Source organism: Streptomyces boetiae, from assembly GCF_031845405.1.
In the GTDB taxonomy this organism is placed as follows: Bacteria; Actinomycetota; Actinomycetes; order Streptomycetales; family Streptomycetaceae; genus Streptomyces; species Streptomyces boetiae.
The window spans coordinates 1-54,899 of record NZ_JAVREN010000018.1 but is presented as its reverse complement, the minus strand read 5'-3'; the positions used below and the strand labels follow the sequence as shown (position 1 = coordinate 54,899).

The following is a 54,899-nucleotide window of genomic DNA, read 5'->3' as shown; positions in this document are numbered from 1 at the left end:
GCTTCACCGCCCGCGCGGCCCGCCCGGAGGGGAAGGCGGTGGCCACCGAGGCGACCGCGACGCCGCTGCCCGCCAGCGCCTCCCTGGCCGTGGCCACCAGGTCGGGGTAGACACAGATCGCGGCCACGCGCGGCACCGACCGGTCGGTGGGGTCCGGGGCGACGCCCTTGGCGCACAGTGCCCGCACCTTGCCGGGGGTGTCGGCGCCCTCCAGGGTCGTCAGGTCGATCATCGAGATGGCCAGGTCGATGGCGTACGCCTTGGCCGTCGTCTTGACCGACCGCGTCCCCAGGCCGGCGGCCCTGGCCTGAAGCCCCACCGCGTCCACCCCGGGCAGGCCGTTGAGGAAGCGACGCAGCGCGGCATCGGACGCGGTGACGGCCTCCAGGCCGCCGAGCTCGGATGCTGTTGATGACATGGTCACCAGGTCAGCATATCTACGCGCGTAGCCGCCTGTCACGGGCTGAGAGGCTCCCGGCGTCCGGCCCGCTCGCCGGCCGCGCCCGCCCGGCTCGTTCCCCCTCGCCCGCCCGGCTCGTTCCCCCTCGCCCGCCCGGCTCGTTCGCCCTCGCCCCGCCCACCCGCGTCCGTCCGGCAGAATCGGGGGCATGAGTGAGCCCCAGACGTACGCCGACCGCGTCTACCGTTCGGCCGCCGCCATGGTGGCCGGGGCGCTGCTGCTGGGACTGGGCGCCTGGCTGGCCGGGGACGCGATCCTGCGCGGCGAGGGGCGTACGCCCCTGACCGCCGCGGCGGCTCTGCTCCTGGCGGCCCCGGTGGTCGTCGCCTTCACCTTCCGCCCTGCGGTCTTCGCCTCCGACGCGCGGCTGCGCGTGCGCAACCCCTTCCGCACGATCACCGTCCCCTGGGCCCGGGTGGACACCATCCGCGCGCAGTACTCCACGGAGCTGCTCGCCGACGGCCGGAAGTTCCAGTTGTGGGCCATCCCCGTCTCCCTGCGCGCCCGCTCCCGGGTGAACCGGCACAACGCCCGCCTCTCCTCCGGGGAGCCCCCGCGCTCCGGCCCGTTCTCCTTCGGCCTGGGCGGGGCCCGGTCCCTGGCCGACGCGCCGGAGGAGGGCGGCCCGCGCACCGCCCCGGGCGACGCGGCCGTCGCGGAGCTGCGCGAGCTGGCCGAGAGCCACGCGGCCGACAAGGCGGCCCAGGGGCCGGTGGTCGTTCGCTGGTGCTACGAGATCCTCGCCCCGGCGGCCGTCGGCGGCCTCGCCCTGCTGGCGCTCCTGCTCGCGGGCTGAGCCGGGCCGCACCCGGCCGAACCCGCTGATCGAGGCCGCCGCAGAAACCGGCGGTCAAATACGGTCACGTACGTGATCAAGGCGAGTTTGACGTGCTGCGGTGACGCGTGCGCCGAACGTAAAGTCCGTGCCGTGACTCCACCCACGCGTAGACGCGCGGGCTTCCCGCGTCGGTGGCTATGCCGCCGCGCAGAGGGCCAGCCCGGCCCTGTTGAGGACGTTCACCGCGCCGACGTGGTCCGCGTTCGCCGCGAACCCGCACGCCGTGCACTGGAACCTCGCTCGGGTGACGCGGCTCTTCCCGTCCACGTGCCCGCAGCCTCCGAGGTCGGGCGGGCACGTGCGGGAGGTGTTGCGGGCGTCCACCGGGACCACGAGGCGACCGGCACTCTCAGCCTTGTTCGCAAGGATTCCGAGGAATGGTGCCCAACCCGCGTCGAGGATGCTGCGGTTGAGCCCGGCCTTCGCGGCAGCACCATTCGACAGAAAGCCACCGGGCTGCTCGGGGTCGGGCTTGGCCTTGGGGGTGCGGGTCATGCCCGCTGTGTTCAGCCGCTCGTGCGCGATCACGTCGTGGTCGGTGATGAGTGCGCGGGCGGTCTTGTGGTGGAAGCCTGCGCGTTGCCGCCGGATCTTCGCGTGGATCTGGGCGACCGTGCGTGCGGCGGCACGGTGCTTCTTCGTGCGGCGCCGGGTGCGCCTGGGGAACGCCGCAAGGTGCTGCTGCGTTTCGGCGAGCTCGCCGGCCGCTGTTTCGAGCAAGCGCGGGTTGGCGACGTGTTCGCCGTCCGAGGTGGTCAGGAAGTGGGTGACGCCCATGTCGATGCCGACGACCGTGCCGGTGGGCGGCAGGGCCTCGGCGGGCACCCCGTCGCAGGCGAGGACGATGTACCAGCGGTTGCCCTCGCGCTTGATGCTGATCGTCCTGACCCGGCCCTGTACGGGCCGGTGCTGGTGCACGCGGATGTGCCCGACGCCCTGGAGACGGACGCGGGTCTGCGGGCCGTGGGGCGTACTGTCCCAGCGGCAGCCGTCGCCGTCCTTGGGGAAGGTGACGGTGTCGAAGTGCCCGGCGCCCTTGAACCTCGGGTTGCCCGGTGTCTGCCCGGCCTTGACGCGGCGGAAGAACGCGGCGAACGCCTTGTCCAGGCGGCGCAGGGCGGCCTGCTGGGAGGAGAACGACCGGCGGCCCTGGCGCTCGGGGTCGAACGCGCGGATCTCCTTGAGCTGCGCGGACTGGTCCCCGTACTTGACGCTCGTCTCCGAGGTGTGCCGGCAGGCGTCCCGGCGTTCCCGGAGGGCGCCGTTGTACAGCGAGCAGTGGTCCCGCAGCATCTCGCCCAGCGCGAGGGCCTGACGGGCCGTGGGGCGCAGGAGGAACCTGTACGCGCGGATCACCGCTCACGCCTCCGCTCCGCCCGCAGCCCCTCGGTCAGGAGCACGCAGGCGGCGGCGTTGACCGAGATGCCCACACGCTCGGCGTATGCCTCGATCTGCCGCTTCAAGTCCGGTGAGACCCGCAGGTCCAGCGACTCCCGGGGAGCACCCCTCGCCCCAACCAAGCTGCTACCACTTCGCGACGCGCTGCGGATCCGTGTACACGGCCGGGGTCTCAGCAGCACAGAGAAGTAATTCCCTCACCGGCCAAAGCCGGTGGCCCCCTTGCAAGGAGATCTGATGGACACGGATTGGCATGCGTGGCACGGGGACTACGACCAGCCCGACTCCGCCCTCGCCCGGCGGCTGGCGGTCATCCGGGAGCGGATCGGGGAGGCGCTGGACGCGGCGCCCCCCGGGCCGATCCGGGTGATCAGTGTCTGTGCCGGCCAGGGCCGCGACCTGCTCGGCGCGCTGCCCGGCCACCCCCGTCGCGCGGACGTCACCGCCCGCCTGGTCGAGCTGGACCCGCGCAACGCCGCGGCGGCCCGTCGCACGGCCCGGGAGACCGGCCTGGACCAGGTCGAGGTCCGCCTGGGCGACGCGGCGCTCACCTGGTACTACGCCGGCATCGCCCCGGCCCACCTGGTGCTGATGTGCGGCATCTTCGGCAACCTCTCCCACGCCGACCTCCAGCGCACGATCGCCACCTGCTCCCAGCTCTGCGCCACCGGCGGCACCCTGATCTGGACCCGGCACCGCCGCGCGCCGGACATGTTCCCCCGCGTCTGCCAGTGGCTGGAGGACCGCGGCTTCGAACGCCAGTGGCTCTCCGAGCCCGGCGCCGGCTTCGGCGTCGGCACCCACCGCTTCACCGGCACACCCGAGCCCCTGGACCCGGACCGCCGGATGTTCACCTTCCACTAGGACTTCCACCAGGGGGTGCGGGAGACGGTTCCAGATCGAGAAGATCCACGTCCACCCGGAGTACGACGGTGCCGACTCCTGCCAGGACGACAGCGGCGGCCCGCTGTTCAGGACCGTGCCCGGCGGCGAGGAGTTCTACCGGATCGGCATCGTCACCCGCGGCGCGGGCTGCGCGGACCAGGGCGGCCCCGGCATCTCACCTCGACCAACTCTGCCAGGGTCCAGAACTCCCTGGCGCGCTCGGCGTCGTCTTCCGGGCCCTGGTACTCGATGGCGCCTTCGTCCTCTTCGATGATGCGGCCGTCGGGAGAGAGCTGAGACGCGAAGACGGCGGCTGAGCCCGCCAGGACCGCTGCGGTGGACCCCACCACGAGAGCCGCCGTGCGGAAAGTACATCTCTTCCCGCTGCTGTGCTTGCGCTGCCGGTCCATGCCCGTCGCCTCCGGCCGCCTCGGGCTCGCTTCTGTCCACGCTGTTCTACCTGCGCTGAACTCCGGTGTCTGAAAGGATACTTCACGCCCTTTTCGCCTTCCGGCGCCAGTCACGTGAGCGGGCTCGCCGGTCGAGACACAACTGCTCAGGCTCGTACCGCGCCGGCCGGCGCGGGCCGTCACAGCTCCAGCAGCTCGCTCAGGTCGTGCTTCAGGGCGGAGAGGAGGGAGGAGGCCGCCGTGCGGGCGGGGCGGAGGGAGGCGGGGGCCGGGGCGGGGGCGGTGGCCTCCAGGTAGCACTTGAGCTTCGGCTCGGTGCCGCTGGGGCGGACGATGACGCGGGCGGCGGCGATGGGGCCGTGGCCGGCCAGGGTGTAGCGGAGGGCGTCGGCCGGCGGGAGGCCGGGCGTTCCGGCGGAGAGGTCCTCGGCGGCGGTGACGCGCAGGCCGGCGAGGGAGGCGGGCGGGGTCTCGCGCAGGCGGCGCATCGCGTCGGCGATGAGGGAGAGGTCGCCGACGCGGACCGAGAGCTGGTCGGTGGCGTGCAGGCCGTGGGTGACGGCGAGTTCGGCGAGCAGGCCGGTCAGCGTGCGGCCCTCCGCCTTCAGCACGGCCGTCAGCTCCGCCAGGGCCAGGGCGGCGGTGATGCCGTCCTTGTCCCGGACCCCGGCGGGGTCCACGCAGTACCCCAGGGCCTCCTCGTAGGCGAACGCCAGGCCGGGCACGCGGCCCAGCCACTTGAAGCCCGTCAGCGTCTCGCGGAACGGCAGCCCGGCCGCCGCGGCGATCTTCCCCGCCAGGGAGGAGGAGACGATGGAGGCCGCGAACGTCCCGCGCACGCCCCGGCGCACGAGGTGCACGGCGAGCAACGCCCCCAGCTCGTCGCCGTGCAGCAGCCGCCAGCCGCCCTCGGCCTCCGGGTCGGGAACGGCCGCGGCGCAGCGGTCGGCGTCCGGGTCGTTCGCGATGACCAGGTCGGGGGAGGCGGCACGGGCGGCGGCCAGCGCCAGGTCCATGGCCCCGGGCTCCTCGGGGTTGGGGAAGGCGACGGTGGCGAAGTCCGGGTCGGGCTCGGCCTGTTCGCGGACCACGGCCGGGGCGGGGAAGCCCGCGCGGGCGAAGGCGGCGGTCAGCAGGTCGCGGCCGACGCCGTGCAGCGGCGTGTAGACGACGGTGGTGGTGCGCGGCGAGCCGGAGGAGAGGGCCGCGCCCGTGCGGGCCAGGTACGCCTCCGTCACCGCGTCGGAGAGGGTGACCCAGCCCGACTCCGGGCGCGGGACGCCCTCCAGCGCGCCGACGGCGGCGATCTCGGCGGCGATCTCCGCGTCGGCCGGGGGCACGATCTGGCTGCCGTCGCCGAGGTAGACCTTGTACCCGTTGTCCCGGGGCGGGTTGTGGCTTGCGGTGACCATCACGCCGGCCACGGCGCCCAGGTGCCGGATGGCGAACGCCAGCACGGGCGTGGGCAGCGGGCGCGGCAGGAGCGCGGCGCGCAGCCCGGCGCCGGTGAGGGCGGCGGCCGTATCCGCCGCGAACTCCCGGGACTTGTGCCGGGCGTCGTACCCGATGACGACCAGGCCGGGCTCGGGGCCCTCGCCCGGGGCGTTCTTGCGCAGGTACGCGGCCAGGCCGGCGGCGGCGCGGATGACGACGGCGCGGTTCATCCGCATCGGGCCCGCCCCCATCTCGCCGCGCAGCCCGGCGGTGCCGAACTGGAGCGTTCCGGAGAAGCGGTCGGCCAGCTCCGCGACCGCGCCCTCGGCCAGCAGCCCGGCCAGCTCGGCGCGGGTCTGCGGGTCGGGGTCCTCGGCGAGCCAGGCGCGGGCGCGCGCGGTCAGGCCGACGATCCCGTCGGCGTCGTGGTGGTCCGTCACGGTGGCGTTCCCTCGGGTCGGGTACCGGTGTCAGATGCGGCCGAGCAGCCGGGCGAGCAGGGCGCCCATCCGGGTCGCGGAGTCGCGGCCCGCCTGGAGCACCTCCTCGTGGTTGAGGGGCTCGCCCGAGAGGCCCGCGGCGAGGTTGGTGACCAGCGAGATGCCCAGCACCTCGGCGCCCGCCTCCCGCGCGGCGATGGCCTCCAGCACCGTGGACATGCCGACGAGGTCGCCGCCGATCGCGCGGACCATGCGGATCTCCGCCGGGGTCTCGTAGTGCGGCCCGGGGAACTGAACGTACACGCCCTCCTCCAGGGAGGGGTCGATCTCCCGGCACAGGGCGCGCAGGCGTGGCGAGTACAGGTCGGTGAGGTCGACGAACTTGGCGCCGCGGATCGGGGAGGCGCCGGTGAGGTTGATGTGATCGCTGATCAGGACGGGCTGGCCGGGGCGCATGCCCTCGCGGAGCCCGCCGCAGCCGTTGGTCAGCACGACGGTCTTGCACCCGGCGGCCACGGCGGTGCGCACGCCGTGCGCGACGGCGCCCACGCCCAGGCCCTCGTAGAAGTGGGTGCGCCCGAGGAAGACCAGCGCCCGCTTCGAGCCCGCCCGGTAGGAGCGGATCGTGCCCGAGTGCCCCTCTACCGCGGGGGGCGGGAAGCCCGGGAGCTCGGTGACGTGGAACTCGCTGTCCGGCTCGCCCAGTTGGTCCGCGGCGGGGACCCAGCCGGAGCCCATGACCAGCGCGACGTCGTGCCCGGCCACCCCGGTCAGCTCGCGGATCCGGGCGGCAGCGGCGTCGGCCGGATCCTCAATCTCAGATGCGTTCACGCACCGAGCCTAACCGTTTTATGCCTACGCGCGTAGAAGTATTTCGCGGCGGAAGAACGCCGGGCGAACACTCGCCGGGACGGGTCAGCAGGGGCGTTTGCGCAGCTCCATGACGTAGTCGTGGGGCGCTCCGGCCGCCTCGGCGGCGTCCGCGACCTCGCCGAGATAGCGCGCGGAGGGCAGCCCGCCCTCGTAGGCGTTGAGGACGTAGACCCACGCCGGGACGGTGCCGTCCAGCGTGTGGACGTGGAGGCGGGCGCGGCGGTAGATGCCCATGCCGACGCCCTCCCAGCGGTCCAGGGCCTCCTCGTCCATGGGCGCGATGTCGTACAGCGCCACGAAGACGTCGGGGGCGGCGGGCGGGCCCGCGCTCTCCACGATCGTGGCCAGGGCGCCCTCCCAGCCCATCTCCTCGCCGCCGAACGTCAGCCGCCAGCCGGTGAGCCAGCCGGTGCCGCGCAGGGGCGAGTGCGGAGCGCGACGGGCCATCAGCCGCGGATCGAGGTTTCCGGCGTAGGCGGCGTAGAGCGACATGCCTGGAAGCGTACGGGAGTGGTGGGGGTGGCCGGGGCGACCGGGCCGCCTCCGCCGCCCGGGCGCGCGGGCCCCTCCGCCCGGGCCCTGGTCCGGTCCGGGGGCCGCCCCCCGGCGGCTCATCGGCCCGTGGTGCGAGACACTGGGAGCGTGACTCGGATCGTGATCATTGGTGGCGGACCCGGCGGCTACGAGGCGGCGCTGGTGGCGGCGCAGCTGGGCGCGGAGGTGACCGTCGTCGATCGCGACGGCCTGGGCGGGGCGTCGGTGCTGACGGACTGCGTCCCGTCGAAGACGCTGATCGCCACCGCCGAGGTGATGACCGGCTTCGACTCCTCCCACGAGGAGCTGGGCATAGAGATCGATCACGACGGCGACGGCATCGGGGACGAGGTGCGCGGCATCGGCGTGGACCTGGGCAAGGTCAACCGCCGGGTCAAACGCCTGGCGCTGGCGCAGTCCCACGACATCACCGCCTCGGTCACCCGGGCGGGGGTCCGGGTGCTGCGCGGGCGCGGGCGCCTGGGCGCGGCCCAGGCCCCCGACGGCTCGCGGCGGGTGACCGTCACGGACCCGGACGGCGGGGAGCGCGAGCTGGTGGCCGACTGCGTGCTGATCGCCACCGGCGGGCAGCCGCGCGAGCTGCCGGACGCCCGGCCCGACGGGGAGCGCATCCTGACCTGGACGCAGGTCTACGACCTCGGGGAGCTGCCCGAGGAGCTGATCGTGGTCGGCTCCGGCGTCACGGGCGCGGAGTTCGCAGGGGCGTACCAGGCGCTGGGCTCGCGGGTGACGCTGGTCTCCTCCCGGGACCGCGTGCTGCCGGGCGAGGACCCCGACGCGGCGGCCGTGCTGGAGGACGTCTTCCGGCGCCGGGGGATGAACGTCCTGGCCCGCTCCCGGGCCGCGGCGGCCAAGCGGGTGGGCGGCCGAGTGGAGATCACCCTCGCGGACGGCCGGACCATCTCCGGAACGCACTGCCTGATGGCCGTGGGCGCGGTGCCGAACACCTCGGACATGGGCCTGGAGGAGGCCGGGGTCAAGCTGAAGGACTCCGGGCACATCTGGACGGACAAGGTCTCGCGCACGAGCGCCCCGGGGGTCTACGCGGCGGGCGACGTGACGGGCGTGCTGGCGCTGGCCTCGGTCGCGGCCATGCAGGGCCGGATCGCGATGTACCACTTCCTGGGCGACGCGGTGGCCCCGCTCGACCTGAAGACGGTCTCGGGGAACATCTTCACCGACCCCGAGATCGCGACCGTGGGCTACACCCAGGCCGACGTGGACGAGGGGCGCATCGACGCGCGGATGGTGAAGCTGCCGCTCCTGCGCAACCCACGGGCCAAGATGCAGGGCGTGCGGGACGGCTTCGTGAAGCTGATGTGCCGGCCGGGCACCGGGATCGTGGTCGGCGGCGTGGTCGTGGCCCCCCGCGCCAGCGAGCTGATCCACCCGATATCGATCGCGGTCGACAACAGCCTGACGGTGGAACAGATCGCAAAAGCGTTCACCGTGTACCCGTCTCTGTCCGGCTCGATCGCCGAGGCGGCCCGGCAGCTCCATACACGGAAACTCGCCGAGGAACAGTAGGCACTGGTCAGCAGGGGTATCGCGCGCATGCGCCCGTGGCATATAACACGCCGGGGGCGCACGCATAGTCAACTTTGGTAATTCCTCGCAACCGGCTGAAACCAGATGGTCGTTGGGGTTACTGTCGGTTCCGTGTTCGCTGCAGAACGTCGTCAGATGATTCTCGAAATGGTCCGGGCCAACGGAGCCGTGTCGCTCCGCGAGCTCGCCCGCGTTGTCCAGACCTCGGAAGTGACCGTCCGGCGCGACGTGCGCGCCCTGGAGGCGGAAGGACTGCTCGACCGCAGGCACGGCGGCGCGGTCCTGCCCGGCGGCTTCACCCGGGAGTCGGGCTTCCCGCAACGGGCCATGGCCGCCACCGCCGAGAAGACCGCCATCGCCGAGTACGCGGCGGGCCTGGTGCGGGAGGGCGAGGCCATCGTGGTCGGCGCCGGCACCACGACCCAGGAGCTGGCCCGCCGGCTCGCCCGGGTGCCGGGCCTGACCGTGGTCACCAACTCCCTGCTCGTCGCCCAGGCCCTGGCCCACGCCAACCGCGTCGAGGTGGTGATGACGGGAGGCACCCTGCGCGGGTCCAACTACGCGCTCGTCGGCAGCGGCGCCGAGCAGTCGCTGCTCGGGCTGCGGGTCAGCAGGGCGTTCCTCTCCGGCGCCGGGCTGACCGCCGACCGCGGCCTGTCCACCTCCAACATGCTGGCAGCCAGCGTGGACCGGGCCCTGGTCCGCGCGGCCTCCGAGGTGGTGGTGCTGGCCGACCACGGCAAGCTGGGCGCGGAGACCGCGTTCCAGACCGTGCCCACGGAGGTGATCTCCCACCTGGTCACCAACCAGCCGCCGCCGGACCAGGAGCGGGCCGCGGCGGAGCTGGACGCGCTCTCGGCGCAGGGGGTGCGGATCTCCGTTGCCGGGGCCTCCTGCGGCAAGCCGGGGGCGGTGGAGCGCGAGCCGCGCTCGCCCGAGCGCCCGGAGCAGCGCGGGGGGCGCGAGGTCCCCGTCCCGAGCCCCCGCGGCGGCGCGGGCCACCCCGGTCCCGGCCTCGGCGCTCCCGGCTCCCTGGGCCAGCGCCTCTCGGACCTGGCCCCGACCCGCCGCAGGTAGGCCGTCCCCGACGGCCTGGCGGCCTCGGGGGATGATGCGCCCCGGGTTCCCGGCGCGCCGCCGCCCTCCGGGCCGCCGCACGCTCCCGCCCGCCGGGGACCGGCCCGGGCCGACCCGGGCCGGGGCGTGCTCCGCTGCGCCCGGCGGTCACCAAGGCGGCGCGCCCCGCCCGCCGCGACGCCGCCCCCGGCGCGAGCCGGGCCCGGCCCCCGGCCCGGGGATCGTGTCCCAGCCGGGGCCCGCTCCGGCGGGAATGCCGCGGGCCCGGGCCCCGGCCGGTGACGGCCGTTGGGGGACCCGGGCCCGGAAGGGGCGTGAGGCGGTCAGTCCTTGATCTCGCAGATGGCCGCGCCCGAGGAGAGGGCTCCGCCGACCTCGGCCTTCAGGGAGGTGACCGTGCCGCTGCGGTGGGCGTTGATGGGCTGCTCCATCTTCATCGCCTCCAGGACGATGACCAGGTCGCCCTCGGAGACCTGCTGGCCCTCCTCGACGGCGACCTTCACGATCGTGCCCTGCATCGGGGAGGCCAGCGTGTCGCCCGTGGCGCCGCCGCCCGCCCGCTTCGACGCCTTCCGGCGCGCCGGACGGGCGCCGCCCGCCACCGCCGCGCGGGCCAGCGGCATCGCCAGCGTCGCGGGCAGCGAGACCTCGAGCCGCTTGCCGGCGACCTCAACGACCACCGTCTCGCGCGTCCCGACGGTCTCCTCCGCCTCCGCGCCGGCCGCAGCCGCCGCGTCGAAGGGCTCGATCACGGCGGCGAACTCGGTCTCGATCCACCGGGTGTGGACGGAGAACGGCCCCTCCTGCCCCGTGGCCTCGGGCGCGAACGCCGGGTCCACGACCACCGCGCGGTGGAACGTCAGGGCCGTGGCCATGCCCTCGACGCGGAACTCCGCCAGCGCCCGGGCCGCGCGCTGCAGGGCCTCGCCGCGGGTGGCGCCGGTGACGATCAGCTTGGCCAGCAGGGAGTCCCAGGCCGGGCCGATCACGCTGCCGCTCTCCACGCCCGCGTCCAGCCGCACGCCGGGGCCGGAGGGGGGCGCGAAGAGGGTCACGGTGCCGGGCGCGGGCAGGAAGTTGCGCCCCGGGTCCTCGCCGTTGATGCGGAACTCGAAGGAGTGCCCGCGCAGCGGCGGGTCGTCGTACCCCAGCTCCTCGCCGTCCGCGATGCGGAACTGCTCGCGGACCAGGTCGATGCCGGTGACCTCCTCGGTGACCGGGTGCTCGACCTGGAGGCGGGTGTTGACCTCCAGGAAGGAGATCGTGCCGTCCTGGCCGACGAGGAACTCGCAGGTGCCGGCGCCGACATAGCCCGCCTCGCGCAGGATCGCCTTGGAGGCGGCGTAGAGCTGGGCGTTCTGCTCCTCGCTCAGATAGGGCGCGGGGGCCTCCTCGACCAGCTTCTGATGGCGCCGCTGGAGGGAGCAGTCGCGGGTGGAGACCACCACGACGTTGCCGTGCCGGTCCGCCAGGCACTGGGTCTCCACGTGCCGGGGGCGGTCGAGGTAGCGCTCCACGAAGCACTCGCCGCGGCCGAAGGCGGCCACCGCCTCGCGCACCGCCGAGTCGTACAGCTCAGGGATCTCCTCCAGCGTGCGGGCCACCTTCAGGCCGCGCCCGCCGCCGCCGAAGGCCGCCTTGATGGCGATGGGCAGGCCGTGCTCCCGGGCGAAGGCGACGACCTCCTCCGAGCCGGAGACCGGGTCGGGGGTGCCGGCCACGAGGGGCGCGCCGGCCCGCTGCGCGATGTGCCGGGCCGCGACCTTGTCGCCCAGGTCGCGGATCGCCTGCGGCGGCGGGCCGATCCAGGTCAGCCCGGCGTCGAGCACGGCCTGGGCGAACTCCGCGTTCTCCGACAGGAATCCGTACCCCGGGTGAACGGCGTCGGCGCCGGAGTCGGCCGCGGCCTTCAGCACCTTCTCGATGTCGAGGTAGCTGGTCGCGGGCGTGTCACCGCCCAGCGCGAACGCCTCGTCCGCGATCCGGGCGTGCACCGCGTCCCGGTCGGGCTCGGCATACACCGCCACACTGGCGATGCCGGCGTCCCGGCAGGCACGGGCTACCCGAACGGCAATCTCCCCGCGATTGGCGATCAGCACCTTACGCACGATGGCTCCCTCCTTGGAACAAGGCGAGTTTATGTAGTGGCGACACCTCGCAACGAGTCGCCCACGGGGGTGACCTTTCCCACAAGCTTCGTGGGACCCGGATCACGCCTGGCCGACTTGCCCTGCTGTCCCAAGGTACGCGCCGCGATTACGTTTACCTTAGACGCCGGAACGGGTCCCGGGGGTCGAGCGGCCGGAGACAGCGGGAAGCGGATCGCGTTGTGGGGATTCCACAAGCCCCGGGGAAAATCTTTGCGTGCCCGACCCCCGCCGTGCGCGGGGGGTTGTCGAAGCCGTTACCCAGCAGTAGCGTCCCGTTCGTGAACCCGGGCAGACGAAGCGTGGCCGCCGCGGCGGCCGTGGCGGTGGCCGGCGGCGCGGCGGCCCTCGGCCTGGTGAACCTCGTCCTGGGCGTCGCCGCGGACCGGCAGGACATGTCCGTCGCCGGGGTCTCGCCGGCCACGATCGCCGCCTCGGCCTGGGCGGCCGGGGGCGCGCAGGCCGCGTTCCTCCTGCTGGGCGCCGGGCTGCTGGCCCGGATCGCGGCAACGGACCGCTCCCCACGGCGACTTGCCCGCCTCGTCCTGATCGGCGCGGCGGTCCTGCACGCCCTCACGGCAACGCTCGCGGCCGGCCTGGTCGGCTGGTGGGCGTTCGCGGCGCTGATGGCCGTCTTCACCCTCGTCGTGCTGACGCTGACCCTCTACCCGCCGCCCGCGGGCGGCCCCGGCCGGCCGTTCGTCTCAGGTCCACAGGTCGGTGATGGCGACCCCGAGGCGGGCCAGCAGCTCCCGCAGCAGGGGCATGGACAGGCCGATGACGTTGCCCGCGTTCCCCTCCACGGCCTCCACGAACGGGGCGGAGCGGCCGTCGAGGGTGAACGCCCCCGCGACCCGCAGGGGTTCGCCGGTGGCCACGTAGGCGGCGACCTCCTCGTCGGAGGGGTGCCCGAAGCGCACGGTCGTTGACGCCGTCGCCGCGACCCGCGCCCCGGGGCCCGCGGCCGTGTCGATCACGCAGTGGCCCGTGTGCAGCACGGCGGAACGGCCGCGCAGCGCCTTCCACCGGGCGGTGGCCTCCTCGGCGTCCGCCGGCTTGCCCAGCGCCGCGCCGTCCACGTCCAGCAGCGAGTCGCAGGCCACGACCAGCGCGCCCGCGGCCTCGGGCCGGGCCGCCACGGCCTCGGCCTTGGCCTCGGCCAGCAGCAGGGCCAGGGCGGCGGGCGTCGGCGCGTTCAGCGACTCCTCGTCCACGCCGCTGACGATCACCTCGGGCGCGAGCCCCGCCTGCCGCAACAGGCCCAGACGGGCCGGGGACTGCGAGGCGAGCACGAGGCGGCGGGCCGGGGTGCGGGCTGCCGACGGCGGGTTCGGCGGGGCATTCATGGGCGTCAGGGTAACGAGCGCGGCGGGGCGCCCGTCCGGCCGGTCTGCCCGGACCGGCCGGACGGGCTACTCTCCCCGGGCCCGAGGGGAACCCGGCCCGGGGGAGTCCTGGGTGCCGCCGGACCGCGTGTGGCGCGGCCGGGCGGCGGGGGGCAAGGGCGGTGCGGGCCGCGGGCGTTGGGGCGTTCCCGGGGCGCTGCCGCCTCCGGCCCCGGCCGGCGCTCCCCCTGCCCTGGGCGGGCATACGAGAAGCTGCCGGGATGAACGTCCCGCGCCGCCGCGGGAGTTCCGCCCGCGACCGCCGCTCGCCAGTCCATGGTTCCGAACGTCCCGCGTCCGCGCGGGAGTTCCCTCAGGAGGCCGCTGGTGGCGCCTCCGGGGCCGCCTCCGGCGGTGAGGGGCTCTCCGCCCCCGCGGGGGACGTTCTCCCCGGGGCGGCCGTTCCGGTGGCGCCCGCCAAGGCCGTTTCCCCTTCTGCTGCCGGCCCCGCCGGCCCCGCCGGGCGGTCCGTGACCGTGATGCGGCCGGCGGCGATGCGGGCCAGGCGCTCGGAGCGGGCCGCGATGGCGCTGTCGTGGGTGACCATGACGAACGTCAGCCCCAGCTCCTTCCACTGCGTCTCCAGCACGTCCATCACCTCGTCCCGCGTGGACTCGTCGAGGTTGCCGGTGGGCTCGTCGGCGAGCAGCACCTTGGGCCGTTTCGCCAGGGCGCGCGCGATCGCCACGCGCTGCTGCTGGCCGCCGGACAGCTCGCCCGGCACGTGGCCCGCGCGCTCGGCCAGGCCCACCGCCTCCAGGGCCGCGGCGGCGCGGCGGCGGCGTTCCCCGGCGCGCAGGCGCAGCGGGACGAGGGCGGTCTCGACGTTCTCCTGGGCGGTGAGCGTGGGGATGAGGTGGAAGCCCTGGAAGACGAAGCCGATGCGCTCGGCGCGCAGCCGGGTCAGCCGGGCCTCCGAGAGCCGGGTCAGGTCGGTGCCGTCCAGGACCACGCTGCCGCCGGTGGCGCGGTCGAGGCCGCCGAGGAGCTGCAGCAGCGTGGACTTGCCGCCGCCGGTGGGGCCCTGGATGACCAGCCGGCTGCCGGCCGGGACGGTGAGGGAGACCTCGTCCAGCGCCGTGACGGTCTGCCTGCCGCGGCGGTAGTGCTTGGTGACGCCGGTGAGTTCGTACACGGAATGCTCCGGGGGATCAGGGGGGGGCAGGGGGATCGGGGGTGAACGGGCGGCGGGGCGGGCGTCTCAGGCGACGCGGCGCAGGGCGTCCGCCGGGCGCAGGCGGGCGGCGCGCGAGGCGGCGAACGCGCCCGCGATCAGGCCGCCGAGGACGGCCAGGCCCACGGCCAGCGCGAGGACGCTGAGGCTGACGGGCGCGGTGAGGCCGATGTCCAGCGTCTCGGCGGCGGCCTCCGGGCCGCCGCCCATGATCACCGGGCGGGGACCGCCGGGGCCGGCCGCGCCGGGGCCGCCGCCGGAGGCGAGTTCGGCCGTCAGGCCGGGGCGCAGGGCGGTGATGGTCCAGGCACCGAGCAGGCCGAGGCCCAGGCCCAGGGCGCCGCCGGCCAGGCCGGTGACCAGGGACTCGCCCATCACCTGCCCGGTGACGCGGCGGCGGGTCCAGCCCAGGGCCTTGAGGGTGCCGAACTCCGTGACCCGGCGGCTGACGGCGGCCGAGGCCATCAGTCCTGCGACGAGGAAGGAGACCGCGAGCACCAGCCAGGACAGCCAGGTGCCGACGCCGTCGGCGAGGTCGGCGGCGGTGGACAGCGAGCCGGAGACCTCCTCGGCCAGGTCGTCGGCGGTGGTGATCTCGACGTCGTCGACCAGGCCGCCGATGGCCGTCTCGATGGCGTCGAGCCGCTGGGAGTCCTCGGCCTGGACGTAGACGTTCGTGACCTCGTCCTCGTGGCCGGACAGCTCCTGGGCGCGGGCCAGCGGGAGGTAGACCTGGGCGGTGGCCTCGCCCTCGGTGGCGGTGACGCCGACGACCTCGAAGTCCGTGCCGCGCAGCGTGACGGTGTCGCCCACGGCCAGCTCCTCCTCGGCCGCGTGGTCGGCGTCCACGAGCGCGACCTCGGCCTCGGCGTCCTCGGCCGACAGCGCCCGCCCGTCCGTGATCTCGGCTCCGGCGAGCGGGCCGAGGTCCGGCTGGGTGACGTCGGTGCCGTAGACGGCGAAGTCGTCCACGCCGAACTCCGCGCCGCCGCCCTCCACGCGCATCCGCGGCCCGCCGCCCTGGCCTCCGCCCCCCTCTATGCCGGGGCCGCCGGGCACGGCCTGCTCGCCGGGGACCTCCTGGATCTCGCCCCGCTGGAAGGAGCCGTCGATGGTGATGCTCCGCAGGCTCAGCCCGCCGACGGCGCCGCTGACCCCCTCCACGCCGGCGATCCGTTCCACGTCCGCCGCGTCGAGCGTGCCGGGGGAGGCCGCCACGAGCTGGTCGCTGCTCTGCTCCCCGTCCCCCGCGTCGAACTCGAAGCGCGGCCCGCGCTGGAACTCCCCGTCCTCCGGGGGCACGAACGCCGGGGTGACGGTGATGTCGGTGCCGAGCCCGTAGAGCGAACGCAGCACCTCCTCCTGGGCCCGCTGCATTCCCGAGGAGACGGCGTTGACGACCACGACCAGAGCGATGCCGAGCGCGAGCCCGGCGGCGATGACGAACTGCGCACGACGCCGGCGCCGCAGCTCCCGTCGCAGGTAGGTGAAAATCATGCCCGGACGCTAGGAGCGCGCGGTGAGGGCCCCCTGAGGGCTCCATGAGAAGCCGATGAGAAACGCTCCCGGCCGCGGCCGGGGGCGTCGCGGAACGGCCGTCGCGGCGGCGGCCCGGCTCAGCGCAGCAGGAGGAGGGTCGCCGTCAGGAGGGTGGCCGTGGCCAGGAGCCAGCCCGCGCGGGCCGCCATCGCGCGGGCGGCCCGCGTCTCGTCATTGGGCCTGGGGCGCATGTCCGACCACCGCATGACCCCCACGCTGCGGGATGCGGTGGCCGGGCGCCTGAGTAGAAGTACTCAGATCCGGCCCGGAGGCCGGAGCCGGGTCAGGCCGGCCAGTAGCTCGTGCGCCAGCTGTTCGGGCCCGGGTGGGGGAGGCGGCCCGCCGGGACCGCGCGGGAGGGGTCGGACCACAGGGGTGGGCGGGACGGGCCGCCCTCCCCGCCGCCGGCCGCCGCGGCGGCCATCCGCGCCTGCATCACCGCGACCGCGGCGGCCAGCTCCTCGGGCGTGGGGTTGCCCCGCAGAACCCTGATCATCTTCGCGCCTCCTCGTGCTGCCGTCTGCCGTCTGCCGTCTGCCGAACGAACGCCTTACAGCGGGATGTTGCCGTGCTTCTTCGGGGGGAGCTGCTCCCGCTTGGTGCGCAGCGCCCGCAGGCCGCGCACCACCGCGTGCCGCGTCTCCGCCGGGCGGATGACGGCGTCCACGTAGCCGCGCTCGGCCGCCACGTAGGGGTTGAGCAGCGTGTCCTCGTACTCCTGCGTCAGCCGCGCGCGCTCCGCCTCGCGCTCCTCGTCCCCCCCGATGGCCGCCAGCGTGCGCCGGTGCAGGATGTTGACCGCGCCCTGCGCCCCCATGACCGCGATCTGCGCCGTGGGCCAGGCGAAGTTGAGGTCCGCGCCCAGGTGCTTGGAGCCCATCACGTCGTAGGCCCCGCCGAACGCCTTGCGCGTGATGACGGTGATCAGTGGAACGGTGGCCTCGGCGTAGGCGTAGATCAGCTTGGCGCCGCGGCGGATGATGCCGTTGTACTCCTGGTCCGTGCCGGGCAGGAAGCCGGGGACGTCCACGAAGGTGAGGACCGGGATGTTGAACGCGTCGCAGGTCCGCACGAAGCGGGCGGCCTTCTCCGAGGCGTTGATGTCCAGGCAGCCGGCGAACTGCATCGGCTGGTTGGCGACCACGCCCACCGGGTAGCCCTCGACCCGGCCGAAGCCGGTGATGATGTTGGGCGCGAACAGGGACTGGGTCTCCAGGAACTCGTGGTCGTCCAGCACGTGCTCGATCGCCTCGTGCATGTCGTAGGGCTGGTTGGCCGAGTCCGGCACCAGCGCGTCCAGCTCCTCGTCCTCCGGCGAGTGCTCCAGGTCGGCCTCCTGCGGGAAGGCCGGGGGCTCGGAGAGGTTGTTGGAGGGCAGGTAGGACAGCAGGGCCTTCACGTACTCGAAGGCGTCCTTCTCGTCCCCGGCCATGTGGTGGGCCACGCCGGAGAGGGTGTTGTGGGTGCGCGCGCCGCCCAGCTCCTCGAAGCCGACGTCCTCACCCGTGACCGTCTTGATCACGTCCGGACCGGTGATGAACATGTGGGAGGTCTGGTCGACCATCACGGTGAAGTCCGTGATCGCCGGGGAGTACACGGCGCCACCCGCGCAGGGACCGGTGATCACCGAGATCTGCGGGATCACCCCGGAGGCGTGGACGTTGCGCCGGAAGATCTCCGCGAACAGGCCCAGCGCCGTGACGCCCTCCTGGATGCGGGCCCCGCCGCCGTCGTTGATCCCGACCACCGGACAGCCGGTCTTGGCCGCGAAGTCCATCACCTTCACGATCTTCTCGCCGTAGACCTCGCCCAGCGAGCCGCCGAAGACGGTGAAGTCCTGCGAGTAGACGGCGACCGGGCGGCCGTCCACGGTGCCGTAGCCGGTGACCACGCCGTCGCCGTAGGGGCGGTTCTTGTCGATGCCGAACGCCGTGGCGCGGTGCCGGGCGAACTCGTCCAGCTCGGTGAAGGACCCCTCGTCCAGCAGCAGGTCGATCCGCTCCCGGGCCGTCAGCTTCCCCTTGGCGTGCTGCTTCTCCACCGCCCGCGCGGACCCGGCGTGCGTGGCCTCGTCCGTCCGGCGCCTGAGATCCTCGATCTTGCCCGCGGTGGTGTGAAGGTTTTCGGCCACGGCAGCGGCTCCTACTCGTCCTCGGGTGGTTACCGATTCGTAGGTTATTCCCAGCCTGTCGGCGCCGGAGGGCAATGGGCGTGCGGCGTTGGCCACACCCTTAGTCTGGCGCCATGACCACTGAGCGGAGCCGCTGGTCCGATCTCGATCGTCCGCCGTTGAACGCGCGGGCCCTGCGGGAGGGGCTGACGCGTCCCGACAGCCTCTGGACGCACCTCGACGTCGTGGCCTCCACCGGCTCCACGAACGCCGACCTGGCCGAGGCCGCGCGCGCCGGGCGGGCCCGCGCCGGGGCCGTTCTCATCGCCGAGGAGCAGACGGCCGGGCGCGGGCGCCTGGGCCGCACCTGGAGCGCCCCGCCGCGCTCCGGCCTCTTCTTCTCCGCGCTGCTCCAGCCCGAGGCCGACGGCGTGCCGCCCGCCCGCCTCACCTGGCTCCCGCTGCTCGCCGGGGTCGCCACGGCCGCCGCACTCAGCCGCGCGGCCGGCGTGGACACCCCGCTGAAGTGGCCGAACGACCTGCTGGTGCGCGTGGACGGCGCCGAACGCAAGGCCGGCGGCATCCTGGCCGAGCGCGTCGAGGGCGGCTCGGGCGTCGTCCTGGGCATCGGCCTGAACGTCTCCCTCACCGAGGCCGAACTGCCCGTCCCGCAGGCCGGTTCGCTCCTGCTGGCGCGGGCCGTCACCACCGACCGGGACCCCCTGCTGCGCGCGGTGCTGCGTTCCCTGGCCGAGTGGTACACCCGCTGGACCGCGGCCGGCGGGGACGCCGCCGAGGCCGGGCTGCTGGAGGCGTACGCGGCCGGCTCCGCGACCCTGGGGCGCCCGGTGCGGGCGGAGCTGCCGGGGGGCGGCGAGCTGCTCGGCGAGGCGGTGGCCGTGGACGGCGAGGGGCGGCTGGTGGTGGCCACCGGGGACGGCCGGCGGGAGCCGCTGGCCGCCGCGGACATCGTCCACCTCCGGGCGACGTGACATACGGCACACTGCCGTAGGGTTGTGCGGTGAGTGCGAGCGAGTGCGAGGCACGTGACGGAGCACGCGCGATGGACGCGCCTGAGCGGAACGGTAGGACTGTGCGCAGCGTAGGGATTCCTCCTGTGAGGCGTCCGGCAGGGGCGGGCGGCCGTGGCCGGCACTGATCCGGGCACCCCGGCGGCACCCCCGCCGGACCCGGCCGGCGGCCGGGCAGCGGGCACCGCGGCGGCGGGGACGGCGCAGGGCAACGCCAGGGGCGGGGCTTCGGGGGCACCCTCGGGGGCGGCCCCGGGCAGGCAATCGGGGAACGCTCCGGGTTCGCGCTCCGGGAACGCCCCGGGGGTTCCCCGGGGGAACGGCGCCCGCGCCGAGGGCACGCGGGGCGACGGCGCAGGGGGCAACGCCCGGGGCCGCGGCTCGGGGAAGGCCCGGGGCGACGGCGGGGCCGACGCCCCCTCGGCAGGTGCCGCGCGGGCCGCGTCGGGGAACCGGGCCCGTAGACCCCCCGCGGACCCCTCCGGGCCGCCTCCCGGGAACGCGGCCGGGAAGCCTTCCGGGAGCGGGGCGGACCGTTCCGCCGGGAACTCCGCCGGGAACTCCGCCGAGGACCCCGCGGAGAACTCGGCCGAGAACATCGCCCTGCGCATCGAGCACCTGATCATGGGCGCCGAGCGCCAGTACACGCCCTTCCAGGCGGCCCGCGCCGCCGGCGTTCCCATGGACCTGGCCTCCCGCTTCTGGCGGGCGATGGGCTTCCCCGACATCGGACAGGCCCGCGTGCTGACCGAGGCCGACGTGCTCGCGCTGCGGCGGCTGGCGGGCCTGGTGGAGGCCGGGCTGCTGAGCGAGCCGATGGCCATCCAGGTCGCCCGCTCCACCGGCCAGACCACGGCCCGGCTCGCGGACTGGCAGATCGACTCCTTCCTGGAGGGCCTGACCGAGCCGCCCGAGCCCGGCATGACCCGCGCCGAGGTCGCCTACCCGCTGGTCGAGCTGCTGCTCCCGGAGCTCCAGGAGTTCCTGGTCTACGTCTGGCGGCGCCAACTGGCCGCCGCCACCAGCCGGGTGGTGCAGGCCGCGGACGACGACGAGATGGTGGACCGGCGCCTCGCGGTCGGGTTCGCGGACCTGGTGGGCTTCACGCGGCTCACGCGGCGGCTGGAGGAGGCGGAGCTGGGTGAGCTGGTGGAGGCGTTCGAGACCACGGCCGCCGACCTGGTGGCCGCCCGCGGCGGCCGGCTGATCAAGACCCTCGGCGACGAGGTCCTCTTCGCGGCCGACGACGCGGGCATGGCGGCCGACATCGGCCTGCGGCTGGTGCAGACCCTGGGCGAGGACCCGGCGATGCCGGAGCTTCGGGTGGGGATCGCGTTCGGCACGGTGACCACGCGGATGGGCGACGTCTTCGGCAACACGGTCAACCTCGCCAGCCGCCTGACCTCGATAGCCCCCAAGAACATGGTGCTGGTGGACGGCGCCATGCGGGAGGAGCTGAAGTCCGCCGGCCTGGCCCCGCACTCCGAGAAGGCGGCCGACGCGGGCGCCGGGTACCGCTTCACCCTCCAGCCGCTCTACCAGCGGCCGGTGCGCGGCCTGGGCATCGTGGAGCCGTGGCTGCTGACGCGGCGCGGCTGAGGGGAGAGGGAGCGACGCCGCCGGGTGGTGCGGGCGCCGCCCGGCGGGGGCGAGGAGTAGTTGAACGCCCCATGGCGCGCGGAACGCCCCTAGCCTGGGCGGCATGGGTGACCAGAGCCGGCTGCGGGCCGTCGTGGCGGTGGCGGAGGAGATGGCCGCCGCCCCCGGCCTGCCGCAGCTCGCCCGCGCCGCCGCGGAGGGCGTGCGCGCCGCGCTGGGGGGCGCGTCGGCGGCCGTGGCCGCCCGGGAGCGCGGGGAGGGGACCGCGGAGCGCCTGCGGGAGCTGGCCCGGGCGGGCGAGCCGCCGGGGGCCGGGGGCCCGCCGCAGCTGATACTTCCGCTCGCCGCAGGAGGCCGGCCCTGGGGCGAGCTACGCGTGACCCGCGGTCCCGGCGCGCCCGCGTTCGGCCCCGACGAGGCCGACCTCGGCGCGGCGCTGGCGGCCGTCATCGCGGCGGGCCTGGCCCAGTACGAGCGGCTGGCCGAGGCCAGCAGGCTGGCGTTCACCGATCCGCTCACCGGCCTGGCCAACCGCCGTGCCGTGGACGTGCGGCTGGCCGACGCGGTGCGGCGGCACCGGGCGACGGGCGAGGCGGTCAGCCTGGTCGTCTGCGACGTCAACGGCCTCAAGCGGGTCAACGACACGTACGGCCACGCGCAGGGCGACCGCCTGCTGGAACGTTTCGGCGCCCTGCTGGCGGGGTGCGCGGAGCACCTGCCGGGCGCTTTGGCGGCCCGGCTGGGGGGCGACGAGTTCTGCCTGGTGGCGGTGGGGTCCGGGGCGGAGGCGGTGGAGCGGGTGGCGGAGGCCGTCTGCCGCCGGGCCCGCGAGCTGGAGCCGGGCGAGGGCGTGGCCTGCGGCATGGCCTCCACGGGCGAGGCCGGGGGCCCTCCCGCCACGGCGCGGCGGCTGTTCCGGCTGGCCGACGCCGCGCAGTACCGGGCGAAGGCCACCGGCGCCCCCGGCCCCGTGGTCGCCGGCCGCGACGCCCCCGACGACCCCGTCCTCGCCCTGGCCGACGCGCCCCCGCCCCCAGGCCCCACGCCCGGCCGCCCGGACCGCCGCCGCTTCCGGGGAGCGCGGCGCCCGGGGGGCGCCTGAGGGCGCGCGGCCTCGCGCGCGAGCCGCACGCGCGGTCGGCGGCGCCGTTCGCCTCACTCGGGCAGGGCGGCGAGCCAGTCGGTCAGGAGGCGGTTGACCTCGGCGGGGCGTTCCTGCTGGATCCAGTGGCCGCAGCCGTCGAGGATGTGGGAGGAGACCAGGCCCGGCAGCGTCGCGGGGAAGGCGGCGATCGCGTCGGCCAGCCACGTGGTGGAGGCGTCGAGCCCCCCGCCGATGAACAGGGACGGCTGGGGCACGGGGGCGCCGTCGAGGGCCGCGAGGTCCTCCCAGTCGCGGTCCATGTTCCGGTAGCGGTTGAGGGCCCCCGTGAGGCCGGTGCGCTCGAACTCCCCGGCGTAGACGTCGAGATCGCCCTCGCTCAGCCAGGCGGGCAGCCGGCCCGCGGGGAACCGTTCGCGCAGCGTCCCGCCCCGGCTCACGAAGTGCGGATCGGGGTTCCCGGGCGCGGGCATCGTGTCGGCGGACAGGGCCGCGTAGAAGCCCGCCAGCCAGCCGCGCACGTCCGGCTCGATCTCGGCCTCGGCCCGCCCCGGCTCCTGGAAGTACGAGACGTAGAACTCGCCCGGCGCCGCCGGGTCCGCGCCCATCCGCGCGAAGACCTCGCTGGGCCGGGGCCCGCCGCGCGGGGCGTACGGCACGCTGAGCAGGCCCACCGCGCGGAAGACCTCGGGCCGGAGCAGGGCGGAGTTCGCGGCGATGGACGCGCCCCAGTCGTGGCCGACGATCGCCGCGGGCTCCGTGCCGCCCAGGGCGCGCACCACCGCGACGTTGTCCTCCACCAGGTCGAGCATCCGGTACGCCTCCGGCGCGGCGGGCCGGGAGGAACGCCCGTAGCCGCGGACGTCGAGGGCGACCGCGCGGTACCCGGCCGCCGCGAGGGCGGGGAGCTGGTGGCGCCAGGAGTACCAGGACTCGGGGAAGCCGTGCACCAGCAGCACCAGCGGCCCGGTGCCCTGCTCCACGAGGTGGATCCGGCCGCCGGGCGAGGGGACCGTCCGGTGGACCGGTTCCGTGATCTGTCGCGCCATGCGTCGTCTCCTTCGGCTCGTCCTCGGCCCGGTAGGCGCCGGGCGGCGGCTCGCCACCGATCATGCGCGGGGCCGCGCGGGGCGGCGAGTCGCGTTGCCGGTCCGGCAACACCGGCGCCGCCCCGCCCCGGCCGCCCCCGCAGGCCCTACCCTGCGAGGGATGAGCACCCAGACCACCCTCCTCGGCCCCGCCGGGGTCACCGCCGCCGACGTCCTGGCCGTGGCCCGGGGCGGCAGCCGGGTGGAGCTGTCGCGGGCCGCCGTGGAGGCGATGGAGGCCGGGCGGCGGGTCGTGGAGGAGCTCGCCGGGCGGCCCGAGCCCGCCTACGGCGTCTCCACCGGCTTCGGCGCCCTCGCCGTCCTGCACATCGGCCCGGACCTGCGCGCCCGCCTCCAGCGCAACATCGTGCGTTCCCACGCCGCCGGCATGGGCCCCCGCGTCGAGCGCGAGGTCGTGCGGGCGCTGATGTTCCTGCGGCTGAAGACCCTCGCCTCCGGCCACACCGGCGTGCGCCCCGAGGTGGCCCGCGCGATCGCCGCGGTGCTGAACGCCGGCATCACCCCCGTCGTCCACGAGTACGGCTCGCTGGGCTGCTCCGGGGACCTCGCGCCGCTGTCGCACTGCGCGCTGACCCTCCTGGGCGAGGGGGAGGCCGAGGACGCCGCCGGGGCGGTGCGGCCGGCCGGGGAGCTGCTGGCCGCGCACGGCATCGCCCCGCTGCGGCTGCGCGAGAAGGAGGGACTGGCGCTGCTCAACGGCACGGACGGGATGCTCGGCATGCTCCTCCTCGCCTGCGCCGACCTCGCCCGCCTGTGCACCGGCGCCGACGTCTCCGCCGCGCTGACGCTGGAGGCCCTGCTGGGCACGGACCGGGTGCTCGCCCGGGAGCTGAACGCCCTGCGTCCGCACCCGGGTCAGGCCGCCAGCGCGGCCAACATGCGGCTGTTGCTGGCCGGTTCGGGGCTGACGGGACATCACCAGGATGCCGCGCCGCGCGTGCAGGACGCGTACTCGGTGCGGTGCGCCCCGCAGGTGGCCGGTGCGGTCCGGGACACCCTCGCGCACGCCCGCGCCGTCGCGGACCGCGAGCTGGCCGCCGCCGTGGACAACCCCGTGGTGGTGGACGGCCGGGTCGAGTCGAACGGCAACTTCCACGGCGCGCCCGTGGGTTACGTCCTGGACTTCCTGGCCATCGCCGCCGCCGACCTGGCCTCGATCGCCGAACGCCGCACCGACCGGCTGCTGGACCGTCACCGCTCGCACGGGCTGCCGCCGTTCCTGGCCGCCGACCCCGGGGTCGACTCGGGGCTGATGATCGCGCAGTACACGCAGGCCGCGCTGGTGAGCGAGCTGAAGCGGCTGGCCGCGCCCGCCTCCGTGGACTCCATCCCCTCCTCCGCGATGCAGGAGGACCACGTCTCCATGGGCTGGTCGGCCGCGCGGAAGCTGCGGCGGGCCGTGGAGTGCCTGACGCGGGTGCTCGCCGTGGAGGTGTGCGCGGCCTCGCGCGCCCTGCGGCTGCGCGAGGAGGCCGCCGCGGGGGCGGGGCTGCGGATGGGCCCGGCGGCGCGGGCCGTGGTGGAGGCGGCCGAGGCCGCGGGGGTGCGCGGGCCGGGGGAGGACCGCTTCCTGGCCCCCGACCTCGCGGCGGCCGAGGCGTTCGTCTCCGGCGGGGGCCTGATCGCCGCGGCGGAGTCGGCGGCGGGGCCGCTGGCCTGAGCGGCCGGGCCCCAGGCCCGAGCCCCGCGCGGCGCTGTGTGACCCGCCTGTCGCGCCGGGCACGGACGTGGTGCACGGCCTGTCAAAGGCCGTTGCCCGCTGTCAACGCCCGTGGCTCGCGTCCGCTGGGAACGTCCGTGGCGCCGCCGGCCGGTCAACGCCCGCCGCCGGCCGGTCAACGCCCGCCGCCGGGCGCCGCGCGCAGGGACCGCCGCCGGCTGCGAACGCCCTCAGCCCGGCCGTTCAGCCCCCCGAGAGCTCCCCGCGCACCTGCTCGGTCCCCGGGATCGGGGCCCCGCCGCCCGCGTCCTCCCCGCCCCCCTGCTGCGCCGACGGCAGCAGGCACACCGCGCACAGCGCGACGGCCGCGATCATGCCGCAGATCAGCGGCCGACGGTCACCGGGCGGGTACTCAGCGCTCATGACCAGCGATGTTACGGGCCCCTGCGGGTCGGCGGGAAGGGGCGACGGCGGGCCCCTTACTCTCCGGGGCATGACCGATGAACTGAGCGACCGGACGCGGCATGTGCGGGTCCGCGTCGAGATGGTGCTGGAGATCACGGAGGCCGACGAGCTGATCCGCGCCGCCTGGGCGCGGATCGAGGGCGACGCCTCCATGCCGCGCGAGGAGCGGGACCAGGCGGCCCAGGCCGTTTCCCGGGACGAGGCGGAGGCCGTGGCCTACCTGATCGACCCGGTGGACCTCGTGGACGAGGTGCCGGGCGTGGTGCTGGCCCAGGCGTCCTGGAGCAGCGAGGTGGCCGACTACGACCCCGAGACGGACTGGGACGGCAGCGACGACGGGGAGGAGATGGGCCCCGACGAGGAGTGACGCCCACCCGCGGACTGCGGGTTACCGGGCCGATTAACTTACCCTGGGAACCGGCTGCCGCCCTATCACGTCTACCCCGGGTGTCCTGCGGGGACGCGGCAGTGGACCCAGTTTTCGATTCGGATGAGGGACGGCATGCGGCGCAAGGGCCTGAGCGCGGCGGCAGCGCTGCTCTGTGGACTGCTGACTCTGTCGGCATGCAGCGGCGGCGACGATGCTCCGGAGGAGCCGGGGGGCGGTGGCGGCAACGAGCAGTCGGAGGCCGATCGCGCCGCCGAGGACGCGAACACCTCGGAGGCCGTGATCTCCATCACACCCGACGACGACGCGGTCAACGTCGGCATCAACAGCGACGTCGAGGTCACCGTCGAGGGGGGCACCCTGGACGAGGTCGTCATGACCGCGGCCGGGACCGGCACCGAGGTGACCGGTACGACGGCCGAGGACGGCGCGAGCTGGGCCCCCGACGCCCAGCTCGACCGGGGCACGCAGTACGAGCTGACCGTGCAGGCCAGCGACGCGCAGGGCCGTGAGGCACACGAGGCCCGCACCTTCACCACGATCTCGGCGGAGAACAGCTTCACGGGCATCTTCACCCCGGAGGACGGCGAGACCGTCGGCGTGGGGATGCCCGTCTCGCTCAACTTCGACCGGCCGATCACCAACCGGGCCGAGGTCCAGGACGCGGTCGAGATCAACACCAGCAGCGGGCAGGAGGTCGTGGGCCACTGGTTCAGCGACACCCGGCTCGACTTCCGCCCCGAGGACTACTGGGCGGCCAACACCCAGGTCACCGTCGACCTCAACTTCGACGGCCTTGAGGGCGCGGAGGGCATCACCGGCTGGCAGGACCGCACCTTCGCCTTCACCGTGGGCCGTTCGCAGATCTCCACCGTGGACGTGCAGACCCATCAGATGCGGGTCGTGCGCGACGGCCAGACGCTGCGCACCCTGCCGATATCGGCGGGCAGCGAGGAGAACCCCACCTACAACGGCGCGATGGTGATCTCCGAGAAGCTGACCGAGACGCGGATGAACGGCGCCACCGTCGGCTTCACGGACGACGACGGCGAGGGCGAGTACGATATCCCGGACGTGCCGCACGCCATGCGGCTCTCCACCTCGGGGACGTTCGTCCACGGCAACTACTGGGCCTCGCGCGGGACGTTCGGCTCCGCGAACACCAGCCACGGCTGCATAGGGCTGGCCGACACCCAGGGCGCGGACGACCCCGACCAGGACGCCGCCTGGTTCTTCGAGGAGTCCCTGCGCGGCGACGTCATCATCGTCACCAACTCCCCCGACCGCGAGATCCAGCCCGACAACGGCCTCAACGGCTGGAACATGAGCTGGGACGAGTGGGTGGCGGGCAGCGCGCTGTAGTCCCCGCCACTCCTCCGCACACCCCGGACGCCCGGCCTCGCGCCGGGCGTTCGCCGTTGCGGGGGAACCAGACCCGATCCGGTCCCCGCAACGCTGCGAGCGGCGCGGGCGGGTGCCGTACTCAGTAGATGAGGGCGTAGACGACGCAGGGAGCGTCGGCGTCGTCCTGGGCCGCACCTACGACCAGGGTCCGCGAGCCATAGCGCCACCCTGTGGTCCAGAAGTACTCCTCAAGGTACTCGCCGTACTCCGCGCCGATGTCCACGGGAGGCAGCTCGGCGGCCGGCACGCGGCGCACCACCTCATCAGCGGCCTCGCGTGCGGCGCGTTCGCCCTCCTGGCGCAGGTCGTCTCCGTACGCGCCCGTGCCGAGGGCCGCCTCCTCCTCGTCGAAGTCCCGCAGCCACAGAGTGAAGGCCAGCCGCAGCTTCGGCGGATCGTACTGGATCGACAGCGAGCCGGGACCACGGTGCCAGGGCCGGTAGAACGGCTCGGCGGGTGCGCGCCGGTAGGGCTCCCAGCCGCGCTGTTCCAGCAGCGGCACGATGGCCTCGCCGGTGAGCACCGGGGCATCGCGGAGGGCTTGGAGGATTTCCAGGACTTCGTCCATCAGGTCATTCCGATAGCAGGTACGTGGTACACGGCGAGCTCGCCGCTGGCCATGGCCTCGGGGAAGGCTTGATTGAACAGGTCGGTGAAGTGCTGCGCGCCTCCCTGGCTCGAAATCGCGTACCGCTGGAGCTGGTCCAGCGATTTGACGTCCTGCGATCGAGGGCGCTCCCGGCAGACGCGTCGTTCACCCTCATCCGCGCTTATCTGAAGGAGTACACCGCATGAGTGCTCACCGGGCCGTCTCCTGGCGGAAGTCGACCTACAGCGGCGTCAACAACGGCGACTGCCTCGAAGTCGCGGACGGCGTCCCCGGCCTCGTTCCCGTCAGGGACAGCAAGGTTCCGGACGGGCCCGTGCTGGTCGTTCCGGATGGGGGCTGGGGCGCTTTCGTCTCGGCCGTGAGGCGGGGGCGGCTGTCGGGCTGAACGCCGTGTGCCGTCCGGCTGTGTCAACCGTTGCGCCGGGCGGCGACAGCGGTCCGTGCCCGGACGAGCAGGGTGCCCGGCTGCCCGGGGGCGGGGGCGGCGAGTGCCGTCGCGGCGACGTCGGCGAAGCCGGAGCGCTTCAGGAGGTCCGTCCGGAGGGCGGGACTGTACTGCCAGCGCAGCACGGTGAGTTCGTCCTCCCGTCCCTCCAGCCAGGTGCCGCCCATCCGCTGAGGGCCCCAGGCGTCCGCCGTGGGCTCGGCCTGACGGAACGCGAGGACGCCGCCGTCCGTGAGGCGGGCCGCGATGAGCGGGAGCAGTTCCTCGGGGTCGGTGCACCACACGGCGCCCCACACGGAATACACCGCGTCATATGTCGCGGTGTCGGCCGTGAGGAAGGCGCCGGCCATGGCCCGGACGAAGGAGACGCGCCGTTCGTCGCGCCACCAGGTCCGGGCGCGTTCGACCTGCACGGGTGAGAAGTCGACGCCGACAACGTTCACTCCCTGACGCGCGAGAGCCACGGCCCGCCAGACCCTCCCCGGGGCCGGGTTCCAGCGCGCGGCGCGGCCCCGGCCTACACGCAGATGCTGTGCACCACGGCGTACACCCTGGCCCGTGCCGACGCGCGTGACGACGCGCTGACCATGATCCGCGAGGCCACGCGAGCGGCGCGGGCGCTCCCCGACGCACCGGTGCGGGGAGGTCTGACCCGGGCGTCCGTGACGCTGTACGAGGTGGGCGTCCACTGGGCGCTGGGGGACGCGGGCACAGCGCTGCACGCTGGGCGCGGCCTGAGCCCCGCTCAGTTCGAGACGCCCGAACGCCGCGCGCGCCTCCACACCGACCTGGCCCGCGCGTGGCGGCAGTGGGGCCGGGCCGAGCAGGCCGCCGTTCAGCTTCTCGACGCCTGTCGTGCGGCGCCCGCGGAGGTCCGTGAACGCCCGGCCATCCGCGCCGTCGCGGCCGAACCGACGGAGCGGCACTGCCGCTTGGTCGCGGTGCGCACCCTCAGGGCCGCCGTCCGGGGAAGCGGTCCGGCCCGGCCGTTCAGCGTCTAGCCGGGACCGGGACGGCCTCCGCCGACAGGAGGTCGTGGAGGGCCGATTCCGAGGGGGTTCCCGGGTCGGCGTGGAAGGTGACGAGTTGCTGGGCGGGGTCCTGGGGGAGGGTCAGGGTTTCGTAGCGGAGGGTCAGGGGGCCGGCCGTGGGGTGGTGGAAGCGTTTGGTGCCGTAGGCGCGGTCGCGAACGTCGTGGCGGGCCCAGAGGTCGCGGAAGGCGGCGCTGTGCTCCTTGAGGTGGGCCAGGAGAGCGCACAGGCGGGGGTCGTCGGGGCGGCGGGCCGATTCGCGGCGGAGGACGGCGACGAGGTCGGCGGCCTTCGCCTCCCAGTCCACGTACAGCTCGCGCTGGGCCGGGTCGAGGAAGACCATGCGGGCGAGGTTGCGGTCCTCGGGGGGCAGGACGGCGAAGTCGCCCAGGAGGAGGGCGGCCGGGCGGTTCCAGGCGAGCACGTCCAGGCCCGAGTCGGAGACGAACGCCGGGACGTGCGTCAACTGATCGAGGAGCTGGCGCAGTTCGGGGCGGACACGCGGGGGCGCGGCGGCGGCGCGGTGCCGGGGCGGGACGGCCTCGGCCGGGCGTACCAGGTGCGTCAGGTGGTCGCGTTCGGCGGGGTTGAGGCGCAGGGCGGTGGCGATGGCCTCCAGGACGCCCGCCGAGACGTTGGCGCCGTGGCCCTGCTCCAGGCGCGTGTAGTAGGCGACGCTGACGCCCGCGAGCAGCGCCAGCTCCTCGCGGCGCAGGCCCGGCACGCGGCGGCGTCCGCCCCGGGCCGGCAGCCCGACGTCGGCCGGGCTCAGCCGCGCACGGCGGCTGCGGAGGAAGGCACGCAACTCGTCTCGCTGGTCGATTCCCACGGGCACCCAGTATGGGGGGCCCGTTCGCGAAAGTGATACGGGCAGTGGTAGGCACGGCGGTGAGAGGTGACGACGGGACCTGGGTAGCGCGCGCGGGAGACCGCAGCATGGGTGTCATGACAGATCTCAGCACCGTCCCCGCCTACGGCGCCTTCGAGGCCAAGGCGCCCCTGGAGCGCACCACCATCTCCCGCCGCCCGGTCGGCGAGCACGACGTGCTGATCGAGATCGGGTATGCCGGCATCTGTCACAGCGACGTCCACCAGGCCCGCCACGAGTGGGGCGAGGGCATCTTCCCGATGGTGCCCGGCCACGAGATCGCGGGCGTGGTGGCGGCCGTGGGGCCGGGCGTGACGCGGTACGCCGTGGGGGACCGGGTCGGCGTGGGCTGCTACGTGGACTCCTGCCGGGAGTGCGACAACTGCCGGGCCGGGCTTGAGCAGTACTGCGACGGCGTCGTCTTCACCTACAACAGCCGCTACGCCGACGGGCAGCCCACCTACGGCGGGTACTCCACGCACATCGTCGTGCACGAGCGCTACGTGCTGCGCATCCCCGACGCGCTGCCGCTGGACGCCGCCGCACCGCTGCTGTGCGCCGGGATCACCCTGTACTCGCCGCTGGCGCACTGGAGGGCCGGGCCCGGCACGCGGGTGGCCGTGGTCGGCCTCGGCGGGCTGGGGCACCTGGGGGTGCGCATCGCCCACGCCATGGGCGCCGAGGTGACCGTGCTCAGCCAGTCGCTGCGCAAGGAGGCGGACGGCCGCAGGTTCGGGGCCGCCCACTTCCACGCAACGTCCGACCCGGCCACCTTCGAGAAGCTGGCGGGCTCCTTCGACCTGATCCTCAACACCGTCTCGGCCTCCCTGGACCTGGACGCCTACCTGGGCCTGCTGCGCCTGAACGGCACCCTGGTGATGCTGGGCGTCCCCGAGGAGCCGCTGCCGGTGGAGACGTGGTCGCTGTTCACCAACCGGCGCTCGCTGTCCGGGTCGATGAACGGCAGCGTCCGGGAGACCCAGGCCATGCTGGACCTCTGCGCCGAGCACGGCATCGGCGCCGAGATCGAGCTGATCCGGGCCGAGGAGATCAACGCCGCCTACGAGCGGCTGACGGCCGGAGACGTGCGCTACCGGTTCGTCATCGACGCCTCCACCATCGCCTGACGGCCGCCCCCCGCGACGCGCCCAGCCGCCGCGTCCCCCGTTCCGCCGCGCGCCTGCCCGTGTTCCCCCGGCCGGGCCGCCGCGCGGCACCCGTCCGCCTCCCGGCCGGCCGCCCCCGGCCGGGAGGCGGCCCCGCGGACCGCGCGGACCCCGGGAGCCCCGCGAGCCCCCGGGAGCACACCCCGTACGGTGAGCGGCATGACCATGACCGTTGCCTTCGAGGGGCGCGAGCCCCGGATTCACCCCGGCGCCTGGGTGGCGCCGAACGCCACCGTCGTCGGGGACGTGAGCCTCGCCGACGAGGCGAGCCTGTGGTACACCGCCGTGGCGCGCGCCGACGCCGAGCGCATCGAGATCGGCGGGGGGACCAACGTGCAGGACGGCTGCGTGCTGCACGCCGACCCCGGCTTCCCCGCGCTGATCGGCGCGGGCGTCTCCATCGGCCACCGGGCCGTCGTGCACGGCTGCACGGTCGAGGACGACGTGCTGATCGGGATGGGCTCCGTGCTGCTGAACGGCTCGCACGTCGGCGCCGGCTCCCTGATCGCCGCCGGGACCGTGCTGCTGGAGGGCTTCCGGGTGCCGCCCGGCTCGCTGGTGGCGGGCGTTCCGGGCAAGGTCAGGCGCCCGCTGACGGAGGAGGAGCTCGCCGTCCTCCGCCTCAACGCCGAGCACTACCGGGACCTCGCGCGCCGCCACGCCGCCGCCCTCTAGCCCTCGCCTCCGACCGATTCGGTCGCCTTTCGGGAGAATAGCTCCGTTATTTCTCGCCCAAGCCGGGAACCCATGTCGGCCAACGACGGGACGGACGCGGGGTCCGCAGGGCCGACGAGGCAAGGGAGCGGCGGAGCATGCTGGTGCTGGTGGCCGTTCATCTCGGAACGGCCGCGCTGCTGCCGCCGCTGGCCCCGCGCCTGGGGCGGTGGGTGTGGGCCCTGGCCGCCGCCCCGCCGCTGGCGGCCTGCTGCTGGGCGCTGGCGCACGCCGGGCGCGTTCTGGGCGGCGACAGGCGGCCGGTGACGGAGAGCCTGCCCTGGGCGCCGGACCTGGGCCTGCGCCTGGACCTGCGGCTGGACGGCCTGGCCCTGCTGATGGTCCTGGTCGTCAGCGGCGTTGGCGTCCTGGTCCTGTCCTACGCCGCCCGGTACTACGAACGCCGGGCCGCGGGCCGGGAGGGGGCCTGGCTGCTGGCGTTCTCCGGGGTGATGCTCGGCCTGGTCCTGGCCGACAACCTCTTCCTGCTGTACGCCTTCTGGGAACTCACCACCGTGGTGTCCTTCCTGCTCATCGCGGGGCCGCACCCCGGGGCCGGGCGGCGCAAGGCCGCCGAGCAGGCCCTGCTGACCACCGTCGCGGGCGGGCTCGCGCTGCTCCTGGGGCTGGTGGCGCTCGGTCAGGCGGCGGGTACCTACCGGCTGTCCGCGATCCTGGCCGATCCCCCCACCGGTGGCCTGGTCCCGGCCGCGCTGGTGCTGATCCTGGCCGGGGCGTTCACCAAGTCCGCGCAACTGCCGTTCCACTCCTGGCTCCCGGCCGCGATGGTCGCCCCCACCCCCATCAGCGCCTACCTGCACGCCGCCGCCATGGTGAAGGCCGGGGTCTACCTCGTGGCCCGCCTCGCGCCGGGCTTCGCGGACGCCCCGGGCTGGCGCCCGCTGGTGCTGACCGTCGGCCTGGCCAGCTTCCTCGTGGGCGCCTGGCGGGCCCTGCGCGAGACCGACCTCAAGCGCGTGCTCGCCTACGGAACGATCAGCGAACTCGGCCTGCTCATCGCCCTGTTCGGCGCCGGGAGCGCCACCTCCGCGCTCGCCGGGGAGGCCATGCTGCTGGCGCACGCCCTGTTCAAGTCCGCGCTGTTCCTCCTGACCGGCGTCGTGGAGCGCGCCGCCGGGACCCGGGACCTGCGCGAGCTGTCGGGGCTGCGCGCCAGCCTGCCCGGGGCGCTGGCCGTGGCCGTTCCCGCCGTCGCGTCGATGGCGCACGTGCCGCCGTTCCTGGGCTGGGCGGGGGAGGACGCGGTGCTGGAGGCGTTCCTGCACGGCCGGGTCCCGGGCGAGGGGTGGGTGCTCGGCGGGCTGGCCGTGGGCTCGGTGCTGACCGTGGCCCTGGCCGCGCGCTGGCTGTGGGGCGCCTTCGGCACGCGCCCGGACGTTCCCGAAACCCGCGTGGCGCGCCCCGACCGGGGCCTGCTGGTGCCCGCCGCCGTCTGCGCCGCGCTGAGCACCGCGCTGGGCCTGGCGCCCGTCGCGGCCGGGGCCCTGGCCACCCCGTACGCCGAGCTGTACCCGCACCCCGAGTACCACCTGGCGCTGTGGCACGGCCTCACCCCCGCCACGCTGCTGTCCCTGGCCTCGCTCGCCCTGGGCGCCGCCCTGTTCGCCGCGCGCGGCCACGTCCTGGCCCTCCAGGGCCGGTTGCGGACCAGCCTGCCAGGGCCGCCCGACGCGCAGCGGGTCTACCGGGGCACCATCCGCGGCCTGGGAACACTCTCGGTGCGCGTCACCCGCGCCACCCAGGCGGGCTCGCTGCCGGTCTACCTCACCGTCGTGCTGGCCACCGTCGTCCTGTGCACCGGGGCCGCGCTGCTGTCCGGCTCCACGGAGGCCGGAAAGGTCGAGCCCTGGCGCAGCCCCGCCGAACTCGTCCCCGCCGCCCTGGTGATCACCGCCGCCGTCACCGTCACCGCGCTGCGCCACCGGCTGGCCGCCGTGCTGCTGACCGGCGCCGTCGGCTACGGCGTGGCTGCGCTGTTCGTCGCCCGGGGCGCCCCCGACCTGGCCCTGACGCAGTTCCTCGTGGAGGGCCTGACCCTCGTCGTCATGGTGCTGGTGCTGCGCCGGCTGCCCGCCCGCTTCACTCCCGAGGCCGACCCCGACCGGCCCCCGGCCCGCGCGGGCGCCGCCCTGCGCGGCGCGGTCTCGCTGGGGGCCGGGCTGCTGGTGGCGTTCTTCGCGCTGGCCGCCACCCACGCCCGCGACCCCTCGGCCGCGCCGCCCGACTACGCCCGCGGGCTGCCCGAGGCGGGCGGCGGCAGCGCCGTGCACGCCATCCTGGTGGACTTCCGCGCCCTGGACACCCTCGGCGAGATCGCCGTGCTGCTGGTCACCTCGATCGGCGTGGTCAGCCTCATCCGGGTCTGGGCCGGGGAGACCCCCGAGCCCAGCCGCACCGCCCCCGACAGCGGCCCCGCCCGGCCCCCGCGCCCTCCCGGCGGCGCCGCGGCCGAGCGTTCCCCCTCCGCCGCCTGGGACGAGCCGCGCCGGCGCTGGCTGCCCGGGGCGGGCGAACGGCCGGGCACGGAACGCTCGGTGCTGCTCGAAGTGGTCACCCGGGCGCTGTTCTGCTCGGTGCTGGTCCTCTCCCTCTACCTGCTGCTCGCCGGGCACGACGGGCCCGGCGGCGGGTTCTCCGGCGGGCTCGTGGCCGGGCAGGCGTTCGTGCTGCGCTACCTGGTCGGCGGGCGCACCGACCTGGGGCTGGCCGCGCCCGCCGACCCGGGGTGGATCGCGGGCGGCGGCCTGGTGCTCGCGGCCGTCACCGGCCTGGTGCCGGTGCTCTTCGGGCACCCGCCGCTGGCCGCGACCGTGCTGGAGCACCCGCACGTCAGCACCAGCCTGATCTTCGACACCGGCGTCTACCTGCTGGTCACCGGCGTCATCCTCAAGCTCCTGCACGCCGCGGAGGGAGCCCGGTGAAGGCCCTCGACCTGACCATGGCCGCCGTCGTCGGCGTGCTGTTCACCACCGGCGTGCACCTGCTGCTGCAACGCTCCCTCACCCGCGCGCTGCTGGGCTTCATCCTGCTGGGCCACGGCACCAACCTGCTGCTGCTGGTCGCCGGGGGCGCCGACCCCGGGGCTCCGGGCGAGACGCCGCTGCCGCAGGCCATGGCCCTGACCGCCATCGTCATCACCTTCGGCGTGACCACCTTCCTGCTGGCACTGTCGTTCCGCTCCTGGCGGCTGTCGGGGCACGACGAGGTCCGCGACGACGTGGAGGACCGGCGCATCGGGACCGTCCGGGAGCGGGAGGACGCGGAGCCGGCCACGGACGTCCCGGACGAGGCTCCGGGCGGGGCGGACGAGGACCCGCTGCGCAAGGGGCCGCTGTGGAGGTGGCCGCGGAAGCCACGGGGGACGGGGGGCCGCTCGTGACGACGCTCCTGGTCGCCGCCCCCGTGCTGCTGCCCGTGCTGGCCGCCGGCGTCTCCCTGCTGCTGGTGCGCAACGCCGCCGCGCAGCGGGTGCTGACGGTCGTCGTGCTGGCCGCCGTCCTCGCCGACGCCGCGGTCCTGCTGCACCGCGCCGCTCGCGCCCCCGACAACACCGCGGCCGTGGTCGACGCCGGCGGCTGGAGCCCGCCTTTGGGCATCGCGCTGGTCGCCGACCTGCCCGCCACGCTGCTGCTGACCGTCGCCGTCCTCGTCGCGCTCGCCGTGCTCCTCTTCGCCATCGGGCAGGGCGCCGCCGACCACGCCGCCGCCATCGCCCTGCCCTTCCACCCCGCCTACCTGCTCTTGATCGGCGGCGTGGCGCTGGCGTTCCTCTCCGGGGACCTGTTCAACCTCTTCGTCGCCTTCGAGGTGATGCTGGCCTCCTCGTACGTGCTGCTGACCGTCAACGCGGGCGAGGCGCGGGTGCGGGCGGGGATGACGTACACCATGACCAGCCTGACCTCCTCGCTGCTGTTCCTGACGGCCGTCGCGCTGACGTACGCGGCCACCGGGACGGTCTCGCTGGCGCAGCTCGCCGAGCGCACCGCCGCCCTGCCGGAGGGCGTGCGGGCGGGCCTGGGAACGTTCCTGCTGGCCGTCTTCGCGATCAAGGCCGCCGTCGTGCCGCTCCACTTCTGGCTGCCGGACGGCTACCCGACCGCGCCCGCGCCGATCACGGCCGTCTTCGCCGCGCTGCTGACCAAGGTCGGCGTCTACGCGATGCTGCGCACCCAGACGCTGCTCTTCCCGCGCGGGGACGAGACCTGGTGGCTGGTCACCTGCGCCGCGATCCTCACCATGGTCGTCGGCATCCTCGGGGCGATCGCGCAGGACGACGTCAACCGTCTGCTGTCGTTCACCCTCGTCAGCCACATCGGGTTCATGCTCCTCGGGCTGGCGCTCGGGGACGTGGCGGGGCTGACGGGGACGCTGCTGTACGTGGTGCACCACATCGTGGCGCAGGCTTCGCTGTTCCTGGTGGCGGGGCTGCTCGCCGGGTCGACGGGGACGACCTCGCTGCACCTGATGGAGGAGCGGCGGCGGGCGGCGGACGCCGGCGGGGAGCCGGAGGAGGCGGGCACGGGGGAGGGGGCGCGGGGGCGCCGGCCGCCGGCGCTGACGTGGCTGTTCCTGCTGCCCGGGCTCAGCCTGGCCGGGATCCCGCCCTTCTCGGGCTTCATCGCCAAGTTCGCGCTGCTGCGCGCCGCCGTGGCCGAGGGCGGGCCCGCCGCCTGGTCCCTGGCCGCCGCCGCGCTGATGACCAGCCTGCTCACCCTCTACGCCATGCTGCGCGTCTGGCGGGCCGTCTGTTCCCCGCCCGCCCGGCTGCCCTCCGGCGCGCAGACCCTGACCGTGGGCGCCACCGGCGGGATGATCCTCGTCGGCCTCGCCCTGGCCGTTTGCGCCGGGCCCCTGGCCGACCTCTCCGAACGCGCGGCCGAGCACCTCGCCGACCCGGGCTCGTACGCGGAGGAACGCCCGGAGCCGGCGGAGGAACGCCCGTGAAGCGCCGACTGCCGATGCTGCTGTGGCTGTGGCTGCTGTGGGTCCTGCTGTGGGGCTCGCCCGAGTGGACCGTGCTGGCCGGCGGGCTGGTGGTCGCCGCGGCGGTGACCGCGGCGTTCCGGATGCCGCCGGTGCGGCCCCGGATGACGCCGCGCCCGCTGCGGCTCCTGGCCCTCTTCGGCGCGCTGCTCGCCGACCTGGTCCGCGCCGCCCTGGCCGTGGGCTGGGCGGCCGTGCGGGACGGGCCGCGGGTGCGCGCCGCCGTGGTGGAGGTCGAACTGGAGGAGGACAGCGACCTGTTGATCGCCGTCACGGCCTTCCTGGCCACCATGAACCCAGGCTCGCTGGTCGTCGAGATCGACCGGGAGCGGCGGCGGCTGTACGTCCACGAGCTGCCCGTCTCCGACGCCGAGAGCGCGGGCCGCCACCGCCGCACCATCCAGCGCGCCGAACGCGCCGCCCTGCGCGCCCTCGCGCCCGCCCCCGACCCCGGCCGGCGCGCGACCCCCGACGGGAAGGAGAACCCCGGATGAACGTCGTCCACGCCGTGGCCGCGACCCTGCTGGCCGCCTCGGTGCTGCTCATCCTCGTCCGCCTGGTGCGCGGCCCCAGCGTGCTGGACCGGATCGTGGCCCTCGACGTACTGGTCACCATGATCGTGTGCGGCTTGGCCGTGCACATCGCCCACCGGCACAGCACCGACACCGTGCCGCTGCTGCTGGTCCTGGCGCTGCTGGGCTTCGTCGGCTCGGTGACGGCCGCGCACCTGGTGGAGGAGCGGGAGGACATGCGGTGAGCGACGCTCCCCCGCGTGAGGGTCCCCCCTGGGGGCACCCCCTGGGGGCACCTCCCCGGGGGCACCCCCAGGCAGAGCCTGGGGGAGAACGGAGATGATGCGGTGAACGGGCCCCTGGATGTCGTGGCTGCGGTGCTGATGCTGACCGGGGCCGCGTTCTGCCTGCTGACGGCTGTGGGAGTGCTGCGCTTTCCCGATCCGATCTGCCGGCTGCACGCGGCCGCGAAGGCGCAGACGCTGGGCGTGCTGCTGCTCCTGCTGGGGACCTGCCTGCAGGTGCCGGGGCGTCACGTGACGCCCCTCGTGCTGGTGGTGGTCTTCCAGCTGGCCACCGTGCCCGTGCTGGGCCAGGTCATCGGCCGCACGGCCTACCGCACCGGCGGCGTGCACCGGGGCGGCCTGGTGATGGACGAGCTCGCGGAGCGGCTCGCGGCGGACGAATCCGGCGAGCGGGGTGACGGGCGGCGGGGCTAGAGTGCCCGCATGGCAGAGGGAACGGTTCGCGAGTGGGACGAGGAGGCGGGCTGGGGCGTTCTCGACTCGGCCGAGACGCCCGGCGGCTGCTTCGCGCACTACAGCGACATCGACATGCAGGGCTTCCGCGAGCTGATCGCCGGCCAGCGGGTGGAATTCGACTGGGAGCGGCCCGGGTTCAGCCAGGACGGCTACCACTACCGGGCGCTGAAGGTCATCCCCGGCCCCTCCCGCTGAGACAGGGGAAGCGCGGCCCCGGGGCTCAGGGCAGGGCCCGGCCCGGGGCGTCGCCCAGGGCCTTGGCGAGCCGGTCCAGCCCGGCCTGCGAGGGGCTGCCCTCCTCGGCCGTGTAGACCACCAGCTGGTGGTCGGGCGTGCCCGGCAGCAGCATCGCGACGTAGTCCAGCTCCAGCGGGCCCACCTCGGGGTGCAGGTAGTCCTTGCGGCCGATGCTCGGCCCGCGCACGTCGTGCCGCGCCCACCAGGTGCGGAACTCCTCGCTGTGCACGGCCAGTTCGCCCACCAGGGCCTTGGTCGCCGGGTCGTCCGGGTCCCGCCCGGTCGCCGAGCGGAGCTGCGCGATGCCGTGCCGCGCCGCCTTCTCCCAGTCCACGTAGAACGTCCGGGCGCGCGGGTCGCAGAAGGCGTACCACACGAGGTTCCTGCGCACCGGGGGCAGCGCGCCGAAGTCGGTGACCAGTGCGGCGGCCATGGGGTTCCACGCGAGCACGTCCAGGCGGCCGTTCAGCACGTACGCCGGGACCGCCGTCAGGGTGGACAGGAAGCGCCGCACCTCCGGCCGCACCCGGGTGGTGGCCGGGCGGCGCTGCGGGGCGGGGCCCGCGTGCGCAAGCCGGTAGAGGTGGTCGCGCTCGTCCTCGTCCAGGCGCAGCGCGCGGGCCAGGCCGTCGAGCACCGACCCGGAGGGGTGCGCCCCGCGCCCCTGCTCCAGCCGCATGTAGTACTCCGGGCTGATCCCGGCCAGTCCGGCCACCTCGGCCCGCCGCAGGCCCGGGGCCCGCCGCCGCCCGCCGCCGGGCAGCCCGACCTCGGCCGGGCTCAGCCGGTCCCGGCGGGAGCGGAGGAACGCCGCCAGGTCGCTCGTTGCCGTCCGGTCCGCCATGCCCCAAGTCTGCTCCCTGCCAGGGATGTTCGGGTAGTACGCCCGGTACTAGGCAGCCCGCGGCTAGGCACCGGCGGGCCCTGGCGTGCGGCCCGCGCGCGGGCCAGCATCGGTGACGCGGCGAACCCCGGCCCCGCGGCGGCCGGGAACGCGTCACGCCGGGGCGGGCCTCGCCCGTGCGAACGCCCTTCGGGCGGGCCACCCCCCTGCGGGTGCGTCCGCTGTGACAGCCGTGGGCACGACGGCTGTGACGGCTGCTGTGACGGCCGCTGCAACGACCGCTGCAACGACCGCTGTGACATCCGCTGTGACGACCGCAGCGGACCGCTGTGACATCCGACTGCAGGAAGGTGTGAGCGTGCGCTACCGGAAGCTGGGGCAGCACGGGCCCGAGGTGTCGGCGCTGGGGTTCGGCGCCATGACGCTGGTCACCGGCGTGTACGACGAGGTGACGGAGCCGGAGGCCGAGGCCGCGCTGGACGCGGCGGTCGACGCGGGCGTGACGTTCATCGACACGGCCGACATCTACGGCGACGGCGTCAGCGAGCGGATGATCGGGCGCGTGCTCGGCTCCCGCCGCGACGAGGTCGTGCTGGCCACGAAGTTCGGCGGCGACTTCCAGGAGGACGGCCGGCTCGTCACCGGCCTGGGGCGGCCCGCGTACGTGCGGCAGGCGCTGGAGGCCAGCCTCCGGCGGCTGGGGACCGACCGCGTGGACCTGTACTACCTGCACCGGCTCGACCCGACCACGCCGATCGAGGAGACGGCCGGGGCGCTGGGCGAGCTGGTCGCCGAGGGCAAGATCCTGCACTACGGGCTGTCCGAGGTCTCCGCGGCCACGCTCCGGCGGGCGCACGCGGTGCACCCGGTGGCGGCCGTTCAGACCGAGTACTCCCTCTTCAGCCGCGGCCCCGAGGACGCGATCCTGCCCGCCTGCGAGGAGCTGGGCGTCGGCTTCGTGGCCTACAGCCCGCTGGGCCGCGGCCTCCTCGGCGGCACGCTGCGCGGCACCGGCGACCTGGGCCCGAACGACTGGCGGCGCGGCCACCCGCGTTTCACCGAGGGCAACATCGAGCGCAACGTCGCGCTGGCCGACGCGCTGGCCGCCGCGGCGGAGGAGCACGGCGTCACCCCGGCTCAGCTCGCCCTGGCCTGGACCATCCACCGCGGCACGGTCCCCATCCCCGGCACCCGCCGCCCGGCCAACGCCCGCGCCAACGCGGAGACCGCCGACCTCGCCGCCCGCCTCGACCCCGGGATCCTGCGCCACCTCGGCGACGTCCTCATCCCCCGCGACGCGGTCGCGGGCGCCCAGGGCACGGAGGCGTACCTGGCCAACATCGACACCTCCGCCTGAACGCGCTGGCCTGCGGCCCGCTGGGCCGGGCCGGGGTCCGGGCCGCGCACCGGCGGCCCGGCCGCCGGATCGGGCCTCCCGGGCTTCCGGCCTTCCGGGCCGGTCGCCGGGGCGCGGGCCCTCAGGTCCGCGGGGCGGCGCGGCAGCGTGGGTGCGGCCGGACCGGAGGGCCCGGCTTCCGGGCCGCCGTCCCGCTCGGACCATGGCACAGGCGGCCGGCCCGGCCGCGGGGTGCCGGGGCGCGGGGCCGTCGGGTAGCGTCCTCGCGGCCGGGCTGAGGGAAGGCGAGGGGCCGGATGCGGCTGCATGTGTTCGACATGGACGGGACGCTGTTGCGGGGGACCTCCGCGAACCTCCAGGTGGCGCGGCACCTGGGGACGGAGGCCGAACTCGGCGCGATGGAGGCCGGGTTCGCGGCGGGGGAGATGGACACCGTCGCGTTCTCCACCGCCCTGCACGCCCTGTGGCGGGGGCGTCTGACCCCCGCGGGGGTGGCCGCGGCGTTCGCGGCCTCGCCCTGGCTGAACGGCATCGAGGAGGTCTGCGCGGACATCAGGCGGCGCGGCGAGCGGTCCGTGGTGATCACCATGTCCCCCGACTTCTTCGCCCGGCACCTGCTGCCGCTCGGGTTCGACGACGTCGTGGCCTCGCGTTTCCCCGCCCCGCCCTTCGCCGAGCCGCTGGACCCGGCGCACGTCCTGACCCCGGAGGACAAGGTCCGCGTCGTGGAGGAGCTGTGCGCCGCGCACGGCCTGGGCCCGGCCCCCGAGGGCGCCGTCGCCTACGGCGACTCGCTCTCCGACGCGCCGCTGTTCCGCCTCCTGCGCCACACCGTGGCCGTCAACGCCGACCACCACCTGGCGGACCTGGCCGCCGTCCGCTACCGCGGCGCGGACCTCGCCGCGGCTTACCGCCTGGGCCGCGGCCTCCTCGCCGCCGCGCCGCCCGCGCCCCGCACTCCCCCGGAGGGCGGGGCTCAGACGTCGCGGCGGCGGACGGCCGCGTAGCCCGCGGCCAGCGCCGCGGCGGCCCAGGCCGCCAGGATCGCCAGCCCCGTCCACGGCCCGAAGTCCCGGTCGAACACCGGGGCCTCCGGAGGCCCCGCCATGCGCAGCGCCACCGCCCCGGCCTGGTCCGGCAGGTACTGGAGCACACTGCCGAGCCCGGGGACGTTCCCCAGGCCCTGCGCGCCGAGGAAGAGGAGCGGCAGCAGCACCCCCAGCGCCCGCGCCGGGCTGCGCAGCAGGGCCGCGAACCCGGCCGCGAAGAGCGTGATCAGCGTCAGGTACAGCCAGGCGCCCACCAGGGCCCCCGGCACCCCGGGAGCCCCGGGTGACACCCCGTAGGGGCCGAGGGCGGCCTGCCCGGCCAGGAACGACACGGGCACCGTGACCGCGGCGGCGAGGGCGCCCGTCAGCGCCACGGCCAGCACCTTGGCGCGGTAGAACGCCCCGCGCCGCGGCACCGCGAGCAGCGAGGCCCGGATCGTTCCCGACGCGTACTCCCCGCCCACCGCGAGCACCGCGAGGACCACCAGGGCCAGCTGCGCGAAGACGATGGGGTAGGCGCCCGCGAAGAGCGGGTCGAAGCCGGCCCGCTGATCCGCAGGCAGCTCCGGGTAGGAGGCGCGCAGCCCGGCGCCGATCAGCGCGGCCGGCCCGGCCGCGGCGGGAACGGCCGCCGCCGCGGCCCACAGCGTGCCGCGGAGCGTCCGGATCTTCAGCAGCTCCGCCGCCAGGGCGGCCCTCACGCCGGCTCACCCCCGCGCGCGCCGGGTCCCGGGGCCGTGCCCCCGCGGGCGGAGGCGGTGAGGCGGAAGAAGGACTCCTCCAGCTCCGCCGCCCCGCCCCCGCCCGCCAGGTCCCGCGTGCTCGTGTCCGCCAGCAGCCGTCCCCCGGCGAGGACGAGCACGTGGTCGGCGGTCAGCGCTGTCTCGGCCATCAGGTGGCTGGAGACCAGCACCGTGCGCCCTTCGGCGGCCAGCCCGCGCAGCAGGCCGCGCAGCCAGCGGATGCCCTCCGGGTCCAGGCCGTTGCCCGGCTCGTCCAGCACCAGCACCTCCGGGTCGCCCAGCAGGGCCGCGGCCAGGCCGAGCCGCTGCCCCATGCCCAGCGACAGGGCACCGGCCCGCCGCCGCGCGAAGGCCGCCGCGCCGGTCAGCTCCATCACCTCCGCGACGCGGGCCCGCGGGATGCCGTGGGTGAGCGCCAGCCACCGCACATGGTCCCGCGCCCGCCGCCCGCGGTGCGCTCCCCCGGCGGCCGGCAGCGCGCCGACCCGCCGCAGGGGCTCGGGCAGGGCGGCGTAGGGGCGGCCGTTGATCAGCGCCTGCCCGGCGTCGGGCCGGGCCAGGCCGAGGATCATCCGCAGCGTGGTCGTCTTGCCCGCGCCGTTCGGCCCCAGGAAGGCGGTGACCCGCCCCGGGCGGACGGTGAAGGACAGCCGGTCCACCGCGAGGGTGCCGCCGTGGCGCTTGCTCAGGTTCCGTACCTCGATCACCCCCGCCACGGTAGGCAGGCCGCGCGCCGCCCCGAAGCGGCGAAGGTGGACGGCCGCCGTCCACCAAAGAGGGCGGTCACGGAGGGCGTTGCCCGCCGTACGCTGGCGTCCATGGGCCGCGTTCCGCCGTACGCCGGGGCAGCGGCGGTGCTCGCGGCCGACCTGGCGCTCACCGCCGCCGCCACGGGCTGGCCCTGGCCCGCGCTCGCCGCCTGGGGCGCGGGCGCGGCCGGGGTGCTCGCGTCCGGCCGGCGCGCGCCCGTGCCCGCGTTCGTGGCCGTGCTGCTGCTCGCGGCGCCCACCGGCGGCGGGTTCGCGCTGCTGCTGTGGTCCGGGTACGCGGCCGGGCGGGCGCTGGAGCGCCCCCGGGACGCGGCGCTCGTCGTGGGTGGCGCGGCCGGGGCCCTGGCCGCGCAGCTCACGACCCGGGCCGGGGCGACGGGCGCCGACGCCGCGTCACACATCGTCTCCACGCAGCTCGTGTTCGTCGTCCTGCCGCTGCTGGTGGGCCGCTACCTGGCCGAGCACCGGCGGCTGGTGACGGCCCTGGCCGAGCGCAACCGCCGGCTGCTGCTGGAACGCGAGCTGCTGGCCGAGCGGGAACGGCTGCGCGAGCGGCTGCGCATCGCCCGCGACGTGCACGACTCGCTGGGCCACCGGCTGGCGCTCGTCTCCGTCCAGGCCGCCGCCCTGGAGGTGTCCGCCGCGCTCCCGCCCGCCGAGCGGGAGACGACCCGGCACCTGGCGGGCGCCGCCCGCGCCGCCCTCGGCGAGCTGCACGGGCTGGTCGGCGCCCTGCGCGGTGCCGAGGCCGCGGACGATCCGTGCCCGGACGCGGCGGCCATCGAGCGGGTCGCGGCGGAGTTCCGCGCGGCCGGGCTGCCCGTGGCCCTCCGGCAGCGGGGAACGCCGGTTCCACTGTCCGCGGCGGCTTGGCGGGCGGCGTTCCGGGTGGCCGAGGAGGGCCTGACCAACGCGGCCAAGCACGCCCCGGGCCGACCGGTGACGGTCGGCCTCGGCTGGGAGCAGGACGCCCTGCTGCTCACCGTGGAGAGCGCCCTGCCCGCGCCGGCGGAGGCGAGCGCGGCGGGGTCCGGTGGCGAGGGGGAGCCCGCGCCGCGCGGGCACGGCCTGGACGGGCTGGCCGAACGGGTGGGCGCCGCGGGCGGGTTGCTGGATCACCGGCGCACGCGGGACGCCTTCCGCCTCTTCGCGCTGCTGCCCGCCGCGCCGGCCGCGGCCCCCGCCCCGCAGGGCGGGCCGCCGTCCGGGCCGGGCCGCGCCCGGACGTTCGTCCTCGGCCTGGCCACCGCCGTCCTCGTCTTCGGGGTGCTGCCGGCCGGCCTCCTGCTGGGCCTGCGGTGAGCGCCATCCGCGTCGTCGTGGCCGACGACCAGCCGCTGATCACCGCCGGGATCCGCACCGTGCTCGGGTCCGCGGGCGACATCGCCGTCGTCGCCGAGGCCGCCGACGGCCGCGCCGCCGTGGAGGCCGCGCTGCGCCACCGCGCGGACGTGGCCCTCCTCGACATCGCGATGCCGGGACTCGACGGCCTGGCCGCCGCCGAGGAACTCCGGCGGCGCGCACCCGCTGTCCGCCCGGTGATGCTGACGGCCTTCGGCGAGGAGCCCAACGTGCTGCGCGCACTGGCCGCCGGGGCCGCCGGTTTCGTGCTGAAGAACTGCACCCCGCAGGAGCTGATCTCCGCCGTCCGGGCGGTCCACGGCGGCGACGCGTACCTCTCCCCGGCCGTCACCCGCCTCGTCCTCGGCACGATCGCCCCGGACGCGGTCCGCCGCCGCCGGGAGGCCGGGGAGCGGCTGGCCGCCCTCACCCCCCGCGAGGGGGAGGTCGCCCGGCTCGTCGCCGAGGGGCTGTCCAACGCGGAGATCGCCCGCCGGCTGCACATGACCGAGCTGACCATCAAGTCCTACGTCAGCCGGATGCTCGCCAAGCTCGGCTGCGCCAACCGGGTGCAGCTCGCCCTGCTGGTCCACGACCAATATGACCATTGGCCCGGTATGTGGCGAAGTTCCCCAAGTTCCCCAAAAGGTGGGGGCGCGTAGGGCGAGCCTCCACCCACAGGTCACTCCCCGGCGCGATCGTGGCCGCCCGTCAGTACCACCGTGCACAGACGGGCAGGTCATCGATGCATCTCCTCAGCAGAAGGCGACTCCTGGGCGGGGCCGGGGTCACCGCCGCCGCGCTCGGCCTCCACGCGGCCGGGTTCAGCTCCGGCCGGGCCTGGGCCAACCCCCGCTTCGACGGGGACCCCTTCCGCCTGGGCGTCGCCTCCGGCGACCCGGCCGCCGACGGCTTCGTCCTGTGGACCCGCCTCGCCCCCGACCCGCTGGCGCTCGACGGACTCGGCGGCATGCCCGCCGAGTCGGCCCAGGTCGAGTGGCAGGTCGCCCACGACGAGAGCTTCGGCCGCGTCGCGGCCCAGGGCGCCGCCCGGGCCGTTCCCGAACTCGCCCACTCGGTCCACGTCGAGGTCGCCGGGCTGAGCCCCGGCCGCGACTACTTCTACCGCTTCCGCACCACCGGCTCCGAGGCCGTCATCAGCCCCGTCGGCCGGGCCCGCACCGCCCCCGCCCGCCGCGGGCGTTCCGGCGAGGTGTCGTTCGCCTTCGCCTCCTGCCAGTGCTGGTACGAGGGCTTCTACACCGCCTACCGCCACATGGCCGGCGAGGACCTGGACTTCGTCGTCCACCTGGGGGACTACCTCTACGAGTACGGCGTCGGCGCCACCGCCGGGGTGCGCGGGATGCGGCTGGACGCCTCCTTCCAGCACGAGACGTACACCCTCACCGACTACCGCAACCGGCACGCGCTCACCCGCCTGGACGCCGACCTGCAAGCCGCGCACCAGGCGTTCTGCTGGATCCTGACCTGGGACGACCACGAGGTGGAGAACAACTGGGCGGCGGACGTCGCCCAGTTGGACAGCGACGGCTTCCCCGACAGCGACCCGGCCGCGTTCCGTCAGCGCAAGGCCGCGGCGTTCCAGGCGTACTACGAGCACCTGCCGCTGCGCCTGCCGCAGCGGCCCAGCGGCTCCTCCGTGCGCATGTACCGCCGACTGCCGTTCGGCAACGTCCTGGACCTGCACGTCCTGGACTCCCGCTCCTACCGCGACGACCAGGTCTGCGGCGACGGCACCAAGCCCGGCTGCGACGCCGAGCGCAGCGACCCGGCCCGCTCCGTCCTGGGCGCCGAGCAGGAGCGCTGGCTGCTGGACGGCACCGCCCGGTCCGCGGCGCGGTGGAACGTGCTGGCCAACCAGACGCTCATCGCCCAGGTCGACCAGGACCCCGACCCGGACGTGCTCTCCTCGGGCCTGGACATGTGGGACGGCTACACCACCGCCCGCGACCGGCTGCTGCGCGGCCTGTACGACAGCGGCGCGAACAACCCGGTGGTGCTCACCGGCGACATCCACCGCAGCGTGGTGGCCGACCTGAAGCTCGACTTCGACGACCCCGCCTCGCCCGTCGTCGCCACCGAGTTCGCCGGGACCTCGATCAGCTCGGGCCAGGACGGCGCGGCCACCGACCAGGTGGGCCGCAACTGGCTGGCCGCGGGCGTCAACCCGCACCTGAAGTGGCACAACGCGCAGCGCGGCTACACCCGCGTCACCGCGGACGACCGGCGGCTGCGCGCCGACTACCGCGTCCTGCCCTACGTCACCCGCCCCGGCGCGCCCGTCTCGACGGCCGCCTCCTTCGTGGTGGAGAACGACCGGCCGGGCGCGCAGCCGGCCTGAGCCCCGGCGCGGCCCGGGGCGTGGCGTGGGCGGGGGCCGGGGCGTTGTCCCCCTTCCGGGCCTCAGGCCCGCGCCACGCCCACCGGGCAGGACAGGCCGGTGCCGCCGAGGCCGCAGTACCCGGCGGGGTTCTTGTCGAGGTACTGCTGGTGGTAGCCCTCGGCCGGGTAGAAGGGGCGGTCGGCCGCGGGCAGGATCTCCGTGGTGATCCGGCCGTAGCCCGCCTCGGCCAGGACCTTCTGGTAGGCCGCGCGGGACTCCTCGGCCGCCGCCTGCTGGGCCTCGGAGTGGGTGTGGATCGCCGAGCGGTACTGGGTGCCCACGTCGTTGCCCTGGCGGAAGCCCTGGGTGGGGTCGTGCGCCTCCCAGAAGACCTTCAGCAGGTCGGCGTAGGAGATCCTCGCCGGGTCGAAGACGACGCGGACGGCCTCGGTGTGCCCGGTCATCCCCGAGCACACCTCCTCGTAGGTGGGGTGCGGGGTGAGGCCGCCCTGGTATCCCACCAGGGTGGTCCACACGCCCGGGGTCTGCCAGAAGCGCCGCTCGGCGCCCCAGAAGCAGCCCAGGCCGAAGTCGGCCACCTCGTACCCCTCCGGGTAGGGCCCCTGAAGGGGCGTGTCCAGGACGGTGTGAGCTCCGGGGACGGGGAAGGGCGCGGCGTCCCGGCCCGGCAGGGCCTCCGCGGGCTCCGGGAGGCGCGTCTTGAACGCGTACAGCATGGTCATGATCCTGCTCCTGAGTCGCTTCCTGGGCGTCGGTGCGGGCGTCGGTGCGGGCGTCCGGGCCGGCGTCGATGCGGTGCCTGTCGTCTGCGGCGGCTGCGACGGCCGCGGTGCCGTCGCCCTCATTGGCCGGCGATCGCGAGAGCGCGGTAGGCCGCGTACTCCTTGGCCGGGTCCTCGCCGTCCACCCACGGGATCGCCCCGACATAACCGTCGATGGCCCGCACCTGTTCCGCCGCTTCCGCGTACCTCTCCGCGCGCACCAGGAAACACAGCAGCAGGTGGCGCACGTGCGGCTCCACGGGGTGACCGGGGCGGACGTTGCCGACGGCGAACCGGGCGGCCTCGATCGCGTCGGAGACGACCGCGCCGGTGTACAGCGACGCGGAGAGCTGCACGTCGGGCAGGTGGTCGTAGACGGCGAACAGCGGCAGGGCCGGCAGCAGGCTGCCCTCCCGGGCCGTGGCGGCGGCGGCCGTGGCGAAGGCGTCGGCCTCCGCGCGGGAGCCGTGCCACTTGGCGGAGAGGTAGGGGAGCGCGGCCAGGTGGGCGCCCATGTGGTCCGGGTCGCGCTCGGTGACGGCCGCCCACAGGGCGTCGAAGTCGGCCCGCCGGTAGCTGAGGCCGCGGGCGATGAACAGCTCGGTGATGTGGGGGACCGGGTCCTGCGGGGCCAGCCGGGCGGCCTCGGCGCAGACCGTGCGGGCCTCCTCCAGGATGATCCGGTGGTCGGCCGAGCCGGGGTCGGCCATCGCCTGCCACACCAGGAACTGGGCGTAGACCTGGGCGCCGCCGGGGTCCTTGGGCTCCTCGCCGCGCCAGCGGCGCAGCCAGCCCGCGTCCCGGTCGCCGGGCCCGGCCGCCTCGGCGCCGCCCGTGCGGGCCGCGGAGGCGCGCCAGCGGGCCAGCTCCACGGCGGCGGCGCCGGCCAGGGACTGCACCCGCTGCCAGCGCAGCTCGCTGTCGTCGGTCAGCGCGAGCAGGCGCCCGGCCGGGTGCCAGTCCTGGGTGCGCTGAGCCTCCTCCAGCGCGGCGACCAGCTCGGGGTCGGGTCCCGGCAAGCGGACGTCGAGCTGGTCGACGGGGGTCAGGCCGGTGGAGGCGGCGGCGGGGTCGCCCTCCTTGCCGAGCCGGACACCCTCGGCGCCCCGCGGCCCCTCCGGCTCCCCGCGGGCGGCCTGGGCCTCTGCCGCGGAGGCCGCCCGCTCGAAGGCCGCCCGCTCGCGCCGGCGGCGCATCAGCGGCAGCACCACGAGCCAGAGCAGGGCGAGCAGACACATGAGCAGAAGCAAGGCATCCATGGCGGCGCGGCTCCCCCTTGTCGAACGTGTCCACGTGTGCCCACCACCCTATGCCGCCGCGGCCGTGCGGCCGTCCGGCGGCGCGGGGGCGGGGGCGCCGGGCGGCGCCAGGAGGGCGTGCGCCGGGGCGTTCTCCCTCCTCCTTCCACGGTACGGCCCCGGGCGGGCGGGGCCACTACGGTGGTGACCATGAACGAGCAGCGCTTCGAGACCGCGGCGATCCACGCGGGGCAGGAGCCGGACCCGGTCACCGGGGCGGTCGTGCCACCCATCCACCAGGTGTCCACCTTCAAGCAGGACGGCGTCGGCGGTCTTCGCGGCGGCTACGAGTACAGCCGCTCCGCGAACCCCACGCGCACCGCGCTTGAGGAGAACCTCGCCGCGCTGGAGGGCGGGCGGCGCGGCCTGGCGTTCGCCTCGGGCCTGGCCGCCGAGGACTGCCTGCTGCGGACCGTGCTGGCACCCGGCGACCACCTGGTGATCCCGGACGACGCGTACGGCGGGACGTTCCGCCTCGTGGCGCGCGTGGCCGAACGCTGGGGCGTGGCCTGGTCGGTGGCCGACACCAGCGACCCGGCCTCCGTGCGGGCGGCGCTGCGGCCGGAGACGAAGCTGGTGTGGGTGGAGACCCCCTCCAACCCCCTGCTGGGCGTCACCGACATCGCGGCCACCGCAGAGCTGACCCGGAGCGCGGGCGCGCGGCTGGTGGTGGACAACACCTTCGCGAGCCCCTACCTCCAGCAGCCGCTGGCCCTGGGCGCGGACGTGGTCGTGCACTCCACCACCAAGTACCTCGGCGGCCACTCCGACGTGGTGGGCGGCGCGCTGGTCACCTCGGACGCCGCTCTCGCGGAGGAGCTGGCGTTCCACCAGAACGCCATGGGCGCGGTCGCGGGTCCTTTCGACTCCTGGCTGGTGCTGCGCGGGATCAAGACCCTGGCCGTGCGGATGGACCGGCACTGCGCGAACGCCGCCCGCGTCGCGGAGGCCCTGGAGGGCCACCCCCGGGTGACCCGGGTCCACTACCCCGGGCTGCCCGGCCACCCGGGACACGAGACGGCCGCCAAGCAGATGCGGGACTTCGGCGGGATGGTGTCCTTCCGGGTCGCCGGCGGCGAGGAGGCGGCCGTGGAGGTGTGCAACCGGGCGCGGCTGTTCACGCTGGGCGAGTCGCTGGGCGGCGTGGAGTCGCTGATCGAGCACCCCGGGCGGATGACGCACGCCTCGGCGGCCGGGTCTCTGCTGGAGGTCCCGGCCGACCTGGTCCGCCTGTCGGTGGGGATCGAGGCGGTGGAGGACCTGCTGGCCGACCTCACGCAGGCTTTGGGCTGAGCCCCACCCGCACCCTCGCCCTCAGCGTCGGCCGGCCCCGTCCGCGCCATCCGCCCCGGCCGGGTCCCGCGCGGCCCGGCCCTCGGGGTCGGCCCCGGCGAGCCGGCGCCCGATGGCCGCGTTGAAGCGCGTCAGGAGCGCGCAGAAGGCCGCGCGCTCCTGCGGCGACCAGTCCTCGGTCAGGGCGGCCATCAGGTCCATCCGGGAGGAGCGGACCTCGGCCAGCCGCTCCCGGCCCGCCGCGGAGAGCTGGAGGACCACCGCGCGCCCGTCCCCCGGGTCCTGGGCGCGGGAGACCAGGCCCGCGTCCACGAGGGGCGCGACCTGCCGGGTGACGGTCGAGGAGTCGATGCCCATCCCCGCCGCCAGCGCCTTCACGCCCGTCGGGCCGTCCTGGGCCAGCCGGCTCAGCAGCAGGTAGGCGGCGCGGTCCAGGGTGCTCCGGTCGGGGGCGACGCCCCCGAGCCGGGTCTGCTCGGCGCGCCGCGCGAAGACGGCCGCCTGGTGCTGGAGGGCGTCCAGCACCCCGGGGTCGGGCGCCGGCCCGGAGCCGGGCTCGGGGTCCGTCTCGGGGGCCGGCCCGGCGGAACGCTCGGGGTCGGGAAGCGCGGGCACGGTGGTCACGGAGCTGGATTCAGGGGTCATGTCCGGGGCGGGGTAGGGCGCGGCCGGGCGGTTGCGCCGGGTGGTCGGCTGTTCGGCACAGCGTACGCCGACCGGGGGGCGCCGGGCGGCCGTCCGGGGGAATCCGCGGGGATCGGGGGAGTTCGGCCCGGATTTCCCCGGCGCGCGGGCGAAGGCGGCGCGCCCGCCCCGGCCGGGCCGGGCGGCGGGGCGGCTGCCAGACTGGCCGCATGGCTACGGGAACGCCCTCGGAGGCGGCCTCCGGGACGGCCGCGGACGAGCGGCGGCCGACGCTGGAGGACGTGCGCGCGGCCCGGCGCACCCTGGAGGGCGTGACCCGGGTGACGGCCCTGGAGGGCAGCCGCCACCTCAGCCGCCTGGTCGGGGCCCCGGTCCACCTCAAGTGCGAAAACCTCCAGCGCACCGGCTCGTTCAAGCTCCGCGGCGCCTACACCCGCATCGCCGGCCTTGCGGGGTCCGAGCGGGAGCGCGGGGTCGTCGCGGCCAGCGCGGGCAACCACGCGCAGGGCGTGGCCCTGGCCGCCCGCCTGCTGGGGGTGCGTTCGACCGTGTTCATGCCGGCCGGGGCGCCGCTGCCGAAGGTGGCCGCCACCCGCGAGTACGGCGCGGAGGTGCTGCTGCGCGGGCAGGTGGTGGACGAGACGCTGCGGGCCGCCGAGGAGCACGCCGCGCGCACCGGGGCCGTTCTCATCCACCCCTTCGACCACCCGGACGTGGTCGCGGGCCAGGGCACGCTGGGCCTGGAGATCCTGGAGCAGTGCCCGGAGGTGGCGACGGTCGTCCTGGGCATCGGGGGCGGCGGCCTGGCCGCCGGGGTGGCGCTGGCCGTGAAGGCGCTGCGGCCGGGGGTGCGGATCGTCGGCGTGCAGGCGCGCGGCTCGGCCGCCTACCCGCCCTCGCTGGCGGCCGGGCATCCGGTGGCGCTGCCCGAGGTGGCGACGATGGCGGACGGCATGAAGGTCGGGCGGCCCGGCGACGTTCCCTTCCGGATCATCGCGGAGCTGGTGGACGAGGTCCGCACGGTCAGCGAGGAGGACCTCTCCCGGGCGCTGCTGCTGTGCCTGGAGCGGGCCAAGCTGGTGGTCGAGCCGGCCGGGGCCAGCCCGGTGGCGGCGCTGCTCGCCGATCCGGAGGCCTTCGCGGGCGGGCCCGTGGTGGCCGTTCTCTCCGGGGGGAACGTCGACCCGGTGGTGCTGGAGCGCAGCCTGCGGCACGGCATGGCGGCGGCGGGCCGGTACCTGTCGCTGCGGCTGCGCCTGGACGACCGGCCCGGGGCCCTGGCGGCGCTCCTCGGGGAATTGTCAGTGGCGGACGCTAACGTCCTGGCCGTCCACCACGTCAGGACCGACCCGGGTCTGGGCGTGAGCGAGGCGGAGATCGAGCTGCACCTGGAGACCCAGGGGCCACGGCACTGCGAGCGGGTGGCGGAGACGCTGCGCCGCGCGGGGTACCGCGTCCTGGGCTGAACGCTCCGGGCGGGCCCGTCCCGCGCCCCGCGGACCGGTGGGAGACCCGGCGGGGAAGCGGCCGGATTCCCCCGCGGATAATGAGATGCATGACGCGATACATCGCGTTAGCCTGACCCGGCGGTGCCGTGCCCTCACCAGGGGCCCGGCGGCCCGCCGGCCGCACCCCGCACCGACCCTGCCCATCCCCGCCCCTGTCCACTTAACCCGACTTTGGGAGTACACCATGCCAGGCGCCATCTACGCCGAGGGTCTCGTGAAGACCTTCGGCGAGGTCAGGGCACTGGACGGCGTCGACATCGACGTTCCCGAGGGCTCCGTGCTCGGCCTGCTCGGGCCCAATGGCGCGGGCAAGACGACCACCGTCCGCGTGCTCACCACCCTGATCAAGCCCGACAGCGGACGCGCCGAGGTCGCCGGCCTGGACGTCCTCAAGCACCCGAACGCGGTGCGCCGTTCCATCGGCCTCTCCGGCCAGTTCGCCGCGGTCGACGAGTACCTCACCGGCCGGGAGAACCTCCAGATGGTCGCCGAGCTGTACCAGCTCAGCTCCCGGGACGCCAAGCGGCGGGCCGCCGAGCTGCTGGAGCGGTTCAACCTCGCCGAGGCCGCCGACCGCACCGCCAAGACGTACTCCGGCGGCATGCGGCGGCGCCTGGACCTCGCCGCCGCGCTGATCGTCAGCCCGCCGGTGATGTTCATGGACGAGCCGACCACCGGTCTCGACCCGCGCAACCGGCAGGCGCTGTGGGAGGTCATCCAGGACCTGGTCGCCGGCGGCACCACCCTGCTGCTGACCACCCAGTACCTGGAGGAGGCCGACCACCTGGCCGACTCCATCGCGGTCGTGGACCGCGGCAAGGTCATCGCCCGCGGCACCTCCGACCAGCTCAAGGACTCCACCGGCGGCGACGTCGTGGAGGTCGTCGTGCACGCCCGCGAGCACATCCCCGTCGCCGACGAGGTGCTGCGGCGCCTGGGCGACGGCGAGACCACGCTCGTGGAGCACACCAGGAAGCTGTCCGTGCCCGCCTCGGGCGGCGCCAAGCTGCTGGCCGAGGTCATCCGCGAGCTGGACGGGCGGGGCGTGGAGATCGACGACATCGGCCTGCGCCGCCCCACCCTGGACGACGTATTCATCTCCCTGACCGGCCACTCCGCCGAGGAGGAGGCCGCGGGTGCGGGCGGCGGCGAGGACGCGGACGCCGCGGCCCCCGGGCACCTCAGGAAGGGCGAGCAGGAGCGGGGCACCGGCCCCACCGAGGAGGAGCAGAAGTGAGCACCACCGCGCACCAGGCCGCACCCCGGCCCGTGCCGCAGGCCGGGGAGCGCATCGGCTTCCGCCAGGCCCTGCACGACTCGCTCGTCGTGGCCCGCAGGAACCTGCTGCGGATGATGCGGATCCCGGAGATCGTCGTCTTCGGCCTGGTCCAGCCGATCATGTTCGTGGTGCTTTTCGCCTACGTCTTCGGCGGCTCGATCAACATCCCCGGCGCCGGTCTCGACGCGGACGCCTACCGGGAGTTCCTGATGGCGGGCATCTTCGCCCAGACCGTCACCTTCGCCACCGCGGGTGCCTCCGCCGGGATCGCGGAGGACATGCAGAAGGGCGTCATCGACCGCTTCCGGTCGCTGCCGATGGCCCGCGGCGCGGTCCTGACCGGCCGCACCATCGCGGACCTGACGCAGACCCTGGTCACCCTGATCGTCCTGGCCCTCGTCGCCTTCGCGGTCGGCTGGCGCATCCACGACGGGGTGCTCAACGCCCTGGCGGCGTTCGGCCTGCTCCTCCTGCTGGGGTACGCCTTCACCTGGATCGGCGCGCTCATCGGGCTGTCCGTCCGCTCCCCGGAGGCCGCGACCTCAGGCGGCCTGGTCTGGCTCTTCCCGCTGACGTTCATCTCGATCGCGTTCGTCCCCTCGGAGAACATGCCCGGCTGGCTCCAGCCCGTCGCCGAGTGGAACCCCTTCTCCGCGACGGTGCTGGCGGCCCGCGAGCTGTTCGGCAACCTCCCGGCGGGTTACGAGGCCCCCGATTCCTGGCCGATGCAGCACCCCGCCCTGGCCTCCGTGCTGTGGTCGATCGTGATCATCCTGATCTTCCGCAGCCGGGCCGTCCGCAAGTACCGGGGAGCCGCCGGCTGACCCTCCGCCCTCCCGCACCCGTCCCTCCCGTCCCCCGGCCGCCCTGCGCATGCGCGGCCCGCCCGGCGGCCCGTCATCTCCGGTCACCCCGCGTGCGGTTGACCCGGATGCAACGACTCGGCAGCATTCGGCGTGGTCGTCGGCGGGTGGGGCATATGCCCCGGGAATGAGCCGTGTGACGGGAGGGTCAGCAGATGCAGACACGGACCGGCCCCGGGCCGCGCCACGGGACGGAGGCCGAGGCGCTCCTGGAGCGGGCGGTGGGCGAGGAGGTCCGGCGTTCCGGGGGCCGCCTGGACGGCGAGCGGCTGTTGCGGCGGGCGCGCGCCGCCCTGCCGGAGATCCTGCGCCCCGCCGCCGAGGAGTACGCCGCCTACGCGCAGGCCGAGGCCGCCGCCGCCCCCGGGCGGCTGGCGGACCGCTACTCCGGCCGGGCCCTGGCC

56 protein-coding genes and 1 pseudogene (1 of these 57 running past the window's edge) are annotated in these 54,899 nt (G+C 75.4%); 33 read left to right on the top strand and 24 right to left on the bottom strand.

Annotated elements, in window-relative coordinates:
* Positions 1–418, bottom strand: the beginning of a protein-coding gene (gene deoC / locus RM780_RS14300; protein ID WP_311631116.1) for a deoxyribose-phosphate aldolase. Its footprint begins 539 nt before the window's first position; only the first 418 of its 957 coding nucleotides appear in the window; its start codon is at positions 416–418; the stop codon falls past the left edge of the window.
* A 190-nt stretch (positions 419–608) separates the two neighbouring features.
* Here deoC and RM780_RS14295 point away from each other — a divergent pair, with 190 nt between their 5' ends.
* Entirely contained in the window at positions 609–1,256 is a 648-nt protein-coding gene (locus RM780_RS14295) for a PH domain-containing protein (protein ID WP_311631076.1), read from the top strand.
* Between the two features lie 177 nt (positions 1,257–1,433).
* Here RM780_RS14295 and RM780_RS14290 read toward each other — a convergent pair whose 3' ends face one another.
* On the bottom strand, positions 1,434–2,654 hold the full coding sequence (locus RM780_RS14290; protein WP_311631075.1) for an RNA-guided endonuclease InsQ/TnpB family protein: 1,221 nt from the start codon (positions 2,652–2,654) through the stop codon (positions 1,434–1,436).
* Positions 2,655–2,933: 279 nt separating this feature from the next.
* On the opposite strand from RM780_RS14290, the gene RM780_RS14285 reads away from it, so the two are divergent.
* Positions 2,934–3,560 carry a class I SAM-dependent methyltransferase family protein gene (locus RM780_RS14285; RefSeq protein ID WP_311631074.1) on the top strand — a complete coding sequence of 209 codons (627 nt, stop codon included), beginning with the start codon at positions 2,934–2,936 and terminating at the stop codon, positions 3,558–3,560.
* Between the two features lie 34 nt (positions 3,561–3,594).
* A pseudogene (locus RM780_RS14280) lies at positions 3,595–3,696 on the top strand (serine protease); the annotation flags it as partial.
* Positions 3,697–3,712: 16 nt separating this feature from the next.
* Here RM780_RS14280 and RM780_RS14275 read toward each other — a convergent pair.
* The 4 genes from RM780_RS14275 to RM780_RS14260 form a co-directional block, all read right to left on the bottom strand.
* Positions 3,713–3,928, bottom strand: coding sequence for a hypothetical protein (locus RM780_RS14275; protein ID WP_311631073.1), 216 nt, complete (start codon positions 3,926–3,928; stop codon positions 3,713–3,715).
* 242 nt (positions 3,929–4,170) lie between these two features.
* Positions 4,171–5,865 carry a phospho-sugar mutase gene (locus RM780_RS14270; protein WP_311631072.1) on the bottom strand — a complete coding sequence of 565 codons (1,695 nt, stop codon included), beginning with the start codon at positions 5,863–5,865 and terminating at the stop codon, positions 4,171–4,173.
* A gap of 30 nt (positions 5,866–5,895) precedes the next feature.
* Complete coding sequence (locus tag RM780_RS14265; protein WP_311631071.1) at positions 5,896–6,696, bottom strand: purine-nucleoside phosphorylase; 801 nt, start codon at positions 6,694–6,696, stop codon at positions 5,896–5,898.
* A gap of 84 nt (positions 6,697–6,780) precedes the next feature.
* On the bottom strand, positions 6,781–7,230 hold the full coding sequence (locus tag RM780_RS14260; RefSeq protein ID WP_311631070.1) for a gamma-glutamylcyclotransferase: 450 nt from the start codon (positions 7,228–7,230) through the stop codon (positions 6,781–6,783).
* Between the two features lie 150 nt (positions 7,231–7,380).
* Between RM780_RS14260 and RM780_RS14255 the strand changes: the two genes are divergently transcribed.
* Complete coding sequence (locus RM780_RS14255; protein WP_311631069.1) at positions 7,381–8,820, top strand: NAD(P)H-quinone dehydrogenase; 1,440 nt, start codon at positions 7,381–7,383, stop codon at positions 8,818–8,820.
* Positions 8,821–8,988: 168 nt separating this feature from the next.
* On the top strand, positions 8,989–9,918 hold the full coding sequence (locus RM780_RS14250) for a DeoR/GlpR family DNA-binding transcription regulator (RefSeq protein ID WP_449657200.1): 930 nt from the start codon (positions 8,989–8,991) through the stop codon (positions 9,916–9,918).
* Positions 9,919–10,241: 323 nt separating this feature from the next.
* Here the strand turns inward: RM780_RS14250 and RM780_RS14245 are convergent, their stop codons facing one another.
* The 7 genes from RM780_RS14245 to RM780_RS14215 all read right to left on the bottom strand — a co-directional run bounded on the left by RM780_RS14245 (position 10,242) and on the right by RM780_RS14215 (position 18,294).
* Positions 10,242–12,026: an acetyl/propionyl/methylcrotonyl-CoA carboxylase subunit alpha gene (locus tag RM780_RS14245; RefSeq protein WP_311631067.1), complete on the bottom strand. Its 1,785-nt coding sequence runs from the start codon at positions 12,024–12,026 to the stop codon at positions 10,242–10,244.
* 743 nt (positions 12,027–12,769) lie between these two features.
* Positions 12,770–13,411 carry a Maf family protein gene (locus RM780_RS14240; RefSeq protein ID WP_311631066.1) on the bottom strand — a complete coding sequence of 214 codons (642 nt, stop codon included), beginning with the start codon at positions 13,409–13,411 and terminating at the stop codon, positions 12,770–12,772.
* A 352-nt stretch (positions 13,412–13,763) separates the two neighbouring features.
* Positions 13,764–14,585, bottom strand: coding sequence for an ABC transporter ATP-binding protein (locus tag RM780_RS14235; protein WP_394812963.1), 822 nt, complete (start codon positions 14,583–14,585; stop codon positions 13,764–13,766).
* Positions 14,586–14,651: 66 nt separating this feature from the next.
* Positions 14,652–16,121 (bottom strand): ABC transporter permease, encoded by a 1,470-nt coding sequence (locus RM780_RS14230; protein ID WP_311631065.1) that lies wholly within the window; start codon positions 16,119–16,121, stop codon positions 14,652–14,654.
* Between the two features lie 119 nt (positions 16,122–16,240).
* The gene (gene mmpB / locus RM780_RS14225) at positions 16,241–16,369 is read right to left on the bottom strand and encodes a morphogenic membrane protein MmpB (RefSeq protein WP_311631064.1); all 129 of its coding nucleotides are present in this window, start codon (positions 16,367–16,369) and stop codon (positions 16,241–16,243) included.
* Between the two features lie 77 nt (positions 16,370–16,446).
* On the bottom strand, positions 16,447–16,659 hold the full coding sequence (locus RM780_RS14220; protein ID WP_311631063.1) for an acyl-CoA carboxylase subunit epsilon: 213 nt from the start codon (positions 16,657–16,659) through the stop codon (positions 16,447–16,449).
* 54 nt (positions 16,660–16,713) lie between these two features.
* Positions 16,714–18,294, bottom strand: coding sequence for an acyl-CoA carboxylase subunit beta (locus RM780_RS14215; RefSeq protein WP_311631062.1), 1,581 nt, complete (start codon positions 18,292–18,294; stop codon positions 16,714–16,716).
* 113 nt (positions 18,295–18,407) lie between these two features.
* Here RM780_RS14215 and RM780_RS14210 point away from each other — a divergent pair, with 113 nt between their 5' ends.
* The 3 genes from RM780_RS14210 to RM780_RS14200 all read left to right on the top strand — a co-directional run bounded on the left by RM780_RS14210 (position 18,408) and on the right by RM780_RS14200 (position 22,005).
* Positions 18,408–19,265, top strand: coding sequence for a biotin--[acetyl-CoA-carboxylase] ligase (locus RM780_RS14210; RefSeq protein ID WP_311631061.1), 858 nt, complete (start codon positions 18,408–18,410; stop codon positions 19,263–19,265).
* Between the two features lie 153 nt (positions 19,266–19,418).
* Positions 19,419–20,903: an adenylate/guanylate cyclase domain-containing protein gene (locus tag RM780_RS14205; RefSeq protein ID WP_394812962.1), complete on the top strand. Its 1,485-nt coding sequence runs from the start codon at positions 19,419–19,421 to the stop codon at positions 20,901–20,903.
* A gap of 103 nt (positions 20,904–21,006) precedes the next feature.
* A complete protein-coding gene (locus RM780_RS14200) occupies positions 21,007–22,005 on the top strand; it encodes a GGDEF domain-containing protein (RefSeq protein ID WP_311631060.1) in 999 nt (332 codons plus the stop codon).
* Positions 22,006–22,058: 53 nt separating this feature from the next.
* On the opposite strand, the gene RM780_RS14195 is transcribed toward RM780_RS14200, so the two are convergent.
* Entirely contained in the window at positions 22,059–23,054 is a 996-nt protein-coding gene (locus RM780_RS14195; protein WP_311631059.1) for an alpha/beta fold hydrolase, read from the bottom strand.
* 160 nt (positions 23,055–23,214) lie between these two features.
* Between RM780_RS14195 and hutH the strand changes: the two genes are divergently transcribed.
* Positions 23,215–24,774 carry a histidine ammonia-lyase gene (gene hutH / locus RM780_RS14190; RefSeq protein ID WP_311631058.1) on the top strand — a complete coding sequence of 520 codons (1,560 nt, stop codon included), beginning with the start codon at positions 23,215–23,217 and terminating at the stop codon, positions 24,772–24,774.
* A gap of 243 nt (positions 24,775–25,017) precedes the next feature.
* Here the strand turns inward: hutH and RM780_RS14185 are convergent, their stop codons facing one another.
* Positions 25,018–25,197: a hypothetical protein gene (locus RM780_RS14185; RefSeq protein WP_311631057.1), complete on the bottom strand. Its 180-nt coding sequence runs from the start codon at positions 25,195–25,197 to the stop codon at positions 25,018–25,020.
* Positions 25,198–25,267: 70 nt separating this feature from the next.
* Here RM780_RS14185 and RM780_RS14180 point away from each other — a divergent pair, with 70 nt between their 5' ends.
* Entirely contained in the window at positions 25,268–25,606 is a 339-nt protein-coding gene (locus RM780_RS14180; RefSeq protein ID WP_311631056.1) for a hypothetical protein, read from the top strand.
* A 123-nt stretch (positions 25,607–25,729) separates the two neighbouring features.
* A complete protein-coding gene (locus RM780_RS14175) occupies positions 25,730–26,989 on the top strand; it encodes a L,D-transpeptidase (RefSeq protein ID WP_311631055.1) in 1,260 nt (419 codons plus the stop codon).
* A gap of 121 nt (positions 26,990–27,110) precedes the next feature.
* On the opposite strand, the gene RM780_RS14170 is transcribed toward RM780_RS14175, so the two are convergent.
* Positions 27,111–27,599, bottom strand: coding sequence for a hypothetical protein (locus RM780_RS14170; RefSeq protein WP_311631054.1), 489 nt, complete (start codon positions 27,597–27,599; stop codon positions 27,111–27,113).
* 23 nt (positions 27,600–27,622) lie between these two features.
* Here RM780_RS14170 and RM780_RS14165 point away from each other — a divergent pair, with 23 nt between their 5' ends.
* Positions 27,623–27,826, top strand: coding sequence for a hypothetical protein (locus RM780_RS14165; protein ID WP_311631053.1), 204 nt, complete (start codon positions 27,623–27,625; stop codon positions 27,824–27,826).
* Complete coding sequence (locus RM780_RS14160) at positions 27,823–28,026, top strand: DUF397 domain-containing protein (RefSeq protein ID WP_311631052.1); 204 nt, start codon at positions 27,823–27,825, stop codon at positions 28,024–28,026. The genes RM780_RS14165 and RM780_RS14160 overlap by 4 nt, the downstream gene beginning before the upstream one ends.
* A 23-nt stretch (positions 28,027–28,049) precedes the next feature.
* On the opposite strand, the gene RM780_RS14155 is transcribed toward RM780_RS14160, so the two are convergent.
* On the bottom strand, positions 28,050–28,529 hold the full coding sequence (locus tag RM780_RS14155; protein ID WP_311631051.1) for a class I SAM-dependent methyltransferase: 480 nt from the start codon (positions 28,527–28,529) through the stop codon (positions 28,050–28,052).
* Between the two features lie 84 nt (positions 28,530–28,613).
* On the opposite strand from RM780_RS14155, the gene RM780_RS14150 reads away from it, so the two are divergent.
* Entirely contained in the window at positions 28,614–29,087 is a 474-nt protein-coding gene (locus RM780_RS14150; protein ID WP_311631050.1) for a hypothetical protein, read from the top strand.
* Here the strand turns inward: RM780_RS14150 and RM780_RS14145 are convergent.
* Positions 29,077–29,946: a helix-turn-helix domain-containing protein gene (locus tag RM780_RS14145; protein ID WP_311631049.1), complete on the bottom strand. Its 870-nt coding sequence runs from the start codon at positions 29,944–29,946 to the stop codon at positions 29,077–29,079. The genes RM780_RS14150 and RM780_RS14145 overlap by 11 nt on opposite strands.
* Positions 29,947–30,062: 116 nt before the next feature.
* Between RM780_RS14145 and RM780_RS14140 the strand changes: the two genes are divergently transcribed.
* The 9 genes from RM780_RS14140 to RM780_RS14100 all read left to right on the top strand — a co-directional run bounded on the left by RM780_RS14140 (position 30,063) and on the right by RM780_RS14100 (position 38,337).
* On the top strand, positions 30,063–31,112 hold the full coding sequence (locus tag RM780_RS14140; RefSeq protein ID WP_311631048.1) for an NAD(P)-dependent alcohol dehydrogenase: 1,050 nt from the start codon (positions 30,063–30,065) through the stop codon (positions 31,110–31,112).
* A gap of 189 nt (positions 31,113–31,301) precedes the next feature.
* Complete coding sequence (locus tag RM780_RS14135; RefSeq protein WP_394812961.1) at positions 31,302–31,826, top strand: gamma carbonic anhydrase family protein; 525 nt, start codon at positions 31,302–31,304, stop codon at positions 31,824–31,826.
* Positions 31,827–31,963: 137 nt separating this feature from the next.
* Positions 31,964–34,807 carry a Na+/H+ antiporter subunit A gene (locus RM780_RS14130; RefSeq protein ID WP_311631046.1) on the top strand — a complete coding sequence of 948 codons (2,844 nt, stop codon included), beginning with the start codon at positions 31,964–31,966 and terminating at the stop codon, positions 34,805–34,807.
* Positions 34,804–35,265 carry an NADH-quinone oxidoreductase subunit K gene (locus tag RM780_RS14125; protein ID WP_311631045.1) on the top strand — a complete coding sequence of 154 codons (462 nt, stop codon included), beginning with the start codon at positions 34,804–34,806 and terminating at the stop codon, positions 35,263–35,265. The genes RM780_RS14130 and RM780_RS14125 overlap by 4 nt, the downstream gene beginning before the upstream one ends.
* Positions 35,262–36,830 (top strand): proton-conducting transporter transmembrane domain-containing protein, encoded by a 1,569-nt coding sequence (locus RM780_RS14120; protein WP_311631044.1) that lies wholly within the window; start codon positions 35,262–35,264, stop codon positions 36,828–36,830. The genes RM780_RS14125 and RM780_RS14120 overlap by 4 nt, the downstream gene beginning before the upstream one ends.
* The gene (locus RM780_RS14115) at positions 36,827–37,363 is read left to right on the top strand and encodes a Na+/H+ antiporter subunit E (protein ID WP_311631043.1); all 537 of its coding nucleotides are present in this window, start codon (positions 36,827–36,829) and stop codon (positions 37,361–37,363) included. Before RM780_RS14120 ends, RM780_RS14115 begins: the two co-directional genes overlap by 4 nt.
* Positions 37,360–37,626 carry a monovalent cation/H+ antiporter complex subunit F gene (locus RM780_RS14110; protein ID WP_311631042.1) on the top strand — a complete coding sequence of 89 codons (267 nt, stop codon included), beginning with the start codon at positions 37,360–37,362 and terminating at the stop codon, positions 37,624–37,626. Before RM780_RS14115 ends, RM780_RS14110 begins: the two co-directional genes overlap by 4 nt.
* Positions 37,627–37,728: 102 nt before the next feature.
* A complete protein-coding gene (mnhG, locus tag RM780_RS14105; protein WP_311631041.1) occupies positions 37,729–38,100 on the top strand; it encodes a monovalent cation/H(+) antiporter subunit G in 372 nt (123 codons plus the stop codon).
* A 9-nt stretch (positions 38,101–38,109) separates the two neighbouring features.
* Positions 38,110–38,337: a cold-shock protein gene (locus RM780_RS14100; RefSeq protein ID WP_311631040.1), complete on the top strand. Its 228-nt coding sequence runs from the start codon at positions 38,110–38,112 to the stop codon at positions 38,335–38,337.
* 25 nt (positions 38,338–38,362) lie between these two features.
* Here the strand turns inward: RM780_RS14100 and RM780_RS14095 are convergent, their stop codons facing one another.
* The gene (locus tag RM780_RS14095) at positions 38,363–39,223 is read right to left on the bottom strand and encodes a helix-turn-helix transcriptional regulator (RefSeq protein WP_311631039.1); all 861 of its coding nucleotides are present in this window, start codon (positions 39,221–39,223) and stop codon (positions 38,363–38,365) included.
* A gap of 358 nt (positions 39,224–39,581) precedes the next feature.
* Here RM780_RS14095 and RM780_RS14090 point away from each other — a divergent pair, with 358 nt between their 5' ends.
* Together RM780_RS14090 and RM780_RS14085 are read left to right on the top strand one after the other, a co-directional pair.
* On the top strand, positions 39,582–40,580 hold the full coding sequence (locus tag RM780_RS14090) for an aldo/keto reductase (protein WP_311631038.1): 999 nt from the start codon (positions 39,582–39,584) through the stop codon (positions 40,578–40,580).
* A gap of 296 nt (positions 40,581–40,876) precedes the next feature.
* A complete protein-coding gene (locus RM780_RS14085) occupies positions 40,877–41,587 on the top strand; it encodes an HAD family hydrolase (RefSeq protein ID WP_311631037.1) in 711 nt (236 codons plus the stop codon).
* On the opposite strand, the gene RM780_RS14080 is transcribed toward RM780_RS14085, so the two are convergent.
* Positions 41,557–42,330 carry an ABC transporter permease subunit gene (locus tag RM780_RS14080; protein ID WP_311631036.1) on the bottom strand — a complete coding sequence of 258 codons (774 nt, stop codon included), beginning with the start codon at positions 42,328–42,330 and terminating at the stop codon, positions 41,557–41,559. The genes RM780_RS14085 and RM780_RS14080 overlap by 31 nt on opposite strands.
* Positions 42,327–43,079 (bottom strand): ABC transporter ATP-binding protein, encoded by a 753-nt coding sequence (locus tag RM780_RS14075; RefSeq protein ID WP_311631035.1) that lies wholly within the window; start codon positions 43,077–43,079, stop codon positions 42,327–42,329. Before RM780_RS14075 ends, RM780_RS14080 begins: the two co-directional genes overlap by 4 nt.
* 111 nt (positions 43,080–43,190) lie before the next feature.
* On the opposite strand from RM780_RS14075, the gene RM780_RS14070 reads away from it, so the two are divergent.
* The 3 genes from RM780_RS14070 (at position 43,191) to RM780_RS14060 (ending at position 46,845) form a co-directional block, all read left to right on the top strand.
* Positions 43,191–44,444, top strand: a complete 1,254-nt coding sequence (locus tag RM780_RS14070) for a sensor histidine kinase (RefSeq protein WP_311631034.1) — start codon at positions 43,191–43,193, stop codon at positions 44,442–44,444.
* Positions 44,441–45,145 carry a response regulator transcription factor gene (locus tag RM780_RS14065; protein WP_311631033.1) on the top strand — a complete coding sequence of 235 codons (705 nt, stop codon included), beginning with the start codon at positions 44,441–44,443 and terminating at the stop codon, positions 45,143–45,145. Before RM780_RS14070 ends, RM780_RS14065 begins: the two co-directional genes overlap by 4 nt.
* An 83-nt stretch (positions 45,146–45,228) precedes the next feature.
* Positions 45,229–46,845: an alkaline phosphatase D family protein gene (locus tag RM780_RS14060; protein ID WP_311631032.1), complete on the top strand. Its 1,617-nt coding sequence runs from the start codon at positions 45,229–45,231 to the stop codon at positions 46,843–46,845.
* A 62-nt stretch (positions 46,846–46,907) separates the two neighbouring features.
* Here RM780_RS14060 and msrA read toward each other — a convergent pair whose 3' ends face one another.
* Together msrA and RM780_RS14050 are read right to left on the bottom strand one after the other, a co-directional pair.
* Complete coding sequence (gene msrA, locus RM780_RS14055) at positions 46,908–47,564, bottom strand: peptide-methionine (S)-S-oxide reductase MsrA (RefSeq protein ID WP_311631115.1); 657 nt, start codon at positions 47,562–47,564, stop codon at positions 46,908–46,910.
* A 125-nt stretch (positions 47,565–47,689) separates the two neighbouring features.
* Positions 47,690–48,868: a hypothetical protein gene (locus RM780_RS14050; RefSeq protein ID WP_311631031.1), complete on the bottom strand. Its 1,179-nt coding sequence runs from the start codon at positions 48,866–48,868 to the stop codon at positions 47,690–47,692.
* Between the two features lie 189 nt (positions 48,869–49,057).
* On the opposite strand from RM780_RS14050, the gene RM780_RS14045 reads away from it, so the two are divergent.
* The gene (locus RM780_RS14045; protein ID WP_311631030.1) at positions 49,058–50,200 is read left to right on the top strand and encodes a cystathionine gamma-synthase; all 1,143 of its coding nucleotides are present in this window, start codon (positions 49,058–49,060) and stop codon (positions 50,198–50,200) included.
* Positions 50,201–50,221: 21 nt separating this feature from the next.
* Here the strand turns inward: RM780_RS14045 and RM780_RS14040 are convergent, their stop codons facing one another.
* On the bottom strand, positions 50,222–50,845 hold the full coding sequence (locus RM780_RS14040; protein ID WP_311631029.1) for a MarR family winged helix-turn-helix transcriptional regulator: 624 nt from the start codon (positions 50,843–50,845) through the stop codon (positions 50,222–50,224).
* A gap of 209 nt (positions 50,846–51,054) precedes the next feature.
* Here RM780_RS14040 and ilvA point away from each other — a divergent pair, with 209 nt between their 5' ends.
* The 4 genes from ilvA to RM780_RS14020 form a co-directional block, all read left to right on the top strand.
* The gene (ilvA, locus tag RM780_RS14035) at positions 51,055–52,311 is read left to right on the top strand and encodes a threonine ammonia-lyase (protein ID WP_311631028.1); all 1,257 of its coding nucleotides are present in this window, start codon (positions 51,055–51,057) and stop codon (positions 52,309–52,311) included.
* A 226-nt stretch (positions 52,312–52,537) separates the two neighbouring features.
* Entirely contained in the window at positions 52,538–53,590 is a 1,053-nt protein-coding gene (locus RM780_RS14030; protein WP_311631027.1) for an ATP-binding cassette domain-containing protein, read from the top strand.
* Entirely contained in the window at positions 53,587–54,456 is an 870-nt protein-coding gene (locus RM780_RS14025) for an ABC transporter permease (RefSeq protein WP_394812960.1), read from the top strand. Before RM780_RS14030 ends, RM780_RS14025 begins: the two co-directional genes overlap by 4 nt.
* Positions 54,457–54,650: 194 nt before the next feature.
* Positions 54,651–54,899: hypothetical protein (locus RM780_RS14020; protein WP_311631026.1), on the top strand; the 249-nt coding region annotated here is incomplete at its 3' end.

Excerpts from the sequence above, each read along its gene's own strand:
- RM780_RS14180 (WP_311631056.1), top strand. The coding sequence starts at position 25,268 with ATGACCGATGAACTGAGCGACCGGACGCGGCATGTGCGGGTCCGCGTC.
- RM780_RS14070 (WP_311631034.1), top strand. The coding sequence starts at position 43,191 with ATGGGCCGCGTTCCGCCGTACGCCGGGGCAGCGGCGGTGCTCGCGGCC.
- RM780_RS14160 (WP_311631052.1), top strand. The coding sequence starts at position 27,823 with ATGAGTGCTCACCGGGCCGTCTCCTGGCGGAAGTCGACCTACAGCGGC.
- RM780_RS14285 (WP_311631074.1), top strand. The coding sequence starts at position 2,934 with ATGGACACGGATTGGCATGCGTGGCACGGGGACTACGACCAGCCCGAC.
- msrA (WP_311631115.1), bottom strand. The coding sequence starts at position 47,564 with ATGCTGTACGCGTTCAAGACGCGCCTCCCGGAGCCCGCGGAGGCCCTG.
- RM780_RS14185 (WP_311631057.1), bottom strand. The coding sequence starts at position 25,197 with ATGAGCGCTGAGTACCCGCCCGGTGACCGTCGGCCGCTGATCTGCGGC.
- RM780_RS14130 (WP_311631046.1), top strand. The coding sequence starts at position 31,964 with ATGCTGGTGCTGGTGGCCGTTCATCTCGGAACGGCCGCGCTGCTGCCG.
- RM780_RS14230 (WP_311631065.1), bottom strand. The coding sequence starts at position 16,121 with ATGATTTTCACCTACCTGCGACGGGAGCTGCGGCGCCGGCGTCGTGCG.
- RM780_RS14140 (WP_311631048.1), top strand. The coding sequence starts at position 30,063 with ATGACAGATCTCAGCACCGTCCCCGCCTACGGCGCCTTCGAGGCCAAG.
- RM780_RS14220 (WP_311631063.1), bottom strand. The coding sequence starts at position 16,659 with ATGATCAGGGTTCTGCGGGGCAACCCCACGCCCGAGGAGCTGGCCGCC.
- RM780_RS14045 (WP_311631030.1), top strand. The coding sequence starts at position 49,058 with ATGAACGAGCAGCGCTTCGAGACCGCGGCGATCCACGCGGGGCAGGAG.
- RM780_RS14085 (WP_311631037.1), top strand. The coding sequence starts at position 40,877 with ATGCGGCTGCATGTGTTCGACATGGACGGGACGCTGTTGCGGGGGACC.
- RM780_RS14110 (WP_311631042.1), top strand. The coding sequence starts at position 37,360 with ATGAACGTCGTCCACGCCGTGGCCGCGACCCTGCTGGCCGCCTCGGTG.
- ilvA (WP_311631028.1), top strand. The coding sequence starts at position 51,055 with ATGGCTACGGGAACGCCCTCGGAGGCGGCCTCCGGGACGGCCGCGGAC.
- RM780_RS14260 (WP_311631070.1), bottom strand. The coding sequence starts at position 7,230 with ATGTCGCTCTACGCCGCCTACGCCGGAAACCTCGATCCGCGGCTGATG.
- RM780_RS14250 (WP_449657200.1), top strand. The coding sequence starts at position 8,989 with ATGGTCCGGGCCAACGGAGCCGTGTCGCTCCGCGAGCTCGCCCGCGTT.
- RM780_RS14150 (WP_311631050.1), top strand. The coding sequence starts at position 28,614 with ATGCTGTGCACCACGGCGTACACCCTGGCCCGTGCCGACGCGCGTGAC.
- hutH (WP_311631058.1), top strand. The coding sequence starts at position 23,215 with ATGAGCACCCAGACCACCCTCCTCGGCCCCGCCGGGGTCACCGCCGCC.
- RM780_RS14050 (WP_311631031.1), bottom strand. The coding sequence starts at position 48,868 with ATGGATGCCTTGCTTCTGCTCATGTGTCTGCTCGCCCTGCTCTGGCTC.
- RM780_RS14095 (WP_311631039.1), bottom strand. The coding sequence starts at position 39,223 with ATGGCGGACCGGACGGCAACGAGCGACCTGGCGGCGTTCCTCCGCTCC.
- RM780_RS14175 (WP_311631055.1), top strand. The coding sequence starts at position 25,730 with ATGAGGGACGGCATGCGGCGCAAGGGCCTGAGCGCGGCGGCAGCGCTG.
- RM780_RS14210 (WP_311631061.1), top strand. The coding sequence starts at position 18,408 with ATGACCACTGAGCGGAGCCGCTGGTCCGATCTCGATCGTCCGCCGTTG.
- RM780_RS14030 (WP_311631027.1), top strand. The coding sequence starts at position 52,538 with ATGCCAGGCGCCATCTACGCCGAGGGTCTCGTGAAGACCTTCGGCGAG.
- RM780_RS14295 (WP_311631076.1), top strand. The coding sequence starts at position 609 with ATGAGTGAGCCCCAGACGTACGCCGACCGCGTCTACCGTTCGGCCGCC.
- RM780_RS14170 (WP_311631054.1), bottom strand. The coding sequence starts at position 27,599 with ATGGACGAAGTCCTGGAAATCCTCCAAGCCCTCCGCGATGCCCCGGTG.
- RM780_RS14040 (WP_311631029.1), bottom strand. The coding sequence starts at position 50,845 with ATGACCCCTGAATCCAGCTCCGTGACCACCGTGCCCGCGCTTCCCGAC.
- mmpB (WP_311631064.1), bottom strand. The coding sequence starts at position 16,369 with ATGCGGTGGTCGGACATGCGCCCCAGGCCCAATGACGAGACGCGGGCC.
- RM780_RS14100 (WP_311631040.1), top strand. The coding sequence starts at position 38,110 with ATGGCAGAGGGAACGGTTCGCGAGTGGGACGAGGAGGCGGGCTGGGGC.
- RM780_RS14060 (WP_311631032.1), top strand. The coding sequence starts at position 45,229 with ATGCATCTCCTCAGCAGAAGGCGACTCCTGGGCGGGGCCGGGGTCACC.
- RM780_RS14200 (WP_311631060.1), top strand. The coding sequence starts at position 21,007 with ATGGGTGACCAGAGCCGGCTGCGGGCCGTCGTGGCGGTGGCGGAGGAG.
- RM780_RS14240 (WP_311631066.1), bottom strand. The coding sequence starts at position 13,411 with ATGAATGCCCCGCCGAACCCGCCGTCGGCAGCCCGCACCCCGGCCCGC.
- RM780_RS14195 (WP_311631059.1), bottom strand. The coding sequence starts at position 23,054 with ATGGCGCGACAGATCACGGAACCGGTCCACCGGACGGTCCCCTCGCCC.